Below are 57,671 nucleotides of genomic sequence, written 5' to 3' on the forward strand. Positions count from 1 at the left end.
AGCTTGAAGAGCAATCAAACGGTGGCTGTATTTTATTATGATGAAGTGAAGAAGGTATGGGTGGAAATCGAAGGCGGCATCGTAAAAGAGAATCAAATCACAGTAGATGTAGATCATTTTACGAAGTTTGCGGTGCTCGTGGTAGATAACGACGCAGGAGTGCCCGTCAATGACAAGCCCAAGGAAGCCAACATTAGCGATATTTCCGGTCACTGGGCTGAGGCAAGCATCAAGCAAGCCATTAGCGACGGTATCGTAACGGGGTATCCGGATGGAACGTTCAAGCCGGGTAATACAGTAACACGTGCGGAATTCTCAGTTATGTTAATGAATGCACTGAACGGGCAAGAACCTGGAACCGATCTGACTTTTACGGATAAAGCGGAAATCGGGACCTGGGCCAAGCAGGCAGTCTCGCAGGCCGTTCAAGCGGGTATCATTAGTGGCTATGAAAAGGGCTCCTTCCGACCGAATGCAAATATAACCCGCGCTGAAATGGCCACGATGATTGCGAAGGCACTTAAGTTAGCTGCTAAGGAGAATGCCTCAACCTCTTTTGCAGATGATAAGGGGATTCCTGCTTGGGCCAAAGGTTCAGTAGCCGCCCTGAAGGAGCTGGGGATTGTAAATGGCACGGGTGCCAACGAGTTTCATCCAAGCTCCCAAACTACAAGAGCAGAGGCAGTAATCGTTTTGATAAATATGTTAGATCGGACTAAATAAACAATTGCTGAGACCTTGACTTGACTATAGGTTTATCCAATAATACAAAATATGGAGATTAAGGAAAGGGGACTCGTAAGCCAATGTGGACTTCCTTGTAATGGTTTGATTGAACTAGATCGCGCGACCCGGTAATGGTAAGTGCCATTCTCCGGTTCTTCATGCCGATCCTCAACCATTTCAAGGAAAAGCGAGCCAACCGTTCACTACACTTGTCGCGCGGATACTTGATGTATCCGCTTTTTTTATTTAGCGGCAGGATTAATCCATCTCCATACAAAGAACGGCTCTCTCGTCTCCTCTTAACGGGAGGTATATCTAAATTGACCAGATTACAAGGTAAAATTGCTATAGTCACGGGTGTAAGCCGTTCAGGCGGAATTGGAGCCGCGATTTGTCGGGCATTGGCTAACGAAGGCGCTAGCCTGTTCTTTACACACCTGTACGACTACGATAAAGAAATGAATCTAAACGGTGGTACGGATGAGAATTGGCCTGATTTATTCGCAAGAGAACTGCGACAATTGGGCGTACAAGTCGCACACATGAAAATGGACCTCACTGTATCGGGCTCCGCATCCAATTTGTTGGATGAAGTCCCGGTCCTACCGATTCCGGCTGGATGTCCGAAGAAGTGAAGAATGCACTGCTGCCGCGATTCCCGATGGGCCGGATCGGTCTTCCCGAAGATGCGGCCCGTCTGATCGCTTTTCTGGCAAGCGACGATTCCCAATGGGTTACTGGCGAAATCATTCATTCTAGAGGCGGTTTCTAAACCTATATAGAAGAGACGGGCAAACAGGTTTATAGAATGGAGTTGAAACAGATGGACCAAGAGGTAGTAGCATTGGTGTGCGGCACCTGTAAAAGTTTATCGGAGCGCATGAAGACGGAGAGTGAGCTATTTAATCTCGTTGGCTTCGAAAATGAGGTTATGGAATGGTCGGATTTCGAAAATAAAGTTCCTCCGCTAGATGAACCCCGTTGGATGCGGTCAGATCACCCTCCTGTGCAGGGTCAGATTAGAACAGTGAAAGTCCATCATCCTTTCTATATGAAGACAGGAGAGCCCTTTTGGATATTGTACACTCCGGTATCCTCCAGCCTTAATGGCTGGGACTCCCATCCCGAGGAGATTGAGCAGTCTTCTTTTGTTCAATGCTCCATCGAACGTGTACTTGAGCGGAATGATTTTAAAGCGTGGTTGCGGGTTAAGGTCTTGGAGGTATGGGCGATTAAGGATTACGACAGGCGTTTCCCGGAAAGAGATGGGGGTAACGGGTACTTGGAGAGTTTTGAGATATTCGGGGATCCTTATATATTCCAATACCGGGATTGGTTATATATATGTGCTGGCGCACAAGGAGACCTCGGCGTATGGGGACTCGTAAAGCAAAGGGATAATCAGTACCATATGCTAGTATATGGGGACTGGAACTTTCACAAGAACGATGCTTTCGGAGGCAATATTCTGCTGCCCAAGCATCGGATTGAGGGATGGATCGAGCAGGCGAAGCAAAAAGATCACTACGAAATTGTAGAGTAGAGGAAACATTGGATTGCGCAAGCGAATCCGCAATTCTCGGGTCGAGATCAACCAACCCGTTCGGCTTCGGCCGGGCGGGGATTTTTTTATTGGCATCCGCCCAAACGCCTTATCCGCGAATGCATATGATGATTATGCCTACTCATTGAAAAGGAGTGATCACATATGGGATTTTTTCCATCGCCGGGACCCGGCGGAGGATATCCGGGATTCCCGGGCGGACCAGGCGTGCCGGGAGGACCGGGGGGAGCAGGTGGATTTCCCGGGACTCCGGGTGCTCCGGGAGGCATTCAACCGCCTACGTCTCCTCCACCGCAATTCGTACCGCAAATGTCGGCCACCGCGTATGCCGTTGACCCCGGAGGGATCAGACGGTGCCTGTTCCGCAACACATACATTTGGCTGAACAACGGCGAACAATTCTGGTTCTTCCCGGTATTCGTCGGACGTAATTCTATTGCAGGATTCAGATGGTTCGGTTTCTTCTGGGGATACTTCGGTATTGACCTGAAACGGATCAGCTCGTTCACCTGCTTCTAAGGCAGACAACAAAGAGAACAGCCTGCAGGCTGTTCTCTTTGTTGTGCGGCTGTTCAAGTTTTCCGCTGTCATCCAAGGTCAACGGGTTTAAGCTTGCAATGGATCGTAGGGATTCGTATAAAAACATGTGAAATTTACAAGAATCCATCTTGCATAGATACATATCTTTTAATATCGGATCTTTGTATACTTGCTGTAATAAAAATTCTAGAAGCATACGCTGCATGAATAACAGCAGAAAGGAAGTCTTATGGAATTTACTATTACTTGGCGGATGCCAAAAAATGAAAGCGCTACAAATCAGAGCCTATCCGTATCGGATGCTTTATTTTACCGGGAAGAGGAAGCGTTTAGCGGTGTGAATAAGATAGCCCAGAAGGTTATGCAGGATATGGAGCAGGTCTTTGGATATGCCCCGCAAGCAACTACAGACAGAAATCAACTGGGAACCAATGTGGTTCTGTACGGAACAGTGGGCCACAGTCCTATGCTGCTTGAGCTCGAAGAGAACAGGTTGATTGATTTGTCCGAAATCAAAGGGAAGCGGGAGGTTTTTTTATTCCAAGTCATTGATCGTCCCTTTGACGGCGTTGAGAAGGCGTTGGTGATCGCGGGAAGCGATAAACGCGGCACAATTTACGGCCTTTTTCATCTGTCCGAGCGGCTTGGGGTTTCCCCTTTGGTAAATTGGGCGAACGTGAAGCCGGAGCGGAAGGAATCCTTCTCTCTAAGTGAGGATTTGAAATATATCTCAAAGGAACCGTCCGTTCGATACCGCGGCTTTTTTATCAATGATGAATGGCCGGCCTTTGGCAATTGGACTACGACCAATTTCGGCGGTTTTAATGCAAAAATGTATGAGCAAGTGTTTGAACTGCTGCTGAGGTTGAAAGGAAACTATCTCTGGCCTGCGATGTGGTCTGCCCGTTTTTATGATGACGGACCGGGCTTGGCCAATGCGGAATTGGCGGATGAGTATGGAGTCGTCATGGGAGCGTCCCATCATGAGCCCTGTTTGCGTTATGGGGAGGAGTATAAATATCTCCGCGGGAAGGATTCGATCTATGGCGATGCCTGGAATTTCATCAAGAACAGAGAAGGGATTACGAGATTCTGGGAAGACGGCCTGAAACGGAGCGGCAAATTTGAGAGTGTGATTACGGTCGGCATGCGCGGCGAGGCGGATACGGCTATCATGGGAAAAGGAGCTACACTTGCGGACAATATCCAGCTGCTGCGAGAGGTGCTGCAGACGCAAAACCGGCTGATCCGGGAAAATGTGTATTCAAACCTTTCGGAAGTTCCAAGAATGCTGGCTTTATATAAAGAGGTAGAGCCTTTCTTCTATGGTGATAAGGACACGCCGGGGCTGATCAACTCCGAGGAGCTGGAGGACGTCATTTTAATGCTCTGCGATGATAATCATGGGAATCTCCGGACCTTGCCGACGGAAGAGATGCGCAGCCATAAAGGCGGTTACGGCATGTATTATCATTTTGATTACCATGGCGGTCCGATCTCTTACGAATGGATTAACAGTTCCTACCTCCCGAAAATTTGGGAGCAGATGACGATGGCTTACGATTTTGGAATCCGCGATCTTTGGATCGTCAATGTGGGCGATATTGGCACGCAGGAGTTTCCGCTATCTTATTTCCTTGATTTGGCCTATGACTTTGAAAAATGGGGAACCCAGGCCATCAACAAGACAGATTTATATACGAAGCAATGGATTCAAAGACAATTTTCCGACGGGTGGAGCGAGCGGGATCGGAGCAAGATCTTTGATCTCTTGACCGGTTATACCAAGATTGCGCATATTCGCAGGCCGGAACATATGAATTCAAATGTATACCATCCCGTGAATTACAAAGAAAGTGATGAATTGTTACAGCGAATCGATGATCTGTTGGGACTGGCGGATGAACTATACAAGAGGGTAGATGAAGTGCATTTATCTGCTTATTATGCGTTAGTGTATTATCCGGTTGTAGGGAATCTCAATTTACAGAAGATGTGGCTGCTCACCGGCAAAAACCATTACAAAGCAAAGCTTGGAGAGATGGAAGCCAATAAGCTTACCGAACAAATAAGAGCGTGCTTGAAAAGAGACAGAGAGCTTGTGGCGGAGTTTCATGCAATAGAGGGCGGCAAGTGGTATGGCATGGGGCTTTCCGAGCATATCGGCTTCACGCAATGGAATGAGGACGAAGCTCAGAATCCGATTCTCATGAATGTGCTGCCTGCCAATAAACCCAGATTGCTGGTGACTGTGGACGGAACGACCCAGCGCAGTGAAGGAAGCTCCTGGCATATTAACAAATTAGGGATAAACGACTTTTTGCAGCCGGATGTGGAGGAAGCCTCTTTCACTATTTCGAGCATCAGTGACCTTCCTGCGGAGTATAAGATTACATGTGATGATCCATGGCTAACCTGCTCGAAGACAGGCGGCATCCTGGATGGAAAAGAGAACGCAGCGGAAGTTATACAAGTTCGGATTGACCGTAGTGCGATAAAGGGCGGGACAGAGGGGTATATTTCCATACAAATGCCGCTGGGTTCTTGCACGATTGTCGTAAATGCAGCCCAACATGATTACAGTGAGCTGCCTGATATGACCTTTGTGGACACGAAGGGGTACATTTCCATCGAGGCTGAGCATTATGCTCTGAACCAGGAAGCACCCCGTCAAAATGGGGACGTCAGCAGATTTGAAGTGATTGAGGGTTATGGCAAAACCTTATCCGCCGTGAAGGCTTATCCAACCACGCAATACTTTACCGCAGGGAAGGACGCACCATATCTGGAGTATCGTTTTGCCGTTGAGGAAGGCGGATTGTATGATGTGGAGCTCTACATGCAGCCATCGAATCCGGTTACCAATGACGGAACGCTGCGCTACGGGATTCAAGTGAACGAGGAGGCGATTAACGTCGTCAATGCACTTCCTGAGGGGTATCGGGTGGATGACTGGAATTGGGCGCAAGGCGTACTGAATCACATTCGCAGACACAGCACGACAGCAAGCTGTTCGGCAGGATTGAATACCTTGAGGATTTTTGCTGTAAGTCCAGGGTTTGTCTTGGAAAAGTTGGTCATCTATCCGGCAGGAAAGAAGCCTGCGGACAGTTACCTGGGGCCAACAGAAACCTACTACACAGGTAAAAAGGGTTAGACGAAAGGGATGCCGAGGCATCCCTTTTCTAATTCCGAAGTGAATATTCCTGTGGGTAAATGGGATGCTTTAATTGTAAACATAAAAATTTAATGTGGTTGACAATAGAGAATTTAAGAGACTATAATTCATTTGCGCAACGTTGCTGTAATTAGATTCCAGCCGATTCTGATAGCCAATTAACAAAACGGAGGTAGCCCAATTTGAAGACTAAGGAAATTGTTTATGCTGCATTGTTTACCGCATTCATGGCTGTACTTGGAATGATTCCGCCGATTCCATTAGGCTTTATTCCGGTCCCTGTGACCGCACAGACGCTTGGTGTTATGCTTGCGGGATGCTTTTTAGGGAAAAAACCGGCCGCGATGAGCTTAATCTTGTTTATCGTCCTGGTGGCTATAGGTTTGCCGATCTTGTCGGGCGGCCGCGGGGGGTTGGCTCCACTCGTGGGACCGTCTGCAGGGTACATATTCAGCTGGCCGATCGCTGCCTTTCTGATTGGTTACGCTTCGGAGAAGATTTGGCCCAAGTTAAGAATGTGGAAGCTGCTGACCATTAATATTCTGTTTGGCGTTCTCTTGGTCAGCTTGATTGGAGCTCCCGTTATGGCACTGATCACGCATACCTCTATCTGGGCAGGACTAATCGGTTCGGCAGTCTATCTGCCGGGCGATATTATTAAAGCGGTTATAGCGGCGGTGGTGGCATTCCAGTTGAGAGCGATCAGTCCTATTGAAGAGAAGGCGCACTAGCTCGTAAGGATTATTTTTTAAGCAGGTGATCACCTAAATGAATTTATTAACCTTTCTTATACGTCATTCTTCACGAATTCCGGATCGGATCGCCATCGCCCATAACCGGGGCAGCCTTACTTATTCGGCATTGGCACAGCGGGTCCGGAGAGTTGCTAACGGTCTGAAGCAAGGCGGCCATACCCGCCGAAATGTTGCGATACTGACCGGCAATCGGGTGGAGTTTGTGGAGATTTTTCTAGGGGCTGTCTACGCAGGTTATGTCCCTGTGCCTATGGACCCCAAATGGAGCCCAATTGAAATAAACGCCGTGTTACGGCAGTGTGAACCGGGGATTATTTTTGCGGAAGAGGCTTATTCCCAGCATATTGGTTCGTCTTACGAACCGGCCGGGCGAGTTGAAATCATCACGTTATCTGAGGGAAACTCGGATGATTATGACTCGTGGGTAGCCTCCTTCGCGCCGGAAGCCGAACCGGAGGCCGGTAATGAGTTGTTGTTCATCGGTTTTACTTCGGGAACTACTGGAGTTCCAAAGGGATTTATGCGCACTCCGCTGTCCTGGCTAACAAGCTTTGAAGCCACGAGGGAAGCATTCCGGCTCGATATGCAGCATTGTATGGCCCCCGGTCCGCTTGTTCACTCCTTATCGTTATTTGCCTTGATGCAAAGTCTGTACTTTGGCGCCACCTTCCATCTCGTCGAGCAATTTCATGCGGATGAGGTGCTGGAGCGATGCACAGCGGTTCCTGATATGATCTTGTTTGTCGTACCTACGATGATTGAGTCATTACTGCAACAGGCTAATCCCGGAAGAGCATCCATTCAAGCTCTGATCAGCTCAGGCGGCAAGTGGTCGGAGCAGTCGAAGCAGAAGTGCCGGGAAGTTTTCGAACAGTCAAGGCTGTATGAATACTATGGCTCTTCCGAGGCTAGTTATATCAGTTATATGGACGTTTATGAGACAAGTAGACCCGGGTCGGTCGGACGCCCGTTTCCCGGGGTAGAACTATCGATTCGTAATGAGCAGGATCAGGAGGTTCCCGCTGGAGAGACGGGGCAGCTCTATGTTCGAAGCGGTATGGTGTTCCGGGGCTATTATCGGTTAGACGAGGAGACGGCTGCGGTATTCCAGGATGGGTGGCTTACTACGGGAGATTATATGTCCGTCGATCAGGATGGATATTTATACTTGGCCGGGCGCTCCAAAAACAGGATGATCACCGGCGGCTTGAATGTTTTCCCCGAAGAAGTGGAGACGGTATTGCAGCAGCTTCCCGCTATTCAGGAAGTTATGATATTGGGAGTGCCGGATGAACGCTGGGGGGAGAGAATAACTGCAGTTATTCAGTGGCAAGGAGATCAACGTTTGAGTCTGGATGAAGTGAAGGGCCACTGCCGCAACTATTTGGCAAGTTATAAGGCTCCCAAGCAGCTGATCAGCGTAGATCGGTTCATTTATACAAGCAGCGGGAAGATCGCACGTCGGCAGATGAGAGAATATGTCTTGAAAGAAGTGGCGAAATGACAGAGGTTGTAATGGTCATGGCAAAACGGACGCCCATCGGCAAAATTGGCGGTCAATTCAGTACACTTGAGCCGGAGCAACTGCTTGCGCCGGTAATTCGCCACATCGTCTCGGAGTCGCAGGTGCCCCCGGAATGGATTGATGATGTAATTATCGGCAATGTGGTAGGACCCGGGGGGAACATTGCACGGGTTGCCGCCCTGGAAGCCGGACTTCCCGTTACCGTGCCGGGTCTGACGATTGATCGCCAGTGCGGGTCGGGACTGGAAGCTATTCATTTGGCTGCCCGTCTCATTCAGAGTGGAGCGGGAGAGGTGTACCTGGCGGGCGGGGTCGAGAGCACTAGCCGTGCACCCTGGAAAATGTTTAAGCCCGAGACACTTACAGGCACACCTAAGCTTTATACACGCGCTCCCTTTACACCAAGCGCTTATGGTGACCCGGATATGGGTCTGGCCGCGGAAAATGTAGCCCGGAAGTATGGGATTTCCAGAGAAGAGCAAGATCTGTACGCCTTGAACAGCCATCGGAAGGCTGTTCTCGCCAAGCAGACAGGCCGGTTTCGGCAGGAGATTGTGCCTCTTCAAGTGAATGGACATTGGGTCGCCGAGGATGAATGTCCAAGGGCGGATACCAGCCTGGATAAATTGCAAAGGCTGAAGCCGGTCTTTTTGGACCAAGGCACCGTTACCGCCGGCAATGCCTGTCCCGTAAATGACGGGGCGGCTCTTGTGCTGCTCATGTCGCGCGATAAATGCGAGCAGCTAAATCTGCGGCCGGTGTTACGCTTCGTGGATGCGCAGGCGGCAGGAGTGGACCCCGAATATTTGGGGATCGGTCCTGTTCCGGCCGTAAACAGACTGCTAAGCCGCCGGCAACTCGGCATAACAGATTTGGACGCGATCGAGTTCAATGAAGCTTTTGCCTCCCAGGTTCTGGCGTCGCTGGGAGAGCTGCAAATTCCACAGGACAAGGTGAATCCCGGAGGCGGTGCGTTGGCCTTAGGTCATCCTTATGGAGCATCGGGCGCCATCCTGATTACCCGTTTATTCGCTGAGATGCTGCAGAACCCTTTTAAACGGGGGATAGCCACATTGGGGATTGGCGGAGGAATGGGACTTGCCGTTTTGGTGGAGGCGTTTGAATGAACAACCTTCGATTTCGGGTGCATCTGTCCGAGGAGGCAATCGTCCAATATGCAGCTTCTATTGAAGCGCCGTTGCAGCGAATAGGCGCAGCATTAGTCGCACCTTCAACCATGCCGATTACGTTCTGGAAAATAGCCGACGCCCCTTGGCTCCATATGCCGGAGCCGCTGATTCACGGAATCCAACAATTCCACTATGAGGCGCCGCTGACGTCAGGTATGGAGCTGGATTGCGATCTATCTTTAACCCGGGTCGAGAACAAGACCGGTCGTCAGGGCGCTTTGACTCTATATACGCATTCCCTGATCTGCACCTGCGCCGGTAAACGCATTGTGACCGTGGAAACGGCGTTGATCTCGGTAGGTGACAAATGATGAGAAAGCTGATTACTGCAGCGGCAATTACGGAATATGCCGATATTACCGGGGATCAAGCCCCGATTCATATTCAGGCCGAAGCTGCAAGACAAGCCGGGTACCAAGCTCCGATTGCCCATGGGATGTATCTTATGGGATTGGCACAGTCGATTTACTTGGCAGAGCATCCTACCCACTGGATTCAGTCTTATAGCATGAAGTTTCACAGGCCGCTCGTGCAGGGAACATGGGCGTGCTTTTCCTATGAAGCTTGTAACGGTGAAATTCAAGTTAAAGTTACTGCAGAAGACGAAGCTGGGGAGGTTATCGCCACGGGTGTTTTTTCCGTGAAAGAGGGGGGATTGTCCTTATGAGGACAGCGTTGATTACCGGAGCAAGCAGAGGGATTGGCCGCAGCATCGCATTGGAACTCGGGCGTAACGGCTATCGGGTTGCGGTGAATGGCTTGCACGAAGAACGGATCTACGCCGTTGTCGAGGAAATTCGCCAAAGGGGAGGCGTAGCCGAGGGCTTTTGTGCTAATGTAGCGGACCCTTCTGTAGTTTCGAAAATGGTAGAGATGGTTACGGCGCGATATGGCGCCATTGATGTCTTGATTCACAATGCCGGTAATTTACAGGATCGCAAATGTGGACTGATGACGGATCCAGAGTGGAATTCGGTGCTGGATGTTCACTTGAACGGGGCTTTTTACTGTATTCAGCGCGTCCTTCCTTTTATGGCCCCTCAGGGGGGAGACATTCTGCTGATGACTTCAACGGCGGGACTAAAGGGCTCTGTAGGTCAGGTCAATTATAGCGCCGCCAAAGCCGGCATACTCGGGATGGTATGGACGCTCGCAGCCGAGTTGCGGCGGGATCGGATCAGGATTAATGCGATTGCTCCTGCCGCTCTGACCGATATGACTCGCCCTGTTATTGAATATTTAATGGACAAGCACGCAAAACGGAATGAGCCCTTACCGGCATTCTGGCAGGTTGGCGAAGCGGATGATGTAGCCCGGTTTGTGGGTTTGCTTCTGGAGCAGCAGGACCCGGATCTGACCGGGGAAGTATTTGGCGTCAATGGCTCCCAAATCACCCGCTGGCAGAAGCCGCTGCCCGTCTTGACCGTGAATGGTGGAGCCGAGGATTTCTTTACAGCATGGAAGCATCGGGAGGAGAAGCAATAGATGCTTATTTTCGACCAGGTTCATTATTATTATCGTAAAGGGCAGCCCCTCCTCGCTTCTGTGAGCTTCGAGATTCAGGAGGGCGAATTCGTAGCTATCGTGGGGGGAAACGGGAGCGGCAAATCCACGCTGGCCCGGTTAATGAATGGATTGCTGCAGCCGAGGGAAGGGGAAGTGCGCCTTGGGCATCTGAGCACACGGAATACCGATGATTTGATCAAGATTCGGGAGCAGGTGGGGCTTGTCTTTCAAAGTCCGGACGATCAATTTATTACCACTTCCGTTTTGGACGAGGTGGTATTCGGGTTAGAGAATCTCCGTGTCCCCAGAGAAGAAATGAGCGTCCGTGTAAAACAGGCATTGCGGGCTGTCCAAATGGAGGATTATGCGGAAGCGATGCCGCATAAGCTGTCCGGCGGGCAGAAGCAGCGTACCGCTATCGCGTCGATTCTGGCCATGCGCCCCCGTATCCTTGTCTTTGATGAAGCTACTTCTATGCTTGATCCGCAGGGAAGAAGTCAGGTCCTGTCGGTGATGCATGAGCTCCATCGGCAAGGCATGACGATCATCCATATCACTCACCATATGGACGAGGTGCTGGAGGCGGAACGGGTCCTGCTTCTGAATGGCGGGGCCATTGCATTTGACGGAACTCCGCCCGAGCTGTTTCGAACGGGAACGCTTGCGGATCATCCATTGGATCAGCCCTTTGCCGTAAGGCTGCAACATGCTCTTGGTTTAAACACCGGGCTGAAAGCCGACTGGAAGGAGATGATCCGCACCCAATGGCCTACGAGTTAAAGCAGGTAAGCGTGAGTCTCGCAGGGCGGGAGGTTCTCCGGGACATAAGCTGCACACTGCAGGAAGGAAAATGGATTTCTATCATTGGGCCGACTGGAGCGGGCAAGTCGACCTTTGCCAAAGTGATCAAAGGGCTGATCCCTGCCTATAAAGGTGAATATACCCTTCACCGGCAGCCGCTGCCCGGAGACAGCAAAGGACGCATGAAGGCCGTCCGGGAGATCGGTTATGTGTTTCAGTATCCGGAGCAGCAAATATTTGAAACCACGGTTTATAAGGAGTTGACCTTTGGACCGAAAATGCTGGGACATTCCCGGGGCAGAATCGAGGAGGCTTTGGAACCTGTATTAAGACAGGTAGGCTTACCCGCCGAAATTCTTTCGGCCTCTCCCCTGGTTTTAAGCGGGGGACAGAAAAGGCGCGTTGCTATTGCCTCGGTGTTGATCACGGATCCAAAGCTTCTAATATTGGATGAACCGACAGCCGGACTTGACCCCTTAAGCAGACAAGCTCTGCTGCAGATGTTACGAGAATGGCAGCAAGCGAACCATCGTACCGTTCTGTTTATTTCTCATCAAATGGAGGATGTTGCCGAGTACTCGGACGAGGTGATGGTGTTTCACGAGGGACAGCTCTTGGGGCACTCGGACCCGGGCACTTTGTTTATGAAGAACACGGAAATCTTGAGGCGGGCGGGATTACCTCTGCCCGAGCCTGTTCAGTTGCTCAGGCTGGTAGAGGAATTATCGGGCCGCACGATTGAAGTGGATAGCTGCAGGGAGCGGGATATTTTCGATAAAGTACGTTTGGTCTGGGAAGCAAGGGGTCTTCATCATGACGAATAAAATCATAATGGGTCAATTCACGGAAACGGATTCGGTGCTTCACCGCTTGGACCCGAGGACTAAATTGCTGAGTCTGCTCGTTATCATGCTGAGCTTCCTTCTGCTCAAATCCTTCGCCAGTTATTTGGCAGCAACCGTCTTGGTTGGGATGTTGCTGCGGATGTCCGGAATCCGGCTTGGCTGGTTTGCCAGAGGATTGAAGCCGCTACTGTTGGTACTGATCTTTACTTTTCTGTACCATGTTCTGCTTACAGGAGATACGGTGATATGGTCCTGGTCCTTCATCAAGCTGACGGAAGAGGGGCTTACGAAGGGGACGATTAACGTCTGGCGGATTATTCTACTGGTTCTAATCGCGTCTGTCCTTACGGCAACTACCAAACCGTTAGTTTTGGCGCAAGGCCTTGAAAAACTGCTAAAGCCGCTGTCTAGAGCAGGCTTCCCGACGGAAACCTATTCTTTAATGATAGGAATCGCGATCCGCTTTATACCTACTATTATTCAGGAGATGGACCGCATCATTCTGGCCCAGCAGGCCAGAGGATATGATATCAGGTCTATTCCCGGATTTAAACGTGTGTTTGCCTATATTCCGATTCTTGTTCCGCTGTTTGCCACGACCATCCAACGTGCGGAGCAGCTGTCCTATGCGATCGATGCGAGGGCTTTCGGAACCGGAAAGGGACGAACTTCTTACAGGCAGCTGGAATTTAAGCGGAGCGACTTGGTTGCAGCCTTGTTTACGGTTATATTTGTGTTGATGATGCTCCTCATTCGGATATACGGCTGATGTCGAGGATGCAGGATACGGAGGGATTCTAATGGATTGGAATACGCGTTTGACCGAACTTCTTAAGATCAAGTACCCGATCATTCAAGGAGGGCTTGCTTATTTGGCCTACTCCGATCTGGCGGCGGCGGTCTCCAATGCCGGCGGATTCGGCCAGATTACAGCGATGAGTCTGCCGGATGCCAAAGCCCTGCGGAGTGAAATCAAACGTACTCGTACTCTGACCGACAAGCCTTTTGGCGTCAACTTTGCCATCGGTATGCACCGGGGCGACCTCGAGGAGAGACTGCGGATAGCTATAGAGGAACAGGTTGCAGCAGTTACCCTTACAGGAGGCAATCCTGCGCCTCTTTTGCCTGTATTGCAGTCAGCAAATCTAAAGACCCTGGTACTTGTCTCATCCCGGATGCAGGCTCAAAAAGCAGAGCAGCTCGGCGCCTCCGCAGTCATCGTTGTCGGACACGAAGGAGGAGGGCACCTGGGCCGTGATGAAGTAGGAACGATGGTTCTCGTTCCCCAGGTCGTGGATGCGGTCCGTATTCCCGTGATCGCTTCAGGAGGAATTGGAGACGGCCGCGGCTGGATGGCTTCTCTTGCTCTGGGAGCGGAGGGAATCGTGATGGGAACGAGGTTTATTGCCACCCGGGAATGCCTGCACGCCTCCTCTTCTTACAAGAATGCCTTGGTCGAGGCGTCCTCGGCGGATACCGTGGTTATCAAACGTTCCATCGGGTTTCCTGCCCGGGCGCTGCGGAGCCCTGTGACCGATAAGATTCTTGAGCTTGAACGTAAGAATACAGATTATGAAGCGCTGAAACCTTATATCAGCGGGGAGGTCAACAGGCGCTGGATTTATGATGGCATTCAGGAAGAAGGCTTCGGTTGGGCCGGGCAGGCCGTCGGCCTGATCCATGATATTCCGGAAGTGTCTGAACTGATTCAGAGAATGGTTATAGAGGCGGAAGAAATACGCCGCAAATGGACAGCAGGAGACTCCCCCGATGAATAAAAAGGCTTCTTGGTACATTTAATACCATGGAAGCCATCCCCGAGAATGTACTCTTTTACCCATCCCTCCAAATTGAACTTCTTACATTTTGTAGTACAATAAAATAATAATTTCAGAGTGAGGAACAAAACTAGAAAAGGCTCCCGGCATTGTTTCACTGATGGCTGGCCTTGTTCTAAATACCCCGCGTCGGATTATAAAGATCCATAATTAGAATTCAGCACCTCACTTCTTGCTCCATTAACCTGGATACACCCGAACCGAGTGCGCAGCGGCTCATGCTAGGCCATTTCTGAATCCGGGGGAAACAACTAATCAATGCGCTCAATTCGTTTCCTAACTTTAAATTGAAAACGCTGCCAATGTTGATTGGGGTATGAGTGAGGTGAATAAGTATGAATAAAAAGTGGCTATCTTGTGTGGCTGTAATACTAATAATATTACTATCGTATGAATTTATTGGATTTGCACGCCAATCCGGAAAGATGGGTAGCATTGTTCAGGAATTACATGGTCATCCCGGAGATTCGGGACACCGTTATCACATCGTACTAATTGAGCAGGAAAGGTATCATCCTTATTGGGAAATGGTTGAGAAGGGTGCAGAGAAGGCCGCAGAAAGGTATGGAATAGATATTGAATTTACCGGTCCGGTTCGCAACAATATGGATGAGCAGATTAACTTGCTTGAAAAAGCGATTGCTGCCCGAGTGGATGCAATCATTGTCCAAGGTCTGAACGAGGAGAGGTTTACTCCAGTCATCGATAAAGCTGTACAGCGTGGAATTCCTGTTATAACTATCGATACGGATGCACCAGCTAGCAAGAGACTGGCTTATGTAGGTACGGATAACGAGGCGGCAGGCGAAAGCATGGGGCGTCTTGTTGTAGAAACTTCAGGCGGAACTGGAAAAATAGGCGTCATTATTGGGAGTGAGCTTGCCGAGAACCAATTGCAGCGGCTGCAAGGGCTAGAAAACATTGTTAGACAATACGAGGATCTGGAGATTGTGGATGTCCGCAGCTCCAACATTTCACATATGGAGGCGATTCAGCAAGCGGCGGGCATGCTGGAGATGCACCCGGACATTACGATCATGGTGGGTACCAGTGCAACAGATGCCCTGGGTGTCCTACAGGCTGCGAAGAGCTTGAAACGGGATGCTCTTACGATCATTGGCTTTGATAATCAGGAAGAGACGCTAGACGGCATTCTCAGGGGTGAAATTAAGGCGACTATAGCACAGCAGCCATTTTTAATGGGGGATACAGCAGTCAAGCTGCTTAACGATCATTTCCAAGGAAAAGCCTTGCTGTCTGAATATTACACAGAGGTAATGGTGTTAGATAAGCAGAATGCCCAGAAGGGAGAAGGCCTGTGAGTATCCGCCAAAAGCTGTTGGTTTGTATTCCGTTCCTGGTAGTCTTGATGAGCACGGTTTCCTTTTTCTTGTTCCAAAGCGGAAAAAGTGTGCAGGAGAGCTATCATTTAATGATGAATCGTATTTTATTGTATAAGGAAGTGTCCTATGAGGTCGGGGAGATTATGCGGTCGATGAACCGTTTTATTATGCAAGTCGATGCGGATAGCCTTCCTGAAGTGGAACAGCACCTGAGCAGTGTTCAGCAGTTGAGACAAGAGCTCGATGGACTAGAAACGATTGGCGGCAGCGATTTGCCGCTTGTAAATTATCGAAATATTATTGATACGTTTTTGGAGCAAGTTGAGACTATGATTGGCAAGATCGACGATCAAGATTCGAATACTATGGCAGGAGCTTACATCGAAGCGGAGAAGACCGAACGCTTTATACGCGAGGAGGCTCAGGGATTAGTCGATATCGAGCTCGATCAGTACAAGCCGATTTATCAGGAGATTATGTCTACCACGGACAAATTGAATACGCTAGGGACCCAACTGGTTGTTACGGTCGCTGTCCTTAGTATCATTCTGGCCATATGGCTGTCGAATAGCATAACGGGGCCGATTCGGCGGCTGGTGGCTACGGCCAAGTTAATATCGAAGGGGCGAATGGACACCAAGGCGCCGGAAAGCATTAACAATGATGAAATTAGCATCTTGTGCCGAACCTTTAATAGCATGATCGATAATATTCAAAGCTTAATGGCTGATAACATGAAAAGTCTGGAGAAGGACCGTCTCGTTAAGGAGCTGGAGCTAAAGATGCTTCAGAGCCAAATTAATCCGCATTTTCTGTTTAATACTCTTAATGCGATTACCAAGTTGGCATATATCGAGGGGGCTACCGAGACAAGCTATCTTACGGTATCGGTATCCCGGCTATTGAGATATAACCTGCAAAAGCTGGACCAAGCGGTACCGTTACGTGAAGAAGTCGAACATGTGACCGAATATATCAACATTCAGAGGGCGCGGTTTCGTGACCGGATTTCTTTTGTCATGGAAATTGATGAGAGAGCACTGGATGGAATGGTTCCATGTCTGACTCTGCAGCCTATTCTGGAGAATGCATTCTTACATGGGATAGAGCAGATGGAAGAGGGCGGCGAGCTCAGGCTTACCATTCAATATGAGGATGAAGGTGTAGGAATTGAGATTCGAGATAACGGCGTGGGTATGAGCAAGGAAACGGTAGAACTGCTTCTCAGATCTTTCCGGGAGGAATCCTCCAGCTTTGGCAGGAGAGGCCAATCTACTGGACTAGGGACACACAATGTATTCAAAAGACTGCATTTATTCTTCAACGGAGAGCAGCGCATCGAAATAGATAGCACCCAGGGAAAAGGAACCGCTATATTCTTCAGGATTCCCTTTCGTACGGTAACCACATGACAAGAAAGGATGATGGCTCATGTTCAGCTTACTTATTGCGGATGACGAAGCGCTGGAGCGGGAGGGTCTTGAGCTGATGATCAGGCATCTTATGCCGGACACCTTTCATTTCCTTCATGCGGAAAACGGACGAAAGGCCATTCAGATTACGGAAGAGGAACGGCCTGATTTTATCTTTATGGATATTAAGATGCCTGGCATCCAAGGGCTTGAAGCTGTACGTCATATTGCTGCCCTAGTTCCCTCAACCAAAATTGTGATGATCACGGCTCACGATTACTTCTCTTACGCGAAAGAGGGCCTGGCTCTAGGAGTCAGAGATTATCTGCTTAAGCCGGCAAGGCCGGAGGAAATACTCCACGTATTACAGCTGTTAGTTGCGGAAAAGGAAGAAGAGAAGCGTGTGCGTAATGAGCAATTAGAGCTTCAGGAGAAACTGTCGCAGCTGATTCCGCTAGCCGAGAACGAGCTCTCTCTTATGCTCATGCTGGAGTCGGTGCAAGAGGTGGAGCTTGAACAGCTTGCAAGTCTGTTAGATATACAGTGGTATAAGGGCTATGCGATGGTATTATCTTTTTTCAGGAAATCCAAAAAGGAGTGGGACGAATTTCAACTGCTCAAGCGGGACATCTATGAAGCGGTTAAGCATTTCACGAAGCCCAATTTGTCCCCGATTGTCGGGCCTATCGTTGGACATCAGATGGCTTTATTCATTCCTCTTCCACCCGGCAGGCACGGTTATTCCCAGCGTATTATTTCCCTGGAATGGGGTGAGCGTATTAGGGGGATTATCGAGGAGAGATTCCAGTTGTCTCTTTCCATTGGGATTGGATCGGTTCAGGAGGGCTGGGACGGAATCAGCCGATCCTACCGGGAAGCCGTTCGGGTTTGCGCGGAGGATAGCGTACTCCTGAATGTACGGCATTACGATGATATGCTCCTCAGCTCAGGGCAGACGAAGATCTCACTGGATGATGAGAAGAAGCTCTTGGATGCTTTGCTGCGGCATAACAAACAGGAAAGCGCAGAGAGACTTAGCTCTTTATATTCCATCTTGGAAGAGAAAAGTTTCGGTTCATTGGCTACCTTGCGCGCAGAGGTCATAGGGCTTCTGATGTTTCTGTGCCGCGCGGTTCAATCTGGTGAAGGTGCTAATCTGATTAGAACCCTGAGTGTAGTAGAGGATCGCGAAGTTCTTCGTAAAACGGCCCTATATTGGCTCGATTCTTTCATCGATGGTTTGATGGAAGAGCGGGAGCAGAGTCGTTCACATGTATTCCGGAGGGCGCTTCTCTATATTGAGCAAAAGTATAAGAAAGACATCTCGATGGAGCACATTGCGGAATACGTGAATCTTAGCCCTCATTATTTCAGTAAATTATTCAAGCAGCATGCAGGAGAGACTTTTATCGATCATGTCACCGGGCTTCGCATTAAGGAGGCTAAGAAATTGATTATGGAACAAAGTCTCAGTTTAAAAGAGATATGCTACGAGGTAGGTTATAAGGACCCTAATTATTTTAGCAGGGTCTTCAAGAAAGCGACAGGAATTACGCCAAGCGAATATCGGCAGCAAATCGAGAAGAAAAGTCCTTGTTAAACCAACAAGGACTTTTTTGTGCTTTATAACCAAATTGTCCTGTAAAAAAAACGCAAGTGGCCCTCTTTCCAGGAGGAAGCAAGGAAATGAAGAAGGAGAGGAAAGAAGTGCAGGTAATGAACACGCCGCCGAAATCACTCCCGTGCTAAGCTTTTTTGTAAGCGCAACCAATTATTTCAGCTGATGAAAAGGGGAGATGAAAGAGTGAGAAAGTACGGTCAAGTTTTTCGTCTAGGGGCAGCTCTATTATTGGCATTATCACTTGCAGGCTGTGGATTGGTCTCCAATGGGGATACCGGAAATAAGGAAAAGACGGCCGCGAAAGACGGAGACAAAATTGTTATCGGAATGTCGATGGACACTTTGAAAGAGGAACGTTGGCAAAAGGACCGCGATATTTTCACCGCTAAGGTAGAAGAGCTCGGAGGCGAAGTGAAGGTGCTCGCGGCCAACGGGGACGATGCTACGCAGATGAGTCAGGCGGAGCAATTAATCTCTCAGGGAGTAAACGTTCTTGTCGTTATTGCCCACAATGCTGAAGCCACGGCGCCGATTGTGGAAAAAGCGCACAAAGAAGGAATCAAGGTTATTGCTTACGACCGTCTGATTAATAACGCGGATGTGGACTACTATATTTCTTTTGACAATGTACGGGTAGGGGAATTCCAGGCGAAAGCGGTGATCGAAAAGGCACCGAAAGGCAACATCGTCTATATCGGCGGAGCCGATACGGACAACAATGCCCATATGTTCAAGGAAGGGGCCATGAATATTCTGAAGCCTCTTGAAGAGAAAGGGGATATCAAGATTGTCTATGACCAGTTCTCCAAGGACTGGAAACCGGAAGAGGCCCTTAAAAATATGGAAAATGCGCTAACTGCGAACAACAATGATGTTCAAGGCGTGGTTGCAGCCAACGATGGAACTGCAGGGGGTTCGATTCAAGCCTTAACCGCTCAGGGGATGGCCGGCAAAATTCCGGTATCCGGCCAGGATGCGGATTTAGCCGCCGTACAACGGATTGCGGAAGGCACCCAGCTGATGACCGTGTATAAGCCGATTAATGCGATCGCAACAGAAGCTGCGGAGATGGCAATGGCTGCGGCCAAGGGCGAAAAGATCACTACTGAAAAGACTGTAAACAATGGGAAGATTGATGTTCCTTCCGTGCTGCTCGACCCGATTGCGGTGAACAAGGACAATTTAAACGTCCTTATCGAAGATGGATTCCACAAGCTGGAGGATGTATACAAGAACGTTCCTAAGGACCAATGGCCCAAACAATAACTAGGTGCAAGGGTGCGGAACCTTAGGGTTCCGCTCTCTGCTGATTCCTGGTCAGAAAGGGTGCGGAAATGATGCATGTATTAGAAATGTCGGATATCACCAAGGAATTCCCTGGAGTTAAGGCCCTGGACCGTGTGAATTTTAAGGTCAGGAAGGGAGAGATTCATGCTCTTTGCGGGGAGAATGGGGCCGGGAAGTCAACACTTATGAAGGTATTAAGCGGCCTCTATCCGGCAGGAACCTATAGTGGAGAGATTATTATTGAGGGACAAAGCAGGCAGTTCCAGCAAATATCGGATGCTGAGAAAGCCGGGATCGCCATCATTCATCAGGAGCTTGCGCTCGTTAAGGAGATGACGGTAGGCGAGAATATCTTTCTGGGAGCCGAGCCGTGCAGGCACGGGGTGATTCAGTGGGATGAATTGTACCATAACGCCTCTGTGTGGTTGAAAAAGGTAGGGTTGAATATTTCCCCAAACGTCAAAATCGGTCATCTGGGGATCGGACAGCAGCAACTCGTTGAAATCGCAAAGGCACTTTCCAAGCATACAAAAATTTTGATTCTGGACGAACCGACAGCGGCTTTGACTGAAAGTGAAGTCTCCATCCTGATGGGGATATTGAATCAGCTGCGCAGTGAGGGCGTTTCCTGTGTATATATCTCGCACAAAATGCCCGAGGTCTTTGCTCTTGCAGATTCCATCACGGTACTCCGTGATGGGCGCACGATAGCGACTCTGGATCGTGAGGAGACGGATGATGATAAGGTTGTATCCCTCATGGTGGGCCGGGAACTGACGGAGAGATATCCGCGAGTTGATCATATACCGGGAAATACCGTGCTTGAGGTAAGCCATTATAACGTATGGCATCCTGAAAAGCGTAATCAAAGAGTGCTTAGGGATATCCACTTCACATTGCGTAAAGGGGAGATTCTTGGAATCGCCGGACTGATGGGTGCGGGACGAACCGAGTTGGCGAGCAGTCTTTTTGGGGCTTATGAAGGCAGGTCTGAGGGAGATGTACGAATCGAAGGGAAAGCGGTAAGGATCAGATCCGTTGCTGAAGCCATCAAAGCAGGGATTGCTCTAGTGACGGAAGACCGCAAACGCCAAGGACTAGTGATGGGCATGGATGTGAAACGAAATACTACGATGGCTGCGATGGGCAAGGTATCGAAGCTTGGTGTTATTAACGAGAATGAAGAGATCAAGTGGGGACGCCAGTATGTGCAGGAGTTAAAGACGAAAACATCTTCGTTGGAAACGTTGGTAGGCACCCTTTCGGGAGGGAATCAGCAGAAGGTTGTACTTGGAAAATGGCTGATGTCCGATCCGAAAATCCTGATTATGGACGAACCTACCCGGGGGATTGACGTTGGAGCGAAATACGAAATCTACAATTTAATGAATCGGCTGGTAGATCAGGGTGTAGCCATTATTATGATTTCCTCGGAGTTGCCGGAGGTGCTTGGCATGAGCGACCGGATTATGGTGATGTGCGAAGGGGAACTTGTGAAGGAATTTCATTGGCGTGAGGCTACCCAAGAGAATATCATGATAGCCGCCGCGGGAGGTAAATAATATGCAGCTTCAAAAGGAACTTCAAGATCGAAGAGATGTCCCTGCGACCCGAAAGTCACTCTGGAGCAGCTTGTTTGGTGAAATGGACGTACGTGCATATACCATGGTAGGGGCGTTGGTATTGCTGTGGGTCCTGTTCGGTATTCTGAATCCTACCTTTTTGACCTCGCGAAACTTATCTAATCTATTCACCCAAATGTCCGTGACTTCCATATTGGCTATTGGGATGGTACTGGTCATTGTAGCGGCTCATATCGATCTTTCAGTAGGTTCGATCGTAGGTTTGACCGGAGGCATAGCCGCTATACTGAGTAATTGGCTGGGACTGCCGGCGATTATCGTCATTCTTGCAACCATGGCTGCCGGAGCGGTACTGGGTCTGCTTCAAGGATGGCTCGTGGCTTACAAAGCAATTCCTGCTTTCATCGTCACTTTGGGTGGCATGATGGTGTTCCGTGGCGTGTTAATGGGTGTCACCGAGTCGAAGACAATTCCCATATCCGATCCGGTGATTGGATTGCTGGGAAATGCTTATTTTGCTAAAGGGTTCGGTATCGTGATCGGTTTGCTGGCCGTGGGATTTCTTCTGTGGAGTACCTATAGGAAGCGAAGCTCCCGGCAAAAATACGGCTTCGAGGTTGCGCCGCTTGGCGTGGATATCATCAAGGTTTTTTTCCTCGCATTGCTGGTTGGATCGTTCGTATTCGTCATGAACAATTACAAAGGGATTCCTTTTCCTATTATCTTCGTTATTGTATTGGCGATTATTTTCTACTTTATTTCAACTAAGACCACCTTTGGACGTCATATTTATGCCATTGGAGGGAATATGGAGGCTGCCCGCTTGTCGGGTATTCCTATTAAGCGGAAGACGATGCTGATCTTTGTACTAAACGGACTGCTCGCTTCGATTGCGGCCATCGTCCTGACTTCCCGCCTAGCTTCTGCGACCATCACTGCCGGCAATATGGCTGAGATGGACGCTATTGCCGCTTGCGTCATCGGTGGAACCTCACTGATGGGCGGGGTCGGTACCGTCATAGGTGCCATTATAGGCGCATTGGTGATGACCACCCTCGATAACGGGATGTCACTCATGGGGTTGGAATCCTTCTGGCAGTACGTAGTTAAGGGCTCCATCCTGGTTATCGCCGTTTGGCTTGATATCTCTAACCGCCGAAAGGGAGTAAAGTAGGACTCACTCATATGGCTTATAGGAAGAGGCTGCCCCCTAGATCACCGAAGCAAGGGGGCTAGCCTCTTATACTTATTTTAGAGAGGAGAACGTCACCGTGGACCAAAATATAAAAGAAGCGATAGTCAGGGGAGAGACCTCGCTTGGCATCGAATTTGGATCTACCCGTATCAAGGCTGTGCTGATGGATCACCATTTTAAAACAATCGGATCCAGCAGTTATGAGTGGGAAAATCAATTGATCGGCGGTTATTGGACCTACGATCTTAATGAAGTGATTATCGGGTTGCAAGAAACCTATGATCAACTAAGGCAAAAGGTCGCTAATAATTATGGTGTAACATTGCAAAAAATCGGATCCATCGGATGTTCCGCCATGATGCAGGGCTATATCGCACTTGATCATGCGGGGGAGCTACTGGTTCCGTTCCGTACGTGGCGCAATGCCACAACGAGTATTGCTGCAACGGAGATAACTGAGAAACTCAATTTTAAAATTCCCCAACGTTGGAGCATCGCACATTTGTATCAAGCGATTTTAAACGATGAAGATCATGTCCCTAACATAGATTATATTACGACTTTGTCGGGTTACATTCATTGGCTGTTGACCGGTTCCAAGGCTCTTGGCATGGGGGATGCCTCAGGGATGTTCCCGATCGATATATCTGCACAGCAATACAATGAAGATATGGCCAAGCTGTTTGACGATTTAATCGCCGATAAAGGCTACCCGTGGAATCTAAAGGATATTTTACCTAAAGTATATACTGCAGGTGAAGCCGCTGGCTTTCTCAGTGAAGCTGGTGCCCGACTATTAGATCCATCAGGCAACCTTCAAGCAGGTATTCCATTATGTCCTCCAGAGGGCGATGCCGGAACCGGCATGGTCGCTACGAACAGTATCAAAAAATGTACAGGCAACATTTCCGTAGGCACGTCGATATTTGCCATGTTTGTCCTAGAGAAAGACTTATCCGCGGTGTATCCTGAGATTGATATCGTGACTACACCGGATGGCAGCCCTGTCGGTATGGTTCTAGCTAATAACTGTTCGAGCGATATTAATGCATGGGTCGGCTTGTTCCGTGAATTTAGTGAAGCAATGGGACTGAAAACGGATATGAATCAGCTATTCAGCGTCCTGTTCAACAAAGCGCTGGAAGCAGACGCTGACGGGGGCGGATTGCTGAGCTTCGGCTACTATTCTGGCGAGAACATTACCGGGCTTGCCAAGGGTCGTCCGTTGTTCGTTCGTTCTCCGGAAAGCCGCTTCAATCTGGCAAACTTTATAAGAGTACATCTGTTCACCGCGTTTGCTGCACTAAAGCTTGGGATGGATATTTTGACACAGAAGGAGAATGTAACGATTGACCGGATTCTGGCGCATGGCGGGTTGTTTAAGACACCGCTAGTTGGCCAAAAAATGTGTGCTGCGGCACTGAATGTCCCTGTTTCTGTCATGTCTACCGCTGGTGAGGGCGGCGCATGGGGGATGGCCATTTTGGCTTCATATATGGTTAATAAGGAGCAGCACGAGAATTTAGCTGATTACCTTACCACTAAAGTATTCATTGATGCGGATACAGAAGGGCAAGAGGTATACCCTAACAGCACGGACGTGAATGGTTTTGTTTTGTTTATGGAGCGTTATACAAAAGGTCTAGCAATTGAGCAGGCTGCGGTAGATTACTTTGTGGAGAATTGGAAGAAGTAACAAACCACCATGGAATCTGCCTACGGTAAACCGATAATCATGATCTCCGAACCCTCCTGTGGTAAACTATGACAAAAAGCACAAATCTATTTCCTCGTCAAAAGGAGGCTGCTATGAGCGATGCGGCACTGGATCTGCAGTTACTGGATCATTTAAAGCCGGAATTAACCTCATTTTGTTACCGAATGTTGGGGTCCATCGAAGACGCAGACGATGCGGTTCAGGAAACCTACATCCGTGTTTGGCAAAGCTGGAATTCATTCAGGCAGGAATCGTCACACAAAACGTGGATTTATCGGATTGCCTCCAACTTGTGTTTGGACAAACTAAGACAAGCCAAACGCCGTACCCTGCCCGTCGATCTGTCGGATCCGGCGGTCTCCATCATCCCACCCAGTGAAACATTGCCGGACTCTTCCTGGATCTGGCTTACCCCCGATTTGGGGGAGAATCCCGAAGAAGCGCTTATTCGCAAAGACACCCTGCAGCTCGCCTTCATCGCGCTCTTGCAAGCCTTGCCTCCGCGCCAACGTGCCGTACTTATTTTGAAGGATGTGTTCGACTGGTCCTCCAAAGAGATCGCGGAAACTTTGGGGATGTCGCCGGCCGCCGTAAACAGTGCCCTGCAAAGAGCCAGGGAGACGATGAACCGAACCCGGCTCCGTTCTGAAGAGCTCAGCCGGACGGTGGATGCCGAACCTGATCATGAGCTGCTGTCACGGTATGTGGATGCCTTTGAACAATTCGATATCGATGCCCTGGTTGCGTTATTCCATGAGGAAGGCTGCATGTCCATGCCGCCGTTTGCCATGTGGGTGCAGGGCAAGGACGATTTGTTCAAGTTTTTCTCGCTTACCCGATGGCATTGCGAGGGCTCCCGCTTTTTGCCGGTCACGGTAAACGGCGGCTATCCGGCTTTTGCCCAGTACATGCCGGGTCCTGAAGCATCCGTCCTGGTCCCTTGGGGAATTCACGTCATTGAAGTCAAAGACGGGAAGATCGTCCACCTCCAAAATTTCATTAACGCCAAATTATTTTCACGATTTGGACTTCCGGAGCAAATCGACCGATGAAATTCGAATATGAAGTACGTCTATATTATTGAAAACTAAAAAAACGAGAAAATTAGCGAGGTGTTTTTGAAATGGGAACAAGTAATCCGACGAAGGTAACTGTTGAGGCAGTCGTTCAGGCGCCTATTGAAAAGGTATGGAACTGTTGGACGGAGCCGGAGCACATTACGAAATGGAACCAGGCTTCCGAAGACTGGCATGCCCCGAGGGCAGAGAATGATTTGCGGGCCGGCGGCAAGTTTTTGACCCGGATGGAAGCCAAGGATGGCAGCATGGGGTTTGATATGGGCGGTGTATATGACGAAGTGAAAACACATGAATTGATTTCATATACGATGGGAGACGGGAGAAGGGTGGACATTACCTTTACGGCTCAGGGCAGTGAAACCAAGGTCGTCGAAACTTTTGACGCCGAAAGCACACATCCGGTTGAGGTCCAGCAAGCGGGCTGGCAAGCGATTATGAACAATTTCAAAAAGTACACGGAAGAATCCTAAGTATAAAGGAGGTACAGTCGATGACAGTAAAACTCACCCCATATATCACATTAGAGGGAAGAGCCAGGGAAGCTATTCAGTTTTATGAACAGGCGATCGGCGCTAAGGTTGTTTCCATCATTACTTACGGAGATATGCCGGACATGTCCAATACTTTTAATGAAGAACTGAAGAACCTGGTGGCTAACGCAAAGGTGCAAATAGGCGAGGCGGAACTCATGTTTTCCGACAATCCGTTTGGTTCGCCTATTCCCAGCGGTAAAAAGGTTACCATTTGCATTACAACGAACGACGTGGAAACATCAAAGCGATACTTTGAGGCGCTGAAGGAAGGCGGCCAAGTCAATATGCCGTTTCAGGAAGAGGCTTTCAGCCCTGGATTTGGGGATGTCACGGACAAATTCGGAGTTACCTTTCAAATATATACGGAAATTTAGTGTTAATATAGAAGAAGGCCGCCCTCTTAGCGGGGAGGCCTCTTTCTATACTTGTTTGATGATTGGAGAGGGACCTATGAAAGAATTCGAAATATTAACGAGTGTCGAATCGGCATATGAATTTATAGGACGCCATCGGTTATCGTTTCTCTATATCACGATGACGGGCTGTAGCGTTTGTCATGCATTGCAGCCGCAGGTGCAGAAATTACTAACGAAATACCCGGATATTCAACTCGGGACGATAAATGCGCAAGAAGTTCCGGCGGTCGCGGGGAGCTTTTCTGTTTTCACTGCGCCCGTATTATTGCTTTATGTGGAGGAGAAAGAGTATATCCGTGAAGCGAGAATCGTGCATCTGGATCTGCTGGACGAGAAAATCCGCAAAATTTATGATTTAGCGACGGGATGAATTAGGCGGTAAAGAAAATAGACAGCCCGCATCTGGAGCTGGATCGTTTTGTGCAGGTAAGCACGGATATTCTCAGAAATCCTCATCGCATGCTCGATGTTTTCCAGTTCCATGATTGCAATAGATCTTTTCAAGTTCACGGTTTCCTCGGAATAAACAGAGCTCTGGAGTACCTGAATCATTCTGATTTTAAAAAGGTGCGCCTCATGATATAGACGATATTCGTTATCAGGATCCCGCTCCGCAGTGAACAGGCCGCTTTTCTCCCAGTAACGGATTGCGGATTTAGGAGCCCCCGTCCTTCTGGAAACCTCGTCGATGCTGAACTGTTGCTTAAAGTCGTATGCTTGATTGTCTTCAGAATACGATTTCAGCTCCCTTACGAGTTGATCCAGGCTTGCTTTTTCCCGATGGAGCATGACCTCCTTATCTCTGACGATCCACAATGCCTCGTCCAAATCATTTCGCCCAAGGCAATGCATCACCTCGCTCGTTACCTCCATACCGAATGCGGGAGCCATGGCTTGAATACATGCCAGATAAGCCTCATGCCGTTCCGTATATATACGGTATCCATTTGCGGATCGATCCGCAGGAGGAATTAACCCCTTGGCTTCATAGTTCCGCAAGGTGTTGGCGCTTAATCCGTATTTTTCCGCCAGTTTTTTTGGTTGAAAGTCCATGCTATCCCGCCTTCGTAATAAAATACATAAACATTAAAACCCTTGTAATGTTATTCTGGTTATCCTATTGAAATCCTTCACTTGTGTATCCTAAACCTTCCAATTGGCTTGCATGTCGTATGATGGAGATAATCCATTTCAAGGAGGAATAAGTATGACAAAACCAGTATTCCGTTACGACATGACCATCGAGGAGATTTGCGAGATAGGAAATCAGTATATCGATCTGGTATGGAAGGCATTATATGATTCGATGCTCGATGAGTTAACGATCGCTTTTCAAGAAATTGAGGACGCCGCCTATGGCCGCTATTTGGACCGGTTGATGCCCGCATTGTTTGAAGGTCTTGAAGACGCCGGGTTCGAAGTCACGGAGCCCCTCAAAGAGGATGATTTCGTGATCGGGAACTGTCTGCTATTTCGCAACTCGCTTGAAAAATGGGGAACAGAAGATCATAGATCCCGAATGTTCTGGAATGTGATACGAAGTAAGGATAGTCAACAGCCGATCGGAACTTTATTGACGGAAATCCCGCATTCGCATCTGAAGTTCGACATTCCTGCGGCACCTGTACTATATTCGCTAAGAGAGTACGAGAGGGAACCTATCGCCCAAGGAATTCGACGGATCAAGGAATAACAAAAGGGAGGGTTTATATGCTGCCTTTTTATGCGCTTATCGTATCTTTCTTGCTGTTCAAGGGTCTTGGCCTGCTCGGCTTGTCCTATTTCGGGGGCTGGCAGACTTCTCTTCAAGGAGCGGTGGCCGTCATGCTGCTGCTTGCCGCATCCGCACATTGGGGGACCAGACGCCCGGATTTAATCCGTATGGTTCCTCCGGCATTTCCCAGACCGGATCTGATCGTAACTGCCACCGGGGTATTGGAAGTCTTGGGGGCTATCGGTATTTTGTTCCCGTACACCTCAAAGGCTGCCTCCATTGGTTTGGTCCTACTTCTGGCATGTATGTTTCCCGCTAATGTGCGAGCAGCCAGGGAGAGATTAAGGATCGGGGGCCGACCCGTACCTAAATTACTACTACGAACCGTAGTTCAGATTTTCTTTATTGGGGCTATTCTTGTGGCAGGCTGGATGGGTTGAAAAATTTTTCGTGAATTGATTTTCCGATACATCGATGAATGTAAAACCAATACTAAATTTAAAGAGTTGCCCCAATCATGGTGCGACTCTTTTTTTGCACTTTCTTGTCTCTGAGGAAGTGAATCGCGGCAATTTCCAGAATTCAGGTAATAAGTAGGTGGGATTTGGGACAAACGGTCTCTATAATGGAAATAAGATACATATCGAATAGGGCAAATAGGAGGTTATCCTGTGGGAAGATCATTCGCAAATTTGCATATGAAATCGAACAACCTGTCCGAAGTGGAATTCATGACCTTCAAAAGTAAAGCGGATCGGGAAATACAAGATTCATTATTGAAGTTGGGTTTTCAAAATTAGAGCATCTGAACCAAAGGTAGAAGAAAGGATGACGGAAGTGCCAAATGATAACCATGCCAGCCCTCCTTCTTCTATTAGAGAAGATGGCCGTTATACCATTGACCTGACGGGTTCTCGCAGTCACACCCTTGTCCGACAGCCCGGTGTAGGCAGTCTGTCTATCGGACCGTCGGATTTGGGTAGGAAGGCGGACCTTTACGTCCCGTCCGATGCCGACATCGACTGGAGCGTATTCGATCCCTTTGCCACGCCGGCGGGCTCGCCTTGGCCGCGGTTTCTGCACTATACAGGCAGCGATGCCGGTTTCTTCAATTGGGCGCAGACCCGCCCCATTGAACAGATGACCTGGGCTCCGGTCCTGTCTGCCGATACCGTGGTGGACGCCCGCGAGTCCATTTTACATAGCTTTCATATCAAGTTGGGTCAAACCGGGGGTCATCTGAGTTTGAAGCTTCCGAAGAGTTCCTTCCGCCTGAGCTTGTCCGGCGATCTATCCCGATTCTCTGCTACCGGAGATATACCGTCTTCCCTTGCAGTAGCGCCGTGCACGAGCCGACGTAAGAGTGACCCTTCTTTTGTGCTGCCTGACTTGGGAGAGTTGCATCAGGTGTCTAGTCTGACGCTGCAAAACACGCCGCTGGGACAGCCCATCTCGCTAAGGTGTCTGGATCGGTTCCCCAACCTGGATTCACTGAGTTTGTGGGGGAACTTCTCCGACCTGGAATCATTGGCTCGTCAGGCCCGCTTAACGAATCTGGAGCTGCGCTTCATGCCGGATCTAAAGGACTTGCCAACCCTGGATACGTGGCCGTTACTAGACCGATTTATCGCCTACAATGTGGAGGAGGCCGGGGGTAAGCGCCTCAGGCAGCAAATGAAGGCACGCGCCATAGTCCGTCCATGGGCTGACCATCATTCAGTAAGCCAATTGCGAAAGCCGGAGTGGTGGACGACCGAGTATGGACGCCCATTTTCGTCCTGGCCTAAGCGAATGGCTAGGATAGCTAACGAGGCTTACGACGCTGCACAGGCAGCCTTGGCCCAGGCCCGCAGCCTGGCCGACGCCGAGGCGGCTATTACGGCTTTCACCGTGCGATTCAATACTCTCAAAGGCATCGAAACGACCGAAAGGGAGGACCTCGGCGAAGCGGTATGGCAGCTCAGCCAGTCCGGGCATCGGATCGGCCAGCCTATTCCAGAGGAAATGGCTCAAGGCTGGTTCGATGCAGCGCGCGATTACTGATTTGAACGAGCCTATGAACAGGGGGTATTCATGTACATCGTATCTCGGCCAAAGCCGCTATCTGAGGGGCAAAATCACATGCTTGCAAAGGAAGATGCTTCTGTTTTCCCACCAGGCTATCTCCGATTTTTGCGGCGATTCGGAGAAGGGACCTACAGAGGATGGATGAATGTCCAATTGCCTGATCCGAAGGTGCTTAAGCCTTTTGCCGAGTATGAGTTATGGGAGTTTGACGAAGACAGCCCCATTACGGAGCAACAGATCGGCGAGTGTATCGCGTTAGGCACAACGGTTGACGGCGACTTTCTGGCGGTACATCCCCGGACGGGCGGACTGCTCTGGCTCCCCCGGCATGCGGAGCAGGTAATGGCGATCTCGCTGCAGACGCTAGATCAGAAGCAGGAAGACGACGAGATGTACACCTTGGTGCTGGACGAAATATACCGGCAGGTATATGGAAGAAGCCCAGAGGAAGCCGTCTATTATGAACCGTGGACGGGGACTCGAAACTATCTCTTCTTTCGGTTGCGGCCTGGCCAAGGTCAGCCTTCGTTGCCCGAGCTAGCTGAAGCGTGCAGAGCCGAATTTCCGCCGGACATGACGATTGAGACCCCTTTTGTTTGCCTTCTGTTCTACCGTAAACTTGGCGGTTATATCCGATTGAATTATGCCTATGGGCAAGAGGTGGCCGTATTCTATGAACAGGATGAGCACCAGGCGTTTGCTGTTTTAGAGCAATGGCTATTGTCTAAAGGGTGCGAAACAACATAAGATTTGGAACTAGGAGTGGTAACGGATGATCGTTCTAAAAGATATCGGGAAGTTCAAGGAGCTGCCGGAAATCGCAATGCATATTTACCAAGGGGATATTCCGGCTTTACAAGCTGCTCTTGCGGCAGGCTGGGATATCGAGGAGGGCATCGTACTCAGCAAGTACAGCACGTTAAGTCCGTTGGACCTGGCGCTTGTATCGCAGAGAGCCGATGTTGTAAAGCTGCTGGTAGAGCACGGCGCTAACCTGAATGTGAAACAGAATCCGGCCTTTTTGCGGGCTGTCCGCTATTGCAAGGAGGACCTCGTTCGCTACATAACAGCGCAAGGGGCCAAGCTGGATATGGTCAATCAAGTGGGATCAGGCGCTTATTCACAGGCCTACTACGGCAACAAGAAGAATATCCCGCTTATCCATGAGCTGGGTTTGGATATCAAGGAGCATGGCGGTGACGTATTGCGCCAAGCCGTGTCGGACCATGACCTTAAGACACTCACGTATCTGCTCGATCAAGGGGTGGATATCAACTATAATCAACCGGATATGGTATATCCTTATCGGGCAACCCCATTGACCGTTGCCGCCCGGATGGGGAGTATGGCTATGGTCAAATTTTTGATTGAACACGGTGCTGACGTGACTTTGGCTGAAAAGGACGGCGATCGGCCGTACACGATTGCGGTGAGCAATAAGGACACCGTCATGGCGGACTATTTGAAATCGCTGGAGCCGGCTGAATTTCATAATTTGGAGAACAAAAAGTATGAGCTGAAAAAGTATAAATTAACCGATGAACTGGTCCGTTTTCTTACTGGAGACAGGCTGCGTCTTGAATTGGCGCAAAATGAGTATGAAATCGGATATATCGACTTTTTCGCATTGACCGATACGATCGAGATGAAAGTCGGCAGGCAAAAGCTCCTGCGTTTATCCGCCGATATCGACAATTACTCCGATTTGCTGCTTCTTTGGAATCCGAAGAACAAAGGCCGGATCGGCTGTTATGATGTGGAGCATCAGAATTATGCGGATTTATGCAGCTTTGGAGAGTTCCTCGTTCAGCCTGAAAGGCACCTTATCAATTTTCTTGAGGGTGCTTAAAATTTAAACAAAGTTTAAACTCGAGATCACCTTAAAGCCAACCTGAGGATGTTAGGATGCTATTGAGGTGAGAAAATGAACGTTAAGAAGAGGAACTGGGCAGGATATATGGCGTGTATTTGCGGGCTATTATATGCACTTCCGCACTTTTGGTGGGGCTTGGGAATTTCGTTCGCTTTTCCGGGAGACTTTGCAAAGGCACCTGACGAATTGGTATCACGACTGATTGGTTATTGGTTTATGGGAGCAGTGGCCGTGCTGGCTGCCTTTTTGAGCCTGGCATTCGTTTATAAGTGGGGAGATAAGCTGCCTAAGCGATTGAAGCTCATTTCCGCATGGATCGGATGTATGGGATTATCCTTATGGGGCTTTAGCTTCTTTGTTCTGAAATTTCAAATGGCGATCGGACGTGTCGTGTCCGCGCCTGCTTTTGTAGAGCAGGATGCCAGTCCGATGGCGGCATGGGGATATGTATGGTATGCACTGTTTCTTGGCTGGGGAATCTCGCTTGGCTGTGCTGCCTATTTCGAAGGGAAATTCACAAAGAAATCCATGGCTCAACGCGCATAGATAAAGTTATTGGCGAAGGGTATCCTTACGGGTGCTCTATTTTTTTGCAAATTTAACTTGTTCTGCTTAGTTAGCTGTATGATTATAATCAAAGTTAATTCAAAAACTGGATTCTGGAGGAATGATTTATGAACGGAATAGCGCGGACACCCGAGCCCCCTTATTACGCCGTTATTTTTACATCGGAAAGAACGGATGGGGATCAAGGATATGCAGAAATGGCAGAAGAAATGGAGAAACTCGCGTATTCCCAGCCTGGATTCCTAGGTGTAGAAAGCGCCCGGGAAGGCTTAGGCATTACGGTTTCCTATTGGGAGTCGCTCGAAGCTATTAGGAATTGGAAGCAGAACGAACGACATTTGATTGCCCAGCGGCGGGGGATGTCCGATTGGTACCTCACATATAAAACGAGAGTTTGCAAGGTCGAACGGGATTATGGGTTTGAGAAAAATGCGGAACCGCTATATTGACAACTCCGATCACTATTCCTATAATACATAGTATAATACTAGGAATTAATTTGTTGAGGTTATGGCTCTTTTGTTTAACTATAACTTAAGGAGTGTTTAACATGGCTGATGTACATACTTTCAAAGCAACCGCACACTTGCAAAATGGAGTTCAAGTCAAAACCACATCCAGAAATTTTGAGATCACGATCGATGAGCCGAAGAGTTTAGGCGGGACGGACACGGGAATGAATCCGGTCGAAGTGCTTCTTGCCTCGTTAGGGGCATGCCAGTCTATTGTGGCAAGGGTTTATGCTCCTAAGTTTGGCGTAAAGCTGAATGACTTCCGTGTGGAGGTTGAAGGTGACATTGATCTCGACGGTTTTTTTGACAGATCTTCCGTTCGTCCCGGTTACTCCGATATCCGTTATACGTTCCGGATTCAAACCGACTCGCCCAAAGAGAAGGTGGAAGAATTCGTACAGTTTTTGGAGAGTAAATGCCCTGTTGGCGATACCATTGCAAATCCGGTAAATCTTAAATTGGAGAACATTATAATTGAAAAGTCAGTAGAGGTATAAGCTCCGAATCTGATGAAGATGAAGAGAGAGCAGCATGCAGCGGTAAACGGGCGTGCTGCTCTTTTTGCTGATCAAGTCACAGAAGATTTCCGTTCATCGTCTTGTATGTATCAGACCCGAAAGGAATGGTACACATGACAGAAAATAATTACGGGTCCCCATGGGACGTTATCATCATCGGAGCCGGCGCCGCAGGATTAACAGCCTCTATTTATTTGGCAAAGGCAGGAAAGAATGTATTGCTTCTCGAAAAAGGATCCTATCCGGGAGGTCGGGCCATTTCTACGGAGATGGCAGGCGCGCGTGTGAATTTGGGCGGTCATGCCCTCTTTAGAAATGCCTTCCGAATTCTGCACGAGGTAGGCGTCACTGTGGAAGGAACGGCGCCGAAGCCGCCAGGCCTGCTTATGTTCAAAGAAGCGGACGGTAAGGAAAGAGCTGTGCCGCTCTCGCAATTATTACTTGGATCATTCTTGACGTTTCACGAGAAAATTCAGCTGGTTCGCTTTTACAGCAGCCTTCGTAAGACAGACACTTCCGCGCTGCAGCATGTGCCGCTTCGGGCGTATCTGGAATCTCATATTTCCAGTCCGCGGGTGCGCAGTGTCCTGGAAGCACTGGTTCGTTTATCCACTTACTGCGAAGCTCCTGATTTACTGAGCGCCGGGGCTGCTATTCATCAACTCCAGCATGGCCAGGTTTTGTATATTGATGGAGGCTGGCAGACGCTTGTGAACAAGCTGGTGGAGCAAGCGAAGAAAGCGGGCGTGTCGATTCGCCCAAGCTCACCCGTCCTGGAAATTAAAGGCAGCTACCCGAAGATGAGCCTCGTCTTGAAGGATGGGACACAGCTAGCGTCCAGCTTCATTATATCCACGGCCGGGCCGGCGGATACGATGTCTCTTCTTAATCCCGCTCTGCCACCGGACGAGGCGGCCATTTATCAGCAGCTTATTCCTGTGCGTGCAGCATGCCTCGATCTTGTGGTATCCGGGATGCCAAGGCCCAAAACGAAGTTTGTACTTGGTGCTGATGTTCCGTGGTACTACTCCAATCATTCCGCTGTCGCAGCACTCTCCGATCAGCCCGGAACAGAGGTAATCCATGTCATGAAGTATCTGCCCGCTTTGAACAAGAAAGACCCCAAGCAGGATGAACGTGAACTTCAAGGCTTTCTCGACAGCATACAGCCCGGGTGGCGTGAGCATGTCATTAAGCAGCGCTTTCTGCCTTCTATGCTTGTATCGCATAGTATGGTTATGGCCGCGAACGGGGGGCTCCCGAACAGACCCGGGCCTGAGGTCAAAGGGCGGCCGGGTCTGTATGTCGCCGGGGATTGGGTCGGATCTGAAGGGTTACTGCTAAACGCTTCATTGGCGAGCGCAAAAGAAGCGGCAACATTAATAACCAATTACGAACAAAAGTAATAAAAGACGTTAAGAGAGGGGTACAACGTGGAGCTGGATTCTGTATACAAGGAATATAGGCTTTTATTGCTTTCCATTGCATATCGAATTTTAGGGTCTGTCACCCATGCCGAGGACTTGGTGCAGGATGTGTTTGTAACCATGCAGCAGCGGGGCACCAATCTGGAAGAAGATGGGATACGCAATCTCAAAGCATACTTATGCAAGATGGTTACCAACCGCTGTCTCGATTACATGAAATCCGCAAGCAAAAAGAGAGAGGTGTACGTCGGCCCCTGGCTGCCGGAGCCCCTTGTGCAAGACTATACGGACATTCCTGGTTATGGTTATGCTGCCGGTGAGGACCCGCTCCAAAGAATTGTTCTGGAGGATACTATATCCTATGCCTTGCTTGTCATGATGGAACGATTGACCCCCATGGAGCGGGCCGTGTTCATTTTGCGGGAGACCTTTCAATACGAGTATCGGGATATTGCCGAATTTGTAAATAAAACCGAGCTGGGTTGCCGTAAAATTTATAGCCGCCTGAAGCGGAAAATCCAGGATGACGGGCCCTATCCCGAGGTTTCCCCCAGCCCTCATTCCGAACAGCTCATTCTCCAATTTCTCCATGCGACGACAACCGGCGATATGGAAGGGTTATTTGCGATGCTCGCCGATGATATTGTGCTCTATTCCGATGGCGGAGGCAAAGTCATGGCGGCCATTCATCCGGTTACATCGAGCAAGCGCGTGTTCGCCTTTATTCAAGGACTCTTGTCGAAGGAAAATACAACAGGCAGTGTGCGTCTGATCAAGATAAACGGGCAGTTGGGTTTTGTGTTGCGCAGCTCCTCCGAGCCTTTCCCGACCCTTATCAGTCTGGAAGTGAAAGAGGATCGTATCCAGCAAATTTATTTCCTTCGTAATCCCGATAAAATGCAGCATTTGAATCTGGGATAAAAATAGCTTGTTTTTAAGATCAGCGGCGTAAAAATTCCGGTAGAGCATCACGAGTTCACTTGCTCCTTATATAAAGTAATGTTTTATAATAGAGCTACCGATACATAGCTGGCGCCACAGAATTGCGTAGATGAAAGGTGCAGATTGCCAGTTCAATTAAATTAATGGAGGCGCTTACTTATGGACCAACAATTTCAGCAAGAAGGATACTTTGGGGAGTTCGGAGGCAGCTTCGTCCCGCCGGAATTGCAGGAAGTCTTGAACTATCTGAGTGAGCAATTTTACAAGTTTAAAGATGACCCGGGTTATAAGGAAGAGCTTCGCTTTTATCTGCGAGAATACGTGGGGCGCGAGAATCCGCTGACGTATGCGGAGCGGCTGACCAAGGCTTGGGGAGGGCCGAAGATTTACTTGAAGCGTGAGGATCTGAATCATACCGGAGCGCATAAGATCAACAACGCTATCGGTCAGATTCTGCTCGCTAAGCGGATGGGAGCCAAGCGGATTATCGCCGAGACCGGTGCCGGACAACATGGTGTTGCCACAGCAACGGCCTGCGCCATGTTTAATATGGAATGCGTCATCTACATGGGAGCTGAAGATACCCGTCGTCAGGCGCTAAACGTGTTCCGAATGGAACTGCTCGGCGCAACTGTAGTGCCGGTCCAAAAAGGCCAGGGGCGACTGAAGGACGCGGTCGATGAGGCACTGGACGATCTAGTTCGCAACTATAAAAATACGTTTTATTTGCTCGGTTCCGCAGTTGGCCCTCATCCGTTTCCGACAATGGTCAAGCACTTCCAGTCTATTATTAGCGAAGAATCGAAGCAACAGATTATGGAGAAAGAAGGTCGATTGCCGGATGCTGTAGTGGCCTGTGCGGGCGGCGGAAGTAATGCAATTGGTGCATTTGCCCACTACATCGACGAGCCAAGCGTTCGCTTGATCGGCGTTGAGCCCGATCAGGCGCCATCCTTAACCCAGGGTGTCCCGAGTATCCTTCACGGCTTCAAGTGCTTAGTGCTGCTGGACGAGGAAGGCCAGCCGAGGAAGACCTATTCGATTGCCGCGGGACTTGACTACCCGGGCATTGGACCGGAGCATAGCCACCTGAAGGTGACGGGCCGGGCTGAATATGTAACTGTCACCAATGAGGAAGTGCTGGAAGCCTTCAAAGAACTGTCCCGCACGGAGGGAATCATTCCTGCCCTAGAGAGCGCGCACGCAGTTGCATACGCGAAGAAGCTGGCGCCGACGATGGGGCGGGATCAAATTATTATCGTCAATTTGTCTGGCCGCGGGGATAAGGATGTAGAACAAGTGTATCAAATGCTCAAATAAAACACGGATCAATGATTGGAAGGAAAGCACGGGGCACCCCAAAGGTGCCCTTTTTCCATGTTAAAGCCCCTTTACCGTCCAGAGTTATATGTTCTTAATGTACTAAGCTTTCCAGATCCGGCTGTAATTTCGACCGCAGGACATAGAGCATGATGGCACCGACAAGGAATGCGGCGGCATCCGCGATGACAAGCGACCAGACTACCCCGTGGAAGCCGCTCATACGATTGGCGATAAACAGCACCGGAATCAGAGTAATCCCTTGAATAACCGACATGATAAACGCAGCGGTTCCTTGCGCGGTTGCCTGGAAGATCCCCGTAAACAACGTGGTCATTCCTGTAATGAACAAGGATAAGAACGTCACATGCAGAATGTAGCTGCCCATTTGGATTAATTGCGGGTCATTCGTAAATAAACCGATCAAGTGGTCGGAAATCAGATAGACGAGGACGCCGAACACGACGGCTAACGCCAGAATCGCCTTAATCGTGAATCCAATGGTATGCTTCATGCGTAATTTATTCGCTGTAAAAGTGAAGGCAATCAAAGGCACGACTCCCTCGCATAAGCCCATCAGAATAAATTCGGGAAATTGCAATAAACGGGATGAAATTCCGTAGGCCGCTACGGCCTGATCTCCATAATCGACAAGAAAGTGGTTAAAGATGAGCGACATGGCGCCTAAGAAGATACTCATAATAAAGACGGGAACTCCGATTTTAAGTACATTGCTCAGGATGTCCTTGGATACCTTGAACCATTTGACGGAGGCGGTTAAAAATTGGCTCTTAGATCCCATATGGAAGAGGAAGAATACACATGCAACCAAGTTAGAAATAACCGTAGCGGACGCAACACCGATCACTCCCCAATGGAAAACGAAGATGACTATCGCATCCAGCACAATATTTACGATTACACTAAGTATCATCCCGATCATCGAGGTGATTGCCGCTCCTTCGGAGCGCACGATATTCTCCAGCGTGAAGAATAACACGACGATGGGTGAGCCGATTAACATCACCGTGACATAGTCCTTCGTGAATCCGAAGGAGTCCGGCGTTGCCCCCAGTCCATGAACGATGGGATTGATTAACGGGAGGCTGACGGCCATTACAATCAGGCCAAGAACTAGGCTGCTGTAAAAGGCGAAGGATGACACATGCTTTACATCATCATACCGTTTCTCTCCCAGCAAACGGGAGATAAATGCACCGCTGCCGATACCTATCAAATTTCCTAACGCCATGATGGCTGCGAATAACGGCAAGGTTAGTGCGAGAGCGGTTAGCATGGCCGTATTGTGCAGGGTGCCAAGGAAATAGGCATTCAGGATGGAGTAGATGACACTCATTGACGTGCCTAGCATCATCGGTACAGCGAAGTGGGCCACGGCTTTTCCGATGGGTGCCTTTTCGAAGTAATGAAGGTTTTCTGAATCCATGAAGATCACTACTTTCATCATTTATTTCGGCTTCAATCTAACAGTGTTAGGTTGTGCCTTACAGTGTTAGATGATATCATGACCTTAAGAACATGTAAAGCATAAACTTACACTGTTAGATAAAAGGACGGATACCGATGAAAAAGCAGCAGCCTCAGATTTCAGAGGATAAAATATTAGAGGCCTCGTGGGAGCTTCTTGGCGAGGAAGGGATCGAGAAGCTCAGCATGCGGCGACTGGCCGACCGGCTGGGGATCCAGGCACCCTCTTTGTACTGGTATTTCAAGAGCAAGCAGAATCTCTATCAGCGTCTGGCCAACCAGGTATCGAAAGTGATTCTGGAGGAGTTCCACTCCGACGGGGATTGGAAGGAGCAGCTGACGGGCCTTGCGGTAACGATTAGAGCTGTGCTCAGCCGGTATCCCTGCTCCACGCAGCTCATGATGATGACGCTACCTCACGAACCGGACATCATCCGGTACACCAACCGAATGCTTCTCTGCGTGGAGGAAACGCCGCTTGAGCAAGAGCAGAAGATGCAGGTGGTCACTACGCTTGTGAACTATGTCTACTTCTTCGTCCTGGACGATTATCAGCATGAGCGCAATGTCACCGTTGCCCTGAAGGAACTGGAGGATCTTCCGGGCGACGAGATGGTTCGCCTTCTGGACTCCATGAGTGAGTCGGACGCGGGGCTGTTCCGGAGGATGTTCACGAACGGGTTGTTCGAGTTGATGGGGACAGACCGAGCGTTCGAGTTCGGATTGAAGCTGATTTTGCTTGGAATTGAGCAGGTGATCAAGGAGCAGGAGCAGGAGAAGTAGAATGTGGAAGTTGACGACCTACTGACTTTTTCGTGCACAAAAAGCACGGCTTACATTTCTTATCTGCCTTAAAGTTGATTTGAAGGGAGGGAACACGATGGATTGGTTAGACAGGATGAATAACGCCATGGAATATATCGAAACAAATCTGGCGGACCATATCTCATATGATCAAATAGCGCAGATCGCCTGTTGCTCAACTTATCATTTTCAAAGGATGTTTCCGTTCATTACGGGGGTATCGTTATCCGAGTATATCCGGCGTCGGCGGTTGACTTTGGCAGCTTTTGAACTGCAGACAACAGATGCCAAGGTTATTGATGTGGCTATGAAATATGGATATGACTCGCCGGAGGCCTTTTCACGGGCGTTTAAAAATCTTCATGGGATCATACCGATATCTGCGCGCGATAAAGGGGCTTCTCTTAAGGCCTATCCTCGAATGTCCTTCCATATTTCAATAAAGGGAGATGTCGAAATGAATTATCGCATTGAACAAAGAGGGCCCTTTGAGATGTTTGGAGTTTATGGCCTTGTTCATTCAAACAGACAGACCGCATTTGCTGAAGTTCCGGAGTTCCGTAAAAAATGTGACGATGACGGCAGTGTGGATCTAATGAACGAATTGCTGGGACGGTTTGGCGACACCCTGTTGCACGCTGCGTTATATGATGATAATGGGGAATCTTTCAAATACATGATTTGTTATCATCTGCCCAAGGGGCTTGAAATCCCGGGGAAATTTACAAAGCTGTCTGTCCCGGCATTAACGTGGGCTATCTTCCCGGAACCGCAATGTGATTTGCAAAAACTATGGGAACGAATCTATTCCGAGTGGTTTCCGACATCCGGGTACGAACAGGTAGAAGGCCCTAGCTTCGAAATGTACTATGGTATGGCCGGGTATGAGGCCGGAGAGATATGGATACCGGTTAAGAAGAAATAATTATCACTTAATTGTAAGAGCACAAAAAGCCATCCTGCAAAAAGGATGGCTTTTTTCGGGTTCGGCTATAGCAGGCAGGTTCAGGTAATTATGTCTTGGAGCAGCTGCGGCTCGTTTTGTAGTAAGCTCTGCTTTTGCTTTTACTGTATCCCTTTCATATACCCTTGGATCTTCGGGGAGAACGTAAAGAGCAGAATGCTAAGGAGGAGAGCGACTCCTCCAATGACGCCAAAGTATGCCATCTCGGTGGCAGGCGAATAGAATTTGACGATTTGAGCATTAATTGCTTGGGCGGCCGCACTGGATAAGAACCATAAGCTCATGGTCTGGGCCGAAAAGGCGCCGGGCGCCAATTTTGTCGTAGCCGACAGCCCTACCGGTGACAAACATAATTCTCCCAGCACAACGATGAAATAACTAAGGACGAGCCACAAAGGATTCACCAGGGCATCCTCGCCGCCAAAGTAAGCGGGCAAGAGGATCACGAGGAACGATAATCCGGCAAACAGCAAGCCGAAGGCGAATTTCATCGGGATCGTAGGCTGGCGCTTGCCAAGCCTTATCCATAGCCAGGCGAACACGGGAGCCAGAATAATGATGAACAGCGGATTTAAGGACTGGAACCAGGCCGGCGAAATATGAATGCCGGCAAAGTCCAATTGCGTCCGCTTATCCGCATAGTTGGCAAGGATGGTCGATCCTTGTTCCTGAATCGCCCAGAACATAATCGCCGCGATAAACAGCGGAATATAAGCGATGAGTCTGGAGCGTTCAATGCTGGTGGTTCGCGGGCTGCGGTACATGAAAATAAAATATAAGGTTGGAATCAGAATGCCCAGAATGCCTACGATCACGATGAGCGATTCGAACGTTAATAGACCCAACGGAATGGTAATTGCAACGATCACTACGAGAAGGACGGCAACGACCCCGATTCGACGATACACTTTTTTTCGTTCCGCCGGTGAAAGTGGACTGGCTACGTAAGTGCCCGCAAGGCCGAGGTTTTTATTTTTGGTAAACAAGAATATGACCAGTCCCAGAAACATGCCGACTGCGGCGATGCCGAAGCCGAGATGGAAGTTGTAATCCATGCCCACGGTGCCCACGATCAGCGGAGCGAGGAACGACCCCAGGTTGATGCCCATGTAAAAAATGCTGAATCCTGCATCCCGGCGCCGGTCATGTTCGCTGTAAAGCTCTCCCACCATACTGGATACATTGGGTTTCAGCAGGCCCGTGCCCAGCACGATCAGGACCATGGATACAAAAAATAAGGACATGCTTCCAGGGATGGCCAGAGCGATATGCCCCAGCATAATTAATATGCCGCCGTAGAATACGGCTTTGGATGCTCCGAACATGCGGTCCGCCAGCCAGCCACCAATAATCCCGGACATATAGACCAGGGAGCCGTAAATGGACATAATGGCGAGGGCCATGCTCTCCTGCATGCCGAGTCCGCCCCTGCTTAATTCGTAGTACATATAATAAACCAGAATCGCTTTCATTCCATAATAAGAGAAACGCTCCCAAAACTCCGTGAAGAACAGGGTAAACAACCCTTTGGGATGTCCAAAAAACCCCCGTTGCGGAACGCTTTCGACTATTTTCTGCTTGGTTAAATCAGCCATGCTGTAACTTCCTCCTGCAACAAATGTTCTGCAAAAAGCATCATCCCTTAGTAAGAATGCCCATTATAAGTCGTTTCAATTTTCCATATTCATAACAGGCTCCAAAGCAGGTACGAAAATAACAGTAGTTTCGCCGCAATCCGCGCAATTGACAGCAGTCCAATTCCATGTTAATTTCTTCCTAGAAAATTAAAGGCAATGCAACCTTCGGGTTCAACCTCGCTGAGAAGTGGGTTGAGCCCTTTTTGTATTCCAAAACTCGAAGGAGGATATGTATGTTGAAAACTGAATTGCTGCTTCGGCGGCTGGACGACATCGGCAAGTCACTCGAACGCAAAGGAGGAGTGCTGTTACTGTTGGGAGTAGGCTCCGTCGGTATCGAAACGGATCGGATGGATGAGTATTCGGATTTAGATTTCTTTGTCATTGTGAAGGACGGGCAGAAAACGAGGTATATCGATCACCTGGATTGGCTTGAGGAAGTGCATCCGCTAGCCTATTCCTTTAAGAATACGGATGTCGGGTATAAAATTTTGTTCGAAGACGGAATTTATGGAGAATACGCGGTATTTGAGGAACGAGACCTGGAGGATGCTCCCTACCCGGAGGGGCGGATTGTTTGGAAGGATCCGTCCTACTTGAATATAGAAATCGCAAAGTCTTCCATTCCTATCCCCAGTCTCAAGAGGAACTCCCTGGACTTTCCTTTGAATGAAGCTTTAACAAACTTATATGTGGGGCTCGGTCGCTATGCCCGGGGAGAGCATTTATCGGCGATGAGGTTTATTCAAGGTTATGCCGTGGACCGGATTCTTTCCGTAATGCACCTATTGGAGGAAGAGGTAGAGTGCTACCCGGATCCCTTTGGATTGGAGCGGCGGGTGGAACAAAGATACCCTCGTTTGGCTGAAAGACTAGGAGGCATGCTTCAGGGATATCATCATGTTCCCGATTCCGCCCTTTGCATCTTAAACTTCATAGAGGAAGTGTATCCTGTCAATCCGAGGTTAAGCGCTGAAATCCGGCAACTGATCGATATGACTTGTCGCAGCCAGCAAGGGGAATCGCATCACAAGTAGATACACCTTATTGGCATAAAAGGGGGCCAGGGGTACTTTTAAGTACCTATATTACTCAAAAGTGCGTACTTTTCTTAATGGCGTGTATGTATATGATAAATAAATAAGACTTGAATCTCGGAGGGACGAACATGCAATTAAATCTAAAAGGAAAAACGGCACTGGTAACAGGATCCACGTCGGGAATTGGAAAAGCTATCGCCTTGTCATTAGCTGCGGAAGGAGCCGCAGTGCTGATTAATGGCCGCCGCGAAGAAAAGGTGAAGGAAACGATTCAAGAAATTAATGCAAAGTATCCGGACGCCGTCCTTCAGCCGGTAGTAGCTGATTTAGGGACAGAACAAGGTTGTCGGGAAGTTATTGAGAAGTATTCCGAAGTAGACATTCTTATTAACAACTTGGGTATTTTTGAGCCTGTAGAATACTTCGATATTCCGGATGAAGATTGGTTTAAGCTGTTTGAGACCAACATCATGAGTGGAGTCCGGCTAACCAGATGGTATCTGAAACAAATGATTCAAAAAAATGAAGGCCGAGTTATCTTTATTGCCAGCGAAGCAGCGATTATGCCCTCTCTGGAAATGGCTCATTATAGTGCGACCAAAACGATGCAGCTCTCGCTCTCCCGCAGTTTAGCTGAGTTGACGAAGGGAACCCATGTGACGGTCAATACGGTTATGCCGGGTTCCACTTTAACGGAAGGCGTAGAGACCATGTTAAACACCCTTTATCCTGATGAAAAATTAACAGTGGAAGAAGCGGAGAAGCGGTTTATGAAAGAAAACCGGCCAACCTCCATCATTCAAAGGCTGATCCGGCCGGAAGAAATTGCGCATCTTGTCACCTTCCTAAGCAGTCCTCTTTCCTCGGCCATTAATGGCTCTGCGTTACGAATCGACGGGGGATTAGTCCGGAGTGTGTTTTAAGAAAAGAGTTGTATCGCATCCCCGTGAAGGGGATTTTGTCCATCCAAGTTGGGCCGGTTTAGGGTTGACAATGACCTCGGAATGAATTAATTTATTGATAAATAAATAAACGAGGTGCAAAAATGGCCAGACATAAAGATCAAGACCTCGGCTCCCTCAATCGCAAGGATCAGATATTAAACGCAGCGGCGACCTTGTTTGCGAACAATGGCTTCTATAAGACGACGACGGCAATGGTGGCTGCTGAACTTGGACTTACTCAGCCTTATGTGTTCCATTTCTTTAAGTCTAAAGAGGAATTGTACCTGGCGGTGCTGGGGCGTGCGGTTAGCCGGCTGGTCGAGGCGTTTCAGTCCGTCGAAGCGGAGCCCGAGCATTTAGCCGAACGAATGGGCAACGAGTTCAACATTCTGATGAAGACACACCGCGACGAAATGCTGCTTTGCATGCATTCGTTCGCCACGCCGGAACCGGAAGTGCGGGCTTTTGTACGCGAGCAGTTTGCGTCCATTCACGAATTTGTTACCAAACGGTTCGCGGACGCCGGCTTGCCGAATCCCGGTCCGCAAGCGTCCTTATTCATTGCTTACGGAATGGCTAAATCGATGGGTGAGGTGCTTGAATTGCCGCAGTTAGGGCAGTTGGAACCGGATCATTGCTAAGTCAGATTGTGTGCGGAGCGACAGCAGATCGGCTCGAACGGGCTGGTCTGGCCGGTCCCGCTTGGGGTAAGCGGGTATATCTGATTCGGCAAGCGAGGGAGGAGCTCTTTTTTTTGGGTCGTTATTTATTTATCAATAAATAAATTGAGACGAGGTGTATTTGAAATGATGTCTGCTGGAGATCGAATCCGATTGTTAGTCGTTACCTGCGTTACGCTGTTCATGGCGATGCTGGACAATTTGGTCATTGGGGTGGCGCTGCCGTCCATTCAGACCTCTTTTAACGCAGGGATGTCAGACCTGCAGTGGTTCATGAACGCTTACACGCTGGCGTTCGCCGTTCTGCTTATTCCTTTCAGCGCGCTCGGGGAGCGCTTTGGACGCAAGCGCATGTTCCTGATCGGCGTGGTCCTGTTCACGCTAGGTTCTCTTGCGTCGGCGCTCAGCGACAGCTCCCTGTTGTTGACGCTGTCTCGCGCGCTGCAAGGCGTCGGCGCCGCGGCCATTATGCCGATCAGCTTAACGCTGGTGAACGGCGCGTTCCCGCCGGAAAAAAGGGCGGCCGCGATTGGCATTTGGTCCGGCGTCTCCGGCCTTGGGCTGTCCGTCGGACCACTGGTCGGCGGAGCGATTATTGAGGGGGCGCCTTGGCAGGCGATCTTCTGGATCAACGTTCCGATCGGCGTGCTGGCGGTCCTGTTCGGGATGCGCTGGCTGAAGGAGTCGAAGGGAGAACGCAAGCCGATCGACCCGCTCGGCATTACGCTGCTCGGTGCCGGCTTGTTCGGATTGGTCTTCGGTATGGTCCGCGGTAACGACGAAGGCTGGGGCGCGTTTAGCGTCTGGGGTCCGATCGCAGGTGGCGTGCTGCTGCTAATTGCCTTCTATGGTTGGGAACGAACCCGCAAGCAGCCGTTCGTTCAGTTCAAGCATTTCCGGGAACGGAATTACAGCGCGTATTTGTCCGCAGGGTTCTGGTTAAACGCCGGCATCTTCGGGGCGATCTTCCTGCTTACGTTGTTCCTGCAGCAAGCTCAGGGCTATTCGGCCCTCGGCGCCGGGGTAAGGGAGATGGTGTGGACCGCCTGCACGATGGTCGCTGCGCCGCTGGCCGGTCTGCTCGTCGGAAGATTCGGCTCAAAACGGGTGCTGCTGTTCGGATTGTTCCTGCAGCTTGTCGGCTTGATCGGAATTGCCTTGGTCATCATCCGGGAAGGGGCGATCTTCCCGTTCGGGTACATTGTTCCACTCATGATGGCGGCCGGAGCCGGCATGGGCTTTAGCTTCACGCCGCTCTCGCACGGGCTGCTCAGCTCGGTGGAGGAGAAAGCCGCCGGTGAAGCGAGCGGCCTGAGTAACACGGCCCGCGAGCTCGGCGGCGTGTTCGGCATCGCCATCGGCGGCCTGGTGTTCGCGAGCGGCAGCGCCATCGCAACGCCGAACGATTTCGGCGATCATCTTGTGCCGGCGCTCTTCGTGTTTGCCGCGATGATCGCCCTAGGCTTCCTCTCCGTCGCCTTCTTTGTGCGAAACGACCGGAGTAAAACAGCCGCTGTTGAAGCCAAAGGCGATGCTGAAAAGGGTACTCTCTCCGGCGCGGAACTTCGCGGCTGACGGAGGGAAGCGCTAAATTCCTTTCATAGAGAAGCGGGCATCGCGCTTTGCGTGCCTCGCTTCTCTTTTCCAAATCATAGCTGGATAAAACTTGAAAGTTATAGCTAATGCGCTAGATAACAAACGATTTTGTTGGTATGATGCTAGGGGAGTAGTATGGAAGGAGGAATGGGAGTTGGCAACGATTAAGGATGTAGCGGAGAAGGCCGGCGTTACGGTGACGACGGTGTCCCGGGTTTTGAATAACCGCGGCTACATTAGCGAAGAAACCAGAGAGAAAGTATACCGTGTAATGCGGGAGATGCAGTATCAGCCTAATGAGATCGCACGCTCCTTGTCCCGGAAGAAAACGATGATATTGGGCATGATCATCCCGACGATTGCGCATCCCTTTTTTGCGGAGTTGACGAATTATATTGAGAAGCATGCTTCGAAATTGGGTTACAAGATTCTGCTGTGCAATTCACGGATGGATCAAGGCAAGGAAAAAGAGTATATCGATATGCTCACAAGCAATCGCGTGGATGGGATGTTCATGAGCAGCCATACGCTTGAAGTAGATGAGTACAAAAAGTTGAAGCAGCCGATCATCACGTTTGACAGAAGAATCGCGGATATCCCTTACGTATCGTCGGAGAATGAACAGGGGGGAATCTATGCCGCGGAACTCTTGCTGAAGAAGGGATGCAGAAGAATCGCACATATTACCGGTAATTTGGGACTCGATCTGTTGAGCAACCAACGCACGAACGGGTTTGTAAAAAGTCTTCGCGGCCGGGGTGTGGAGCCGATTGTTTTCGAATTGGGACCGGACGTGTTTGACAGCGAGGGTTACGAGCGGGTTATCACGGAACTTCTGGAACAGTATCCCGATATTGACGGGATCTTTGCCAGCGGCGATATTTTGGCGATGAATGTAATCAAGGTTTGCATGAGCAAAGGAATCGATATCCCCGGTCGCATCAAATTGATCGGCTACGATGATATTGAGATGGCTTCCTTGGTGTCCCCTGCTTTAACGACGATCAGGCAGCCGTTGGAAGAGATAGCAAAGAGGGCGGTTCAATTGCTGGACGGACTTATTCGCGGGGAAGAGGTTCAACACGATAATGTCCTGCCGGTTACTTTAGTCGAGAGAAGTACTACGTAAAACGGAGAAATAAATTTTTATAAACTGTATGTCAACCGGTTGACATGTCAAACGCTTAACATATATACTTCAAGTGAGATTTAAACTTTCCTACAAAAGAGAGGGAGAATGAACATGAAAGTGTCTCGTTTTGGTAGCGCTTTACTTTTGCTGCTTGCCTTGTCAGTGCTTCTATCGGCATGCGGCGGTAACAATGCGGACAAGAACGCAACCAATGAGGGGTCAAGCGGGAATGTCTCCACAAAAGCAGTAAAGATCACTTTCCTCAATTCGAAGTCTGAAATTCAACAGCAAATGGCGGAGGCGGCGGCAGAGTTTGCAAAGGCCAATCCCGGAATTGAAGTCGACGTGATTTCGGCGAGCGAGAGCCAGTCTCCTGTAGAGAGAGCTTCTTCTCTTTATGCCGCCGGTACACCTGCAACGATGGCTATGCTGGATGCCGGGGATATTGCCAAGTTTGCCGATAAGGCACTGGATCTTTCCGGCGAGAAATGGGTAGCCGAGCTGGCACAGCCAAATGAGCTTGACGGCAAAACCATCGCCTTCCCGTTCGCGGTTGAAGGTTACGGCTTGATTTATAACCAAAAGATTCTCGATCAGGCGGTCGGCGGTACATTTGATCCGGCAACGATCAATACCACTACCGCGTTAGAGGATTTGTTCAAGAAGATTGAAGCTTCCGGCGTTGCGCCGATCACGATCGGCAGCATGGATTGGTCCTTGGGCAATCACTACCTCGCGCTTGCTTATGCCAATCAGTCTGTTCCCGTAGAAGATTACTTAGGGACGTTGAAATCCGGCGACGCCAAACTTGCGGAGAACGCCGTATTTAACGGATTGCTGGATACGTTCGATGTTATGAAAAAATACAACAAGGGCATCAAAGACCCGTTAGCGGTCGTGCTGGAGCAAACGGCTGCAGACGTAGCGAAGGGCGAAGCGGCCATGACCTTTAACGGCAACTGGTTGATTACCGAAATGCAGAAGACGAGCCCGGACGGCGAATTTGGCTTCCTTCCGGTGCCGGTCAGCAACAATGCCGGTGATGCTGCGAATGAATCGCTCGCAATTGGAGCGACCAAGCAAGTGTTTATCGACAAGACTAAAGCAACTCCAGAGCAACAGGATGCTGCGAAGAAATTCCTGGACTGGCTGGTGTTTGATGCGGCGGGCCAAGAAATCATGGTAAATAAATTCAACGTCATTCCGGCCTTTAAAAATAACACGACCGAGCTTTCCAATCCTTTGGCCAAATCTCTGAAAGCCTACAATAATGCAGGCAAATCGATTCCGTTCGCAGGCAACTACGTACCTGGCGACCACTGGAAAGTGCTTGGCGCTTCCATGCAGAAATATTTGGTGGATAAAGTGGATCGTCCTGCGCTGGCAAGCGAAGTGGAGAGCTATTGGACTAGCGTGAAGTAAGAGACGAGGACAGGAAGCAGAGTGTCGGTGGAGAAGGAAGTGCTCCATCGACATTCATTATTTAGAGCGGCTTAAACTCGCAATTTTAGAAAGGAGCGTCTCCTGTGATCGCAGAAAAAAATCGGATGAAACGCTTGGGGAATCAAGTTTTTTTCACAGGACCGACTGTTTTGGTGTTTACGGCTGTCATCATCATCCCGTTTCTGTACGGCATCTATCTGACCTTCTTCTCTTGGGACGGGATATCCTCGAGCATGCCCTTCGTAGGCGGCAGCAACTACGTGGAAGTAATTCAGGACAGCAAGTTTTGGGCATCCGTCTGGCTTACGATCAAATATGTGCTGGCTACCGTCATTTTAATTAACGGAGTCGCCTTCCTCTTGGCCTATCTTGTCACGAACGGGATTAAAGGGGAGAACTTTTTCCGGGCCGCTTATTTTACGCCGAACCTGATCGGGGGACTGGTGCTCGGATTCATCTGGCAGTTTATGTTCAACAACCTTTTTACCGCGATCGGTGATAAAACGGGCCTGGATCTCTTCAGCAAAACCTGGCTCGGAGACGAAAATCTGGCTTTCTGGGCATTAGTCATTGTGACGGTATGGCAGTATGCCGGGTATATGATGGTTATCTTTATTGCCGGTTTGATGAGCTTGCCGAAGGACGTGATGGAAGCGGCCAAGATTGATGGCGCCAACGGCTGGAAACGGCTTTCCCGCATGGTGCTTCCGCTCATGGTTCCTTCCTTCATCGTGACGATATTCCTTTCGCTTCAAAGAGGGTTCATGGTCTATGACGTGAACTACGGCTTGACGGGCGGAGGTCCGTTCGGCAGTACGGTCATGGCTTCCATGTTCGTTTACGACAAAGCGTTCATTCGCTTTGATTACGGGGCCGGTCAGGCTCAAGCTTTCGTACTGTTCTTGTTGGCTGCATTGATTACGATAACCCAGGTGTATTTAGGAAAAAGAATGGAGGTTGAAGCCTAGTGATCAACGCAAGGTCCCTGATGAAGATTCTCGTCTACGCTATCCTTGTTGTTTCGCTCATCGCCTTCATTACTCCGTTTCTGTTAATCATTATCAACGCCTTTAAAACAAACGCGCAAATCATTGAGTCGCCGTTATCCTGGCCGACATCCTTTAACTTCGATAACTTCTTCGTTTCGATGAAAGAAATGAGTTATTTCCATTGCTTCACCAATTCGTTGTTGATCACCTTCGGCAGCGTGCTGCTGATTGGCGTCTTTGCAGCCATGACAGCCCATTATTTCGTACGGAACAAGACAAAAACGAACAACTTGCTTTTCTTCGCCATGGTGGCCTCGATGATCATCCCGTTCCAGGCGATTATGATCCCCCTCGTCTCTTTGTATGGAGCGAAACTGGGCTGGATCCAGACTGTGCCGAAATCGACGCTGATCTTTATGTATCTGGGATTCGGCAGCCCGCTTGCAGTTTTTATCTATCACGGTTTTATTAAGAGCATCCCTCTGGAGCTGGAGGAAGCCGCCTTTATGGACGGCTGTAATCGTCGCCAGACCTTTTTCCGCATCATTTTGCCGATTCTTATGCCGACTACGGTTACCATCGGTATCCTGAATGTTTTGTGGATTTGGAACGACTTTTTGCTTCCGCTGCTTGTCCTGCAGAACGCAGGGAGGGAGAGCTATACGTTGCCTCTGGCGATTCAGGTATTTAAGGGAACCTACACTACGGACAATGAGAAATTTCTGCCTGCGGTGTTGCTGGTTATTCTGCCGATCCTGATCATTTACTTGTTTGCGCAGAGATTTATTATCCAAGGCGTTACCCAGGGATCCGTGAAGTAAAAAGTACAGAGAGATAGAGGTGGAGAAAGTGGCTCAGAATCAGCTTTGCCATCGCAAGGCTATAGAAGCGGCAGTCCATTCCGTAGAAAAATCGCTGGAAATAGCCCCGGCCGATCCGCATCGTCCGGCTTATCATGTAAGCCCGTCCGTGAATTGGATGAACGATCCTAACGGTTTGATCTTTTATAAAGGCGAATACCATCTGTTTTATCAATATAATCCGTTCTCTCCGCAGTGGGGAAATATTCATTGGGCCCATTGCAAGAGCAAGGACTTGATCCATTGGGAGCAGCTTCCCATTGCCCTTGCGCCTAGCGAGGACTATGACAAAGACGGATGCTTCTCGGGGAGTGCGGTGGAGCACGAGGGCAAGCTGTATTTATTTTATACGGGGAACGTCTTCACCACGCCGACCGGGCTCCCGGACGATCTGCTTCAGCAGCAGTGTGTGGCCGTATCCGAAGATGGGGTCAACTTCCGGAAGGATTCCGCGAATCCAGTGATCCCGGCCCCTCCGGCACATATCGGTCAGACCAACCATTTCAGGGATCCGAAGGTATGGAGCCATGGCGGGAAATGGTACATGGTTCTAGGAGCGAGGCACAATCATCTCGGTAAAGTATTGCTATATCAATCCGATGATTTGCTTCATTGGGAGTTTAAGAGCGTAGTTACCGAGAGCCAGGGGTCAGAAGGCTATATGTATGAATGTCCCGATTTGTTTGCGCTTGGAGGGAGAGACTTCCTTCTGCTCTGCCCGGAAGGCATGGAAGGAGAGGGGCAAATTGCGGGGTATTATTCAGGCCTTCTAAATTACTCGGCAGGTACTTATGAACATGGCGATTTCACCAAGCTGGATGAGGGATTCGAATTTTATGCCCCGCAAACCATGACGGATGCAAACGGCAGAAGACTCATGATCGGCTGGATGCCGATGGACGGCCATTCGCTTGGGAAGACGTGGGCAGGATGCATGACACTCCCTAGAGAATTACTGCACGAGGGGAACGGACGATTACGGTTCCGGCCTGCGGAGGAGCTCAAGCAGCTCCGCAAGCGGCATAGTTCAGTTAGGGATTACGCGGTCACGGAGGGAGAACTTCATTCGTTTCCGGAGGTAGAAGGAGATTGCGTGGAAATGATGATTCAATTCGATCTTCAGAGATCGGACGCCAGCGAAATATCCATTCACGTTCGCTCCTCTTCGGACAATCAAGAATGTACCGTTATTCAGGCGAATCTGTCCAAAAGGAATATTAGCTTTGACCGAAACCGTTCCGGTATGGGGCCAGGGGGGATCAAAGAATGCCGTCTGGAGACGGGACTCGGGGATATGCTTCAGCTTCATATTTTCCTCGACCGGTCCACGGTGGAGCTCTTTATCAATGACGGAGTCCGGGTCATGTCGGGACTGGTATTCCCCGATCCGGAGAGCATAGGTATTCGTTTTGCCGCAAAAGGCGGAACGGCTTATATTCATGATCTTCAATTTTGGACGTTGCAATAAGCAAGGAACCGGAACCCGGGTTAATCATCGTTTGGAGGGATTAGGATGGATGTGACGGCACTCGGCGAAATCCTTATAGATTTTTCTCCGGCAGGCAGCTCCCCTCAAGGAAATCGGTTGCTCGAGCAAAATGCAGGCGGCGCCCCGGCCAATGTCCTGGCAGCACTGAGCCGGTTCGGGAGGAAGACGGCATTGATTGGCAAAGTGGGTGAGGACGAATTCGGCCACTATTTAAGAAGCGTCCTTGTCGATAACGGCATCGATGCGAGCGGCTTGATGATGATTCCTGAAGCCAGCACGACCCTCGCCTTCGTACATCTGGGGGAGAATGGCGAACGCTCCTTCAGTTTCGTGCAAAATCCGGGAGCGGATCAATTGCTGAGCGCAAAGGATATTAAAGAGGTTGGTGACTTGTTGATCGGGCAGTCTTCCGTGTTTCACTTCGGTTCGCTTTCGCTGACCCATGAACCGGCGCGAAGCGCCACCTGGGCCGCTTTAAAGTGCGCGCGAGGGCATGGCATCAAAGTATCCTATGATCCGAATCTAAGGGAAGCTCTATGGCCCGGCTTAGAGGAAGCGAAACGCCTGATTCTGGAGGGAATGCGGTTTGCCGATATAGTAAAGCTCTCTGTAGAGGAGCTTGAATTCTTAACGGGTACTTCAAATTTGGAACAGGGCAGCCGGCAGCTTGCCGAAGAATACGGCCTCAGCGTAGTTCTGGTCACGCTCGGTGCGGAGGGCAGCTTTTGCCGCCGGGGCGGCGACACCTGTCTTGTAGAGGGGATTACCGTGAAGGCCGTGGATACGACCGGGGCGGGCGATGCGTTTCTAGGCGGATGGCTGCATGCGTATCTGGAAGCAAATAAGCCCGAAACGGAGCTTTCCCTGGACGAGCTTCGGAATATGTTGAGGTTCGCGAACATCACCGGCGCCTTAACGACCACGCGCAAAGGCGCGATTCCGGCCCTTCCTGCACTGGAGACGGTACTGGAACTTTATAAGGAAACCTAATTTAACAGCTTCAGAAAGTCCCCTGGATTAGAAGAAACCATCCAAGGGACTTTTTCATTTGCTCAGGATATCAAATTTCAAATATAACAGCTTTAAATGTTGGACTCTCTGCATGCAATAAGTTTAGTAGAATTTAATTATGGAATCTGTTTTCATGGAATAGACAGGACTGGAACGTTCCGATTACGCGATATTTAGGGGGTTATTAAGAGTGGATAAAAAAGCAGCGAGTGTTGCAGCCAATGAAATGCCCGAAGGGACGCAGGTGATTTACGGGGAGTTTGCGGAGAGAGGTTCCTACTATTCTTGTACATACCATCCGGACGTGGTTTACGCCAAATACGGCGATTTGGAAAGAAGACTTCAGATCATTGTGCCAAGCCGCAGCGGATACACTTTTCCCCTGGTCGTTTTTGTGCAAGGCTCCGCTTGGAGAAAACAGGATTTGTACGCCGCCATCCCTAATCTCTCGCATATTGCCGCTAAGGGTTACGTGATAGCCAGCGTTGAAATTAGGGACACCGATATTGCACGATTCCCGGCAGCCTTGGAGGATGTAAAATGCGCCATCCGGTTTATGCGCAAGCATGCGGAGAAGTATGGGGTAGACCCTGCCCGAGTAGCGGTATGGGGAGATTCGTCAGGCGGACACCTTTCCTTGATGACCGGATTAACGGCAGGTGAATACGATAACGGCTTATATAGTGAACAGTCCGATGAAGTCAGTGCAGTCATCGACTATTACGGGGTCTCAGACTTGCTTACCTTAGGCAGGTACAATGATATTCTGGATCATGATGCCGCCGATTCCCCGGAAGGTTTGTTTGTTGGAGGAAGAGTAAAGGATCATTTGGACCTTGCGAAAAAGGCCAGCCCTTTGCATCAGGATTTGGACAAAACGCTTCCGCCGTTCCTCATCATCCATGGGGATAGCGATAATGTCGTACACGTGAATCAGAGCATAGAGATGTACAAAGCTCTCAAAGAGCATGGACAGAAGGTCTTGTTCTATAAGGTAGTAGGTGCGGACCACGGAACAGGCATATGGAACCCTCAGGTGCTTGATATTACGGAGAAATTCCTATCCTCCAGTTTACATCGGCCGTTCTTGAAGAAGCCCCCGTTACAACACGAAGAAGAATAGAAATAAAGTTGAAGGCTATCTGTCCGAAATGCGACGGGTAGCCTTACTCTTTGCTCGCTATCCATCAATAAAAAATCCATAATTAGGCTTTGAGTCAATTGACATAAATTTAATCTCCGTGTATATTGTGCATACACAACATACACAATTTAATAGGAGGTACGGTATGCTGGCCTTAGACATTCGAAATTTAAATAAGAAATACCCGAATTTTGAGTTAAGGGATATATCGTTTCAATTAGAAAAAGGCTATATTATGGGGTTCATCGGTGCCAATGGTGCGGGAAAGACGACCACCATAAAGTCGATGTTGAATATGATTCGCATCGATAGCGGCGAAGTGCGTATTCTGGGCAAGAATATCGCCGAGCATGAAACCGAGCTGAAGCAGGAAATCGGGCTCGCCTTTGGCGGCGTTGATTTCTACACTCGCAGCAAATTAAAAGTAATGACCGGGGTCATTAAGAAGTTCTACAAGAATTGGGATCAGGACACTTATTACAAATATCTGAGAAGATTCAAATTGGATGAGAACAAAAAGATAGCCGAATTGTCGGCAGGAATGAGAGTCAAGTACAATCTGGCCCTAGCCTTATCGCATGGAGCGAAACTTCTCATTCTTGATGAGCCGACAAGCGGGCTCGATCCGGCCGCACGAGACGATCTGTTGGATATTTTTCAGGAGCTTGTTGTGGATGGCGAAATCAGCATTCTATTTTCTACTCATATCACCTCGGATTTGGAGAAGTGTGCGGATTATATTACCTTTATCGATAATGGGCAGATCGTCGCCAGTTCTGAGAAAAACGAGCTGTTGGAGTCCTATCGCCTCCTTAACGGCAGCGAAAGCCAGCTAAACCAGGTCAAAGATAAAATGATTTCCTACAAAGTAAACTCCTTCGGTTTTACCGGATTGATTCGCTCCAGTGACTTTGATTCCGGCTCCGGTATTAGAGCGGCTACGCCGAGCCTCGAGGAGATCATGATTTACTTCGCGAGAAAGGAGGTTATGTATGTATAACTTGGTGATGAAAGACTTGAAATTAGGGGTAAACCCCATGTTTTTTCTCTTGCCTGTTATTTTAGGCGCCTTAATGCTGATTCCCGGCTGGTTGTACTTTATCGTCATTCTTTATTTTTGCTGGATCACGGTACCGGGTGTGTTCGGTCAATTCAAAGCACATAATGATCTGATGTTTACCTCGTTGATGCCTGTCACCAAAAAAGATATTGTAAAAGCAAGAGTGCTCGTTATTGTCATCATGGAATTATTGCATATTGTTATGGCTATGATTTTTGGTATGATTAATATTCAGTTATATTCGAGCCTGACTCCTTTTTTCTTCGGTCCGCATTTGGGCTTTTGGGGACTGTGCTTTGTTATGCTTGCCGTCTTCAACGTGGTCTTTATTCCTATGTACTACAAGACAGCGTATAAATTCGGCAGTGCGGGAATTGTGTCCATTGCGGCCGCTATGCTGTTTGCCGGGGTTGCTCAATGGATTGGAATTGCCAGTCCGGTTGTATCCGACCTATTCACAGGTTCCGGTGTCCAAAACACCGGGCTTCAAATATTAATTCTGGCTGCAGGTATCGTGATATTTATTGCATTGACCATGATCGCCTATCGGATTGCGGTTAAGCGATTCCTCAAAGTGGAGATTTTATGAAATGAACGTATCGATTTCGAATACATCGGAAAAACCGATTTATCAGCAGCTTTTCGAACAGATCAGCGCCCAAATCCTGAAGGGGGAACTCGGAAGCGGGTATTGTTTACCGCCGATTCGGCAGGCGGCCCAAGAGCTTCGCGTTAGCGTCATCACCGTAAAGAAGGCTTGGGAAGAACTCGAACGAAGCGGATTGATCAATACCGTCACAGGAAAGGGTTGTTTTGTAGCCGATTTCTCGTCCGATGAGATGCTGCAAACCCGCAACGAAATGATCTTGAAGCAAATGGAAAACGATATCTCCTATTACAAATCTTTTGGCCTCACGTTAGACGAGGTTGTCGACCTGTTGAGGAAAATTTATTAAGAGTCTGTCTGAGACGAAAACGGATGAACGTAAATTTAAGAAAAGCCACTCCTTAGGCGGGGTGGCTTTTTTCTTCGACCGTGATCTTGTTTTTCAGTGGCATAAATAAGGTTATGACGAGTGCGACAACAGCCAGAATCATCATGAAGTAATAGGCGTCGCTTGCCCCTAAAATGGACGAAAGGGATTTAAGGAGCTCAGTAGTGGTAGAAGGGTTGTTCTGCATCACTGTTGCTGCATGGCTTGTTGCCTGCGCTGTATAAATCGTAATCACGACAGCCGTACCAATGGCTCCGGCGATCTGGCGAACGGTATTATTCACTGCCGTACCATGCGTACCGAGTTGTCTAGGAAGCGCATTTAACCCGGCCGTATTCAGCGGCATCGTGATAAAGCTTAATCCAATCCGCAGGGCAATGGTACGAATCATCAGATACATATACGTTGTGGATTGAGATAAATCCGTTACCGCCCACATCGAAGGAATAATGAACAGTAAACCAATGATGAACAGCGGCTTCGCGCCGTAACGGTCGTATAATCGGCCGGTGACAGGGGACATAAACGCATTTACAAGCGCACCCGGCAATAAGAGCAGCCCTGCGTCAAATGCCGTGAATCCGCGGCCGTTCTGCAGATAAATAGGCAGCAAGATCATGTCTGCGTACATCATCATCGTAACTAATACGTTAATGATAGAGGTTACCGTGAAGACTTTATTTTTGAAGACAGACAGGTTTAGCAGTGGATCGCCGGACTTGACTTGCCGAATACAGAATAGGGCGGTTATGACGATGCCGATGCTTAAGGACAGGATGACGATTAGATCGTCCCAGCCTT

58 protein-coding genes and 1 pseudogene (2 of these 59 running past the window's edge) are annotated in these 57,671 nt (G+C 49.2%); 55 read left to right on the forward strand and 4 right to left on the reverse strand.

Annotation, left to right across the window (positions count from 1 at the left end):
- The 27 genes and pseudogenes from KJS57_RS00825 to KJS57_RS00950 all read left to right on the forward strand — a co-directional run.
- On the forward strand, nt 1-723 hold the 3' portion of the coding sequence (locus KJS57_RS00825; RefSeq protein WP_213653396.1) for an Ig-like domain-containing protein. 2,574 nt of this gene lie to the left of the window's left edge; the window shows 723 of its 3,297 coding nt (coding positions 2,575-3,297); its start codon lies off the left edge, out of view; the stop codon is at nt 721-723.
- A 323-nt stretch (nt 724-1,046) separates the two neighbouring features.
- Nucleotides 1,047-1,361, forward strand: coding sequence for a Rossmann-fold NAD(P)-binding domain-containing protein (locus KJS57_RS00830; RefSeq protein ID WP_435530083.1), 315 nt, complete (start codon nt 1,047-1,049; stop codon nt 1,359-1,361).
- Nucleotides 1,319-1,498, forward strand: a pseudogene (locus KJS57_RS26820) (SDR family oxidoreductase); the annotation flags it as partial. The gene KJS57_RS00830 and the pseudogene KJS57_RS26820, both read left to right, overlap by 43 nt.
- Before the next feature lie 51 nt (nt 1,499-1,549).
- Nucleotides 1,550-2,269: a hypothetical protein gene (locus KJS57_RS00835; RefSeq protein WP_211025075.1), complete on the forward strand. Its 720-nt coding sequence runs from the start codon at nt 1,550-1,552 to the stop codon at nt 2,267-2,269.
- Between the two features lie 165 nt (nt 2,270-2,434).
- Complete coding sequence (locus tag KJS57_RS00840; RefSeq protein ID WP_211025073.1) at nt 2,435-2,809, forward strand: collagen-like protein; 375 nt, start codon at nt 2,435-2,437, stop codon at nt 2,807-2,809.
- A gap of 250 nt (nt 2,810-3,059) precedes the next feature.
- Nucleotides 3,060-5,987: a glycosyl hydrolase 115 family protein gene (locus KJS57_RS00845; RefSeq protein WP_244861334.1), complete on the forward strand. Its 2,928-nt coding sequence runs from the start codon at nt 3,060-3,062 to the stop codon at nt 5,985-5,987.
- A gap of 203 nt (nt 5,988-6,190) precedes the next feature.
- Nucleotides 6,191-6,739 carry a biotin transporter BioY gene (locus KJS57_RS00850; protein WP_213653397.1) on the forward strand — a complete coding sequence of 183 codons (549 nt, stop codon included), beginning with the start codon at nt 6,191-6,193 and terminating at the stop codon, nt 6,737-6,739.
- A gap of 37 nt (nt 6,740-6,776) precedes the next feature.
- Entirely contained in the window at nt 6,777-8,267 is a 1,491-nt protein-coding gene (locus KJS57_RS00855; RefSeq protein WP_213653398.1) for a class I adenylate-forming enzyme family protein, read from the forward strand.
- Nucleotides 8,264-9,415 carry a thiolase family protein gene (locus tag KJS57_RS00860; protein WP_213653399.1) on the forward strand — a complete coding sequence of 384 codons (1,152 nt, stop codon included), beginning with the start codon at nt 8,264-8,266 and terminating at the stop codon, nt 9,413-9,415. The genes KJS57_RS00855 and KJS57_RS00860 overlap by 4 nt, the downstream gene beginning before the upstream one ends.
- Nucleotides 9,412-9,789, forward strand: coding sequence for an FAS1-like dehydratase domain-containing protein (locus tag KJS57_RS00865; RefSeq protein WP_213653400.1), 378 nt, complete (start codon nt 9,412-9,414; stop codon nt 9,787-9,789). Before KJS57_RS00860 ends, KJS57_RS00865 begins: the two co-directional genes overlap by 4 nt.
- Nucleotides 9,789-10,145: a MaoC family dehydratase gene (locus tag KJS57_RS00870; protein ID WP_213653401.1), complete on the forward strand. Its 357-nt coding sequence runs from the start codon at nt 9,789-9,791 to the stop codon at nt 10,143-10,145. The genes KJS57_RS00865 and KJS57_RS00870 overlap by 1 nt, the downstream gene beginning before the upstream one ends.
- Complete coding sequence (locus KJS57_RS00875) at nt 10,142-10,963, forward strand: SDR family NAD(P)-dependent oxidoreductase (RefSeq protein ID WP_213653402.1); 822 nt, start codon at nt 10,142-10,144, stop codon at nt 10,961-10,963. The genes KJS57_RS00870 and KJS57_RS00875 overlap by 4 nt, the downstream gene beginning before the upstream one ends.
- Entirely contained in the window at nt 10,964-11,764 is an 801-nt protein-coding gene (locus KJS57_RS00880; protein ID WP_213653403.1) for an energy-coupling factor transporter ATPase, read from the forward strand.
- Nucleotides 11,749-12,609, forward strand: a complete 861-nt coding sequence (locus KJS57_RS00885; protein WP_213653404.1) for an ATP-binding cassette domain-containing protein — start codon at nt 11,749-11,751, stop codon at nt 12,607-12,609. The genes KJS57_RS00880 and KJS57_RS00885 overlap by 16 nt, the downstream gene beginning before the upstream one ends.
- On the forward strand, nt 12,599-13,399 hold the full coding sequence (locus KJS57_RS00890; protein WP_213653405.1) for an energy-coupling factor transporter transmembrane component T family protein: 801 nt from the start codon (nt 12,599-12,601) through the stop codon (nt 13,397-13,399). The genes KJS57_RS00885 and KJS57_RS00890 overlap by 11 nt, the downstream gene beginning before the upstream one ends.
- A 31-nt stretch (nt 13,400-13,430) precedes the next feature.
- Nucleotides 13,431-14,408 carry an NAD(P)H-dependent flavin oxidoreductase gene (locus KJS57_RS00895; RefSeq protein WP_213653406.1) on the forward strand — a complete coding sequence of 326 codons (978 nt, stop codon included), beginning with the start codon at nt 13,431-13,433 and terminating at the stop codon, nt 14,406-14,408.
- Nucleotides 14,409-14,827: 419 nt separating this feature from the next.
- On the forward strand, nt 14,828-15,790 hold the full coding sequence (locus KJS57_RS00900) for a sugar-binding protein (protein ID WP_244861335.1): 963 nt from the start codon (nt 14,828-14,830) through the stop codon (nt 15,788-15,790).
- Nucleotides 15,787-17,223: a sensor histidine kinase gene (locus KJS57_RS00905; RefSeq protein WP_211025048.1), complete on the forward strand. Its 1,437-nt coding sequence runs from the start codon at nt 15,787-15,789 to the stop codon at nt 17,221-17,223. Before KJS57_RS00900 ends, KJS57_RS00905 begins: the two co-directional genes overlap by 4 nt.
- Nucleotides 17,224-17,242: 19 nt before the next feature.
- Nucleotides 17,243-18,823, forward strand: coding sequence for a helix-turn-helix domain-containing protein (locus KJS57_RS00910; protein WP_213653408.1), 1,581 nt, complete (start codon nt 17,243-17,245; stop codon nt 18,821-18,823).
- 183 nt (nt 18,824-19,006) lie between these two features.
- Nucleotides 19,007-20,110 carry a D-xylose ABC transporter substrate-binding protein gene (gene xylF, locus KJS57_RS00915; protein ID WP_211025044.1) on the forward strand — a complete coding sequence of 368 codons (1,104 nt, stop codon included), beginning with the start codon at nt 19,007-19,009 and terminating at the stop codon, nt 20,108-20,110.
- A gap of 71 nt (nt 20,111-20,181) precedes the next feature.
- Complete coding sequence (locus tag KJS57_RS00920; protein WP_280520354.1) at nt 20,182-21,693, forward strand: xylose ABC transporter ATP-binding protein; 1,512 nt, start codon at nt 20,182-20,184, stop codon at nt 21,691-21,693.
- A 1-nt stretch (nt 21,694) separates the two neighbouring features.
- Entirely contained in the window at nt 21,695-22,888 is a 1,194-nt protein-coding gene (locus KJS57_RS00925; protein ID WP_213653410.1) for a sugar ABC transporter permease, read from the forward strand.
- Between the two features lie 97 nt (nt 22,889-22,985).
- On the forward strand, nt 22,986-24,605 hold the full coding sequence (locus tag KJS57_RS00930) for a xylulokinase (protein WP_213653411.1): 1,620 nt from the start codon (nt 22,986-22,988) through the stop codon (nt 24,603-24,605).
- A gap of 68 nt (nt 24,606-24,673) precedes the next feature.
- Nucleotides 24,674-25,678 (forward strand): sigma-70 family RNA polymerase sigma factor, encoded by a 1,005-nt coding sequence (locus KJS57_RS00935; protein ID WP_211025036.1) that lies wholly within the window; start codon nt 24,674-24,676, stop codon nt 25,676-25,678.
- A gap of 71 nt (nt 25,679-25,749) precedes the next feature.
- Complete coding sequence (locus KJS57_RS00940) at nt 25,750-26,175, forward strand: SRPBCC family protein (RefSeq protein WP_211025035.1); 426 nt, start codon at nt 25,750-25,752, stop codon at nt 26,173-26,175.
- A gap of 20 nt (nt 26,176-26,195) precedes the next feature.
- Nucleotides 26,196-26,612 carry a VOC family protein gene (locus KJS57_RS00945; RefSeq protein WP_213653412.1) on the forward strand — a complete coding sequence of 139 codons (417 nt, stop codon included), beginning with the start codon at nt 26,196-26,198 and terminating at the stop codon, nt 26,610-26,612.
- Between the two features lie 76 nt (nt 26,613-26,688).
- Nucleotides 26,689-27,024: a thioredoxin family protein gene (locus KJS57_RS00950; protein WP_213653413.1), complete on the forward strand. Its 336-nt coding sequence runs from the start codon at nt 26,689-26,691 to the stop codon at nt 27,022-27,024.
- On the opposite strand, the gene KJS57_RS00955 is transcribed toward KJS57_RS00950, so the two are convergent.
- Nucleotides 27,003-27,707 carry a MerR family transcriptional regulator gene (locus tag KJS57_RS00955; protein ID WP_213653414.1) on the reverse strand — a complete coding sequence of 235 codons (705 nt, stop codon included), beginning with the start codon at nt 27,705-27,707 and terminating at the stop codon, nt 27,003-27,005. The genes KJS57_RS00950 and KJS57_RS00955 overlap by 22 nt on opposite strands.
- Before the next feature lie 154 nt (nt 27,708-27,861).
- Here KJS57_RS00955 and KJS57_RS00960 point away from each other — a divergent pair, with 154 nt between their 5' ends.
- The 12 genes from KJS57_RS00960 to trpB all read left to right on the forward strand — a co-directional run bounded on the left by KJS57_RS00960 (nt 27,862) and on the right by trpB (nt 37,594).
- Nucleotides 27,862-28,347, forward strand: coding sequence for a DUF6022 family protein (locus tag KJS57_RS00960; protein WP_213653415.1), 486 nt, complete (start codon nt 27,862-27,864; stop codon nt 28,345-28,347).
- A 17-nt stretch (nt 28,348-28,364) separates the two neighbouring features.
- Nucleotides 28,365-28,808, forward strand: coding sequence for a DoxX family protein (locus tag KJS57_RS00965; RefSeq protein ID WP_213653416.1), 444 nt, complete (start codon nt 28,365-28,367; stop codon nt 28,806-28,808).
- A 231-nt stretch (nt 28,809-29,039) separates the two neighbouring features.
- Nucleotides 29,040-29,168: a hypothetical protein gene (locus tag KJS57_RS26585; RefSeq protein ID WP_280520347.1), complete on the forward strand. Its 129-nt coding sequence runs from the start codon at nt 29,040-29,042 to the stop codon at nt 29,166-29,168.
- Nucleotides 29,169-29,196: 28 nt separating this feature from the next.
- Nucleotides 29,197-30,411 (forward strand): hypothetical protein, encoded by a 1,215-nt coding sequence (locus tag KJS57_RS00970; RefSeq protein WP_213653417.1) that lies wholly within the window; start codon nt 29,197-29,199, stop codon nt 30,409-30,411.
- Between the two features lie 30 nt (nt 30,412-30,441).
- Entirely contained in the window at nt 30,442-31,182 is a 741-nt protein-coding gene (locus KJS57_RS00975; RefSeq protein ID WP_213653418.1) for a hypothetical protein, read from the forward strand.
- Nucleotides 31,183-31,207: 25 nt separating this feature from the next.
- A complete protein-coding gene (locus KJS57_RS00980; protein WP_213653419.1) occupies nt 31,208-32,284 on the forward strand; it encodes an ankyrin repeat domain-containing protein in 1,077 nt (358 codons plus the stop codon).
- Between the two features lie 75 nt (nt 32,285-32,359).
- A complete protein-coding gene (locus tag KJS57_RS00985; protein ID WP_213653420.1) occupies nt 32,360-32,854 on the forward strand; it encodes a DUF3995 domain-containing protein in 495 nt (164 codons plus the stop codon).
- 128 nt (nt 32,855-32,982) lie between these two features.
- The gene (locus tag KJS57_RS00990) at nt 32,983-33,324 is read left to right on the forward strand and encodes an antibiotic biosynthesis monooxygenase family protein (RefSeq protein WP_211025014.1); all 342 of its coding nucleotides are present in this window, start codon (nt 32,983-32,985) and stop codon (nt 33,322-33,324) included.
- A 101-nt stretch (nt 33,325-33,425) separates the two neighbouring features.
- The gene (locus KJS57_RS00995) at nt 33,426-33,884 is read left to right on the forward strand and encodes an OsmC family protein (protein WP_211025012.1); all 459 of its coding nucleotides are present in this window, start codon (nt 33,426-33,428) and stop codon (nt 33,882-33,884) included.
- 134 nt (nt 33,885-34,018) lie between these two features.
- Nucleotides 34,019-35,311 carry a phytoene desaturase family protein gene (locus KJS57_RS01000; protein ID WP_213653421.1) on the forward strand — a complete coding sequence of 431 codons (1,293 nt, stop codon included), beginning with the start codon at nt 34,019-34,021 and terminating at the stop codon, nt 35,309-35,311.
- A 27-nt stretch (nt 35,312-35,338) separates the two neighbouring features.
- On the forward strand, nt 35,339-36,253 hold the full coding sequence (gene sigJ / locus KJS57_RS01005; RefSeq protein ID WP_213653422.1) for an RNA polymerase sigma factor SigJ: 915 nt from the start codon (nt 35,339-35,341) through the stop codon (nt 36,251-36,253).
- 180 nt (nt 36,254-36,433) lie between these two features.
- Nucleotides 36,434-37,594, forward strand: a complete 1,161-nt coding sequence (gene trpB / locus KJS57_RS01010) for a tryptophan synthase subunit beta (RefSeq protein ID WP_213653423.1) — start codon at nt 36,434-36,436, stop codon at nt 37,592-37,594.
- A 94-nt stretch (nt 37,595-37,688) separates the two neighbouring features.
- On the opposite strand, the gene KJS57_RS01015 is transcribed toward trpB, so the two are convergent.
- Nucleotides 37,689-39,041 (reverse strand): MATE family efflux transporter, encoded by a 1,353-nt coding sequence (locus KJS57_RS01015; RefSeq protein ID WP_211025004.1) that lies wholly within the window; start codon nt 39,039-39,041, stop codon nt 37,689-37,691.
- A gap of 137 nt (nt 39,042-39,178) precedes the next feature.
- Between KJS57_RS01015 and KJS57_RS01020 the strand changes: the two genes are divergently transcribed.
- A complete protein-coding gene (locus tag KJS57_RS01020) occupies nt 39,179-39,865 on the forward strand; it encodes a TetR/AcrR family transcriptional regulator (protein ID WP_211025002.1) in 687 nt (228 codons plus the stop codon).
- Nucleotides 39,866-39,962: 97 nt separating this feature from the next.
- On the forward strand, nt 39,963-40,811 hold the full coding sequence (locus tag KJS57_RS01025) for an AraC family transcriptional regulator (RefSeq protein ID WP_213653424.1): 849 nt from the start codon (nt 39,963-39,965) through the stop codon (nt 40,809-40,811).
- Nucleotides 40,812-40,951: 140 nt separating this feature from the next.
- Here KJS57_RS01025 and KJS57_RS01030 read toward each other — a convergent pair whose 3' ends face one another.
- Nucleotides 40,952-42,445 (reverse strand): peptide MFS transporter, encoded by a 1,494-nt coding sequence (locus KJS57_RS01030; protein WP_213653425.1) that lies wholly within the window; start codon nt 42,443-42,445, stop codon nt 40,952-40,954.
- A gap of 275 nt (nt 42,446-42,720) precedes the next feature.
- Here KJS57_RS01030 and KJS57_RS01035 point away from each other — a divergent pair, with 275 nt between their 5' ends.
- The 14 genes from KJS57_RS01035 (at nt 42,721) to KJS57_RS01100 (ending at nt 56,831) form a co-directional block, all read left to right on the forward strand.
- Nucleotides 42,721-43,524 carry a hypothetical protein gene (locus KJS57_RS01035; RefSeq protein ID WP_211024996.1) on the forward strand — a complete coding sequence of 268 codons (804 nt, stop codon included), beginning with the start codon at nt 42,721-42,723 and terminating at the stop codon, nt 43,522-43,524.
- A 131-nt stretch (nt 43,525-43,655) separates the two neighbouring features.
- Complete coding sequence (locus KJS57_RS01040) at nt 43,656-44,450, forward strand: SDR family NAD(P)-dependent oxidoreductase (protein ID WP_211024994.1); 795 nt, start codon at nt 43,656-43,658, stop codon at nt 44,448-44,450.
- 122 nt (nt 44,451-44,572) lie between these two features.
- A complete protein-coding gene (locus tag KJS57_RS01045; protein WP_211024992.1) occupies nt 44,573-45,112 on the forward strand; it encodes a TetR/AcrR family transcriptional regulator in 540 nt (179 codons plus the stop codon).
- A gap of 165 nt (nt 45,113-45,277) precedes the next feature.
- Complete coding sequence (locus tag KJS57_RS01050) at nt 45,278-46,726, forward strand: MFS transporter (protein ID WP_213653426.1); 1,449 nt, start codon at nt 45,278-45,280, stop codon at nt 46,724-46,726.
- Nucleotides 46,727-46,901: 175 nt separating this feature from the next.
- Nucleotides 46,902-47,876 carry a LacI family DNA-binding transcriptional regulator gene (locus KJS57_RS01055; RefSeq protein ID WP_213653427.1) on the forward strand — a complete coding sequence of 325 codons (975 nt, stop codon included), beginning with the start codon at nt 46,902-46,904 and terminating at the stop codon, nt 47,874-47,876.
- Nucleotides 47,877-47,990: 114 nt separating this feature from the next.
- Nucleotides 47,991-49,301: an ABC transporter substrate-binding protein gene (locus KJS57_RS01060; RefSeq protein ID WP_213653428.1), complete on the forward strand. Its 1,311-nt coding sequence runs from the start codon at nt 47,991-47,993 to the stop codon at nt 49,299-49,301.
- 104 nt (nt 49,302-49,405) lie between these two features.
- On the forward strand, nt 49,406-50,290 hold the full coding sequence (locus KJS57_RS01065; protein ID WP_211024984.1) for a carbohydrate ABC transporter permease: 885 nt from the start codon (nt 49,406-49,408) through the stop codon (nt 50,288-50,290).
- Nucleotides 50,290-51,132, forward strand: a complete 843-nt coding sequence (locus tag KJS57_RS01070; RefSeq protein ID WP_373316679.1) for a carbohydrate ABC transporter permease — start codon at nt 50,290-50,292, stop codon at nt 51,130-51,132. Before KJS57_RS01065 ends, KJS57_RS01070 begins: the two co-directional genes overlap by 1 nt.
- 28 nt (nt 51,133-51,160) lie before the next feature.
- Nucleotides 51,161-52,639, forward strand: a complete 1,479-nt coding sequence (locus KJS57_RS01075; protein ID WP_213653429.1) for a glycoside hydrolase family 32 protein — start codon at nt 51,161-51,163, stop codon at nt 52,637-52,639.
- 45 nt (nt 52,640-52,684) lie between these two features.
- Nucleotides 52,685-53,650: a carbohydrate kinase family protein gene (locus KJS57_RS01080; RefSeq protein WP_213653430.1), complete on the forward strand. Its 966-nt coding sequence runs from the start codon at nt 52,685-52,687 to the stop codon at nt 53,648-53,650.
- A 211-nt stretch (nt 53,651-53,861) separates the two neighbouring features.
- Nucleotides 53,862-54,794: an alpha/beta hydrolase gene (locus tag KJS57_RS01085; RefSeq protein WP_213653431.1), complete on the forward strand. Its 933-nt coding sequence runs from the start codon at nt 53,862-53,864 to the stop codon at nt 54,792-54,794.
- A 166-nt stretch (nt 54,795-54,960) separates the two neighbouring features.
- Nucleotides 54,961-55,815: an ABC transporter ATP-binding protein gene (locus KJS57_RS01090; RefSeq protein ID WP_213653432.1), complete on the forward strand. Its 855-nt coding sequence runs from the start codon at nt 54,961-54,963 to the stop codon at nt 55,813-55,815.
- Entirely contained in the window at nt 55,808-56,464 is a 657-nt protein-coding gene (locus KJS57_RS01095) for an ABC-2 transporter permease (protein WP_213653433.1), read from the forward strand. Before KJS57_RS01090 ends, KJS57_RS01095 begins: the two co-directional genes overlap by 8 nt.
- Before the next feature lies 1 nt (nt 56,465).
- Nucleotides 56,466-56,831: a GntR family transcriptional regulator gene (locus KJS57_RS01100; RefSeq protein WP_213653434.1), complete on the forward strand. Its 366-nt coding sequence runs from the start codon at nt 56,466-56,468 to the stop codon at nt 56,829-56,831.
- Between the two features lie 52 nt (nt 56,832-56,883).
- Here the strand turns inward: KJS57_RS01100 and KJS57_RS01105 are convergent, their stop codons facing one another.
- Nucleotides 56,884-57,671 carry the 3' portion of a DHA2 family efflux MFS transporter permease subunit gene (locus KJS57_RS01105; protein ID WP_280520348.1) on the reverse strand. The gene runs 715 nt beyond the window's last position, so the window shows 788 of its 1,503 coding nt (coding positions 716-1,503); its start codon lies beyond the right edge, outside the window — the gene reads right to left on this strand; the stop codon is at nt 56,884-56,886.

It is taken from the genome of Paenibacillus vini (assembly GCF_018403325.1).
GTDB lineage: Bacteria > Bacillota > Bacilli > Paenibacillales > Paenibacillaceae > Fontibacillus > Fontibacillus vini.

Coding starts and splice junctions, on each gene's coding strand:
- KJS57_RS00990 (WP_211025014.1), top strand. CDS start 32,983: ATGAACGGAATAGCGCGGACACCCGAGCCCCCTTATTACGCCGTTATT.
- xylF (WP_211025044.1), top strand. CDS start 19,007: ATGAAAAGGGGAGATGAAAGAGTGAGAAAGTACGGTCAAGTTTTTCGT.
- KJS57_RS01100 (WP_213653434.1), top strand. CDS start 56,466: ATGAACGTATCGATTTCGAATACATCGGAAAAACCGATTTATCAGCAG.
- KJS57_RS00985 (WP_213653420.1), top strand. CDS start 32,360: ATGAACGTTAAGAAGAGGAACTGGGCAGGATATATGGCGTGTATTTGC.
- KJS57_RS01015 (WP_211025004.1), bottom strand. CDS start 39,041: ATGGATTCAGAAAACCTTCATTACTTCGAAAAGGCACCCATCGGAAAA.
- KJS57_RS00940 (WP_211025035.1), top strand. CDS start 25,750: ATGGGAACAAGTAATCCGACGAAGGTAACTGTTGAGGCAGTCGTTCAG.
- KJS57_RS00945 (WP_213653412.1), top strand. CDS start 26,196: ATGACAGTAAAACTCACCCCATATATCACATTAGAGGGAAGAGCCAGG.
- KJS57_RS01000 (WP_213653421.1), top strand. CDS start 34,019: ATGACAGAAAATAATTACGGGTCCCCATGGGACGTTATCATCATCGGA.
- KJS57_RS00920 (WP_280520354.1), top strand. CDS start 20,182: ATGCATGTATTAGAAATGTCGGATATCACCAAGGAATTCCCTGGAGTT.
- KJS57_RS01035 (WP_211024996.1), top strand. CDS start 42,721: ATGTTGAAAACTGAATTGCTGCTTCGGCGGCTGGACGACATCGGCAAG.
- KJS57_RS01030 (WP_213653425.1), bottom strand. CDS start 42,445: ATGGCTGATTTAACCAAGCAGAAAATAGTCGAAAGCGTTCCGCAACGG.
- KJS57_RS01050 (WP_213653426.1), top strand. CDS start 45,278: ATGATGTCTGCTGGAGATCGAATCCGATTGTTAGTCGTTACCTGCGTT.
- KJS57_RS01040 (WP_211024994.1), top strand. CDS start 43,656: ATGCAATTAAATCTAAAAGGAAAAACGGCACTGGTAACAGGATCCACG.
- KJS57_RS01020 (WP_211025002.1), top strand. CDS start 39,179: ATGAAAAAGCAGCAGCCTCAGATTTCAGAGGATAAAATATTAGAGGCC.
- KJS57_RS00840 (WP_211025073.1), top strand. CDS start 2,435: ATGGGATTTTTTCCATCGCCGGGACCCGGCGGAGGATATCCGGGATTC.
- KJS57_RS00955 (WP_213653414.1), bottom strand. CDS start 27,707: ATGGACTTTCAACCAAAAAAACTGGCGGAAAAATACGGATTAAGCGCC.
- KJS57_RS00995 (WP_211025012.1), top strand. CDS start 33,426: ATGGCTGATGTACATACTTTCAAAGCAACCGCACACTTGCAAAATGGA.
- KJS57_RS00870 (WP_213653401.1), top strand. CDS start 9,789: ATGAGAAAGCTGATTACTGCAGCGGCAATTACGGAATATGCCGATATT.
- KJS57_RS00860 (WP_213653399.1), top strand. CDS start 8,264: ATGACAGAGGTTGTAATGGTCATGGCAAAACGGACGCCCATCGGCAAA.
- KJS57_RS00975 (WP_213653418.1), top strand. CDS start 30,442: ATGTACATCGTATCTCGGCCAAAGCCGCTATCTGAGGGGCAAAATCAC.
- KJS57_RS00885 (WP_213653404.1), top strand. CDS start 11,749: ATGGCCTACGAGTTAAAGCAGGTAAGCGTGAGTCTCGCAGGGCGGGAG.
- KJS57_RS00925 (WP_213653410.1), top strand. CDS start 21,695: ATGCAGCTTCAAAAGGAACTTCAAGATCGAAGAGATGTCCCTGCGACC.
- KJS57_RS00910 (WP_213653408.1), top strand. CDS start 17,243: ATGTTCAGCTTACTTATTGCGGATGACGAAGCGCTGGAGCGGGAGGGT.
- KJS57_RS00935 (WP_211025036.1), top strand. CDS start 24,674: ATGACAAAAAGCACAAATCTATTTCCTCGTCAAAAGGAGGCTGCTATG.
- KJS57_RS01045 (WP_211024992.1), top strand. CDS start 44,573: ATGGCCAGACATAAAGATCAAGACCTCGGCTCCCTCAATCGCAAGGAT.
- KJS57_RS01060 (WP_213653428.1), top strand. CDS start 47,991: ATGAAAGTGTCTCGTTTTGGTAGCGCTTTACTTTTGCTGCTTGCCTTG.
- KJS57_RS00865 (WP_213653400.1), top strand. CDS start 9,412: ATGAACAACCTTCGATTTCGGGTGCATCTGTCCGAGGAGGCAATCGTC.
- KJS57_RS00845 (WP_244861334.1), top strand. CDS start 3,060: ATGGAATTTACTATTACTTGGCGGATGCCAAAAAATGAAAGCGCTACA.
- trpB (WP_213653423.1), top strand. CDS start 36,434: ATGGACCAACAATTTCAGCAAGAAGGATACTTTGGGGAGTTCGGAGGC.
- KJS57_RS00895 (WP_213653406.1), top strand. CDS start 13,431: ATGGATTGGAATACGCGTTTGACCGAACTTCTTAAGATCAAGTACCCG.
- KJS57_RS00855 (WP_213653398.1), top strand. CDS start 6,777: ATGAATTTATTAACCTTTCTTATACGTCATTCTTCACGAATTCCGGAT.
- KJS57_RS00970 (WP_213653417.1), top strand. CDS start 29,197: ATGACGGAAGTGCCAAATGATAACCATGCCAGCCCTCCTTCTTCTATT.
- KJS57_RS00880 (WP_213653403.1), top strand. CDS start 10,964: ATGCTTATTTTCGACCAGGTTCATTATTATTATCGTAAAGGGCAGCCC.
- KJS57_RS00980 (WP_213653419.1), top strand. CDS start 31,208: ATGATCGTTCTAAAAGATATCGGGAAGTTCAAGGAGCTGCCGGAAATC.
- KJS57_RS00960 (WP_213653415.1), top strand. CDS start 27,862: ATGACAAAACCAGTATTCCGTTACGACATGACCATCGAGGAGATTTGC.
- KJS57_RS00835 (WP_211025075.1), top strand. CDS start 1,550: ATGGACCAAGAGGTAGTAGCATTGGTGTGCGGCACCTGTAAAAGTTTA.
- KJS57_RS00890 (WP_213653405.1), top strand. CDS start 12,599: ATGACGAATAAAATCATAATGGGTCAATTCACGGAAACGGATTCGGTG.
- KJS57_RS00950 (WP_213653413.1), top strand. CDS start 26,689: ATGAAAGAATTCGAAATATTAACGAGTGTCGAATCGGCATATGAATTT.
- KJS57_RS01090 (WP_213653432.1), top strand. CDS start 54,961: ATGCTGGCCTTAGACATTCGAAATTTAAATAAGAAATACCCGAATTTT.
- KJS57_RS00875 (WP_213653402.1), top strand. CDS start 10,142: ATGAGGACAGCGTTGATTACCGGAGCAAGCAGAGGGATTGGCCGCAGC.
- KJS57_RS01025 (WP_213653424.1), top strand. CDS start 39,963: ATGGATTGGTTAGACAGGATGAATAACGCCATGGAATATATCGAAACA.
- KJS57_RS01080 (WP_213653430.1), top strand. CDS start 52,685: ATGGATGTGACGGCACTCGGCGAAATCCTTATAGATTTTTCTCCGGCA.
- KJS57_RS01095 (WP_213653433.1), top strand. CDS start 55,808: ATGTATAACTTGGTGATGAAAGACTTGAAATTAGGGGTAAACCCCATG.
- KJS57_RS00965 (WP_213653416.1), top strand. CDS start 28,365: ATGCTGCCTTTTTATGCGCTTATCGTATCTTTCTTGCTGTTCAAGGGT.